The 54,104-nt window shown below is 57.5% G+C and carries 63 protein-coding genes, 1 tRNA gene and 2 pseudogenes (2 of these 66 running past the window's edge); 29 read left to right on the top strand and 37 right to left on the bottom strand.

From position 1 onward, the window contains the following. The 4 genes from PSH69_RS09105 to PSH69_RS09090 form a co-directional block, all read left to right on the top strand. Positions 1-1,290, top strand: partial view of an RHS repeat-associated core domain-containing protein gene (locus tag PSH69_RS09105; protein ID WP_305411715.1) — the 3' end only. Its footprint begins 3,585 nt before the window's first position; the window shows 1,290 of its 4,875 coding nt (coding positions 3,586-4,875); the start codon falls outside the window, past its left edge; the stop codon is at positions 1,288-1,290. After that, positions 1,287-1,697 (top strand): hypothetical protein, encoded by a 411-nt coding sequence (locus PSH69_RS09100; RefSeq protein WP_105339635.1) that lies wholly within the window; start codon positions 1,287-1,289, stop codon positions 1,695-1,697. Before PSH69_RS09105 ends, PSH69_RS09100 begins: the two co-directional genes overlap by 4 nt. Before the next feature lie 49 nt (positions 1,698-1,746). Further along, positions 1,747-2,166 (top strand): hypothetical protein, encoded by a 420-nt coding sequence (locus tag PSH69_RS09095; RefSeq protein ID WP_305411714.1) that lies wholly within the window; start codon positions 1,747-1,749, stop codon positions 2,164-2,166. 165 nt (positions 2,167-2,331) lie between these two features. After that, positions 2,332-2,730: a hypothetical protein gene (locus PSH69_RS09090; protein ID WP_305411713.1), complete on the top strand. Its 399-nt coding sequence runs from the start codon at positions 2,332-2,334 to the stop codon at positions 2,728-2,730. Positions 2,731-2,809: 79 nt separating this feature from the next. Here the strand turns inward: PSH69_RS09090 and PSH69_RS09085 are convergent, their stop codons facing one another. The 8 genes from PSH69_RS09085 to PSH69_RS09050 form a co-directional block, all read right to left on the bottom strand. Beyond that, the gene (locus tag PSH69_RS09085; RefSeq protein ID WP_305411712.1) at positions 2,810-3,160 is read right to left on the bottom strand and encodes a hypothetical protein; all 351 of its coding nucleotides are present in this window, start codon (positions 3,158-3,160) and stop codon (positions 2,810-2,812) included. 101 nt (positions 3,161-3,261) lie between these two features. Next, positions 3,262-3,477, bottom strand: a complete 216-nt coding sequence (locus PSH69_RS09080; protein WP_105339639.1) for a hypothetical protein — start codon at positions 3,475-3,477, stop codon at positions 3,262-3,264. 108 nt (positions 3,478-3,585) lie between these two features. After that, complete coding sequence (locus tag PSH69_RS09075; RefSeq protein ID WP_007940775.1) at positions 3,586-3,756, bottom strand: hypothetical protein; 171 nt, start codon at positions 3,754-3,756, stop codon at positions 3,586-3,588. Between the two features lie 128 nt (positions 3,757-3,884). After that, positions 3,885-4,310: a glycine zipper domain-containing protein gene (locus tag PSH69_RS09070; RefSeq protein ID WP_305411711.1), complete on the bottom strand. Its 426-nt coding sequence runs from the start codon at positions 4,308-4,310 to the stop codon at positions 3,885-3,887. Between the two features lie 186 nt (positions 4,311-4,496). Then, the gene (locus tag PSH69_RS09065) at positions 4,497-4,862 is read right to left on the bottom strand and encodes a glycine zipper domain-containing protein (RefSeq protein ID WP_019648242.1); all 366 of its coding nucleotides are present in this window, start codon (positions 4,860-4,862) and stop codon (positions 4,497-4,499) included. Between the two features lie 347 nt (positions 4,863-5,209). Further along, complete coding sequence (locus tag PSH69_RS09060) at positions 5,210-5,404, bottom strand: hypothetical protein (RefSeq protein ID WP_007940781.1); 195 nt, start codon at positions 5,402-5,404, stop codon at positions 5,210-5,212. Positions 5,405-5,552: 148 nt separating this feature from the next. Then, complete coding sequence (locus PSH69_RS09055; RefSeq protein WP_105339643.1) at positions 5,553-5,873, bottom strand: YbjQ family protein; 321 nt, start codon at positions 5,871-5,873, stop codon at positions 5,553-5,555. 71 nt (positions 5,874-5,944) lie between these two features. After that, positions 5,945-6,403, bottom strand: a complete 459-nt coding sequence (locus tag PSH69_RS09050) for a DUF2442 domain-containing protein (protein ID WP_305411710.1) — start codon at positions 6,401-6,403, stop codon at positions 5,945-5,947. Positions 6,404-6,726: 323 nt separating this feature from the next. On the opposite strand from PSH69_RS09050, the pseudogene PSH69_RS09045 reads away from it, so the two are divergent. Beyond that, a pseudogene (locus PSH69_RS09045) lies at positions 6,727-6,870 on the top strand (site-specific integrase); the annotation flags it as partial. Between the two features lie 100 nt (positions 6,871-6,970). On the opposite strand, the gene PSH69_RS09040 reads toward PSH69_RS09045, so the two are convergent. The 3 genes from PSH69_RS09040 to PSH69_RS09030 all read right to left on the bottom strand — a co-directional run bounded on the left by PSH69_RS09040 (position 6,971) and on the right by PSH69_RS09030 (position 7,843). Next, entirely contained in the window at positions 6,971-7,183 is a 213-nt protein-coding gene (locus tag PSH69_RS09040) for a hypothetical protein (protein WP_305411709.1), read from the bottom strand. A 144-nt stretch (positions 7,184-7,327) separates the two neighbouring features. Continuing rightward, the gene (locus tag PSH69_RS09035) at positions 7,328-7,528 is read right to left on the bottom strand and encodes a hypothetical protein (RefSeq protein ID WP_305411708.1); all 201 of its coding nucleotides are present in this window, start codon (positions 7,526-7,528) and stop codon (positions 7,328-7,330) included. Positions 7,529-7,753: 225 nt separating this feature from the next. After that, positions 7,754-7,843 (bottom strand) — tRNA-Ser (locus PSH69_RS09030). Between the two features lie 559 nt (positions 7,844-8,402). On the opposite strand from PSH69_RS09030, the gene PSH69_RS09025 reads away from it, so the two are divergent. Further along, positions 8,403-9,761 carry a helix-turn-helix domain-containing protein gene (locus tag PSH69_RS09025; protein ID WP_305411707.1) on the top strand — a complete coding sequence of 453 codons (1,359 nt, stop codon included), beginning with the start codon at positions 8,403-8,405 and terminating at the stop codon, positions 9,759-9,761. Positions 9,762-10,434: 673 nt separating this feature from the next. On the opposite strand, the gene PSH69_RS09020 is transcribed toward PSH69_RS09025, so the two are convergent. The 3 genes from PSH69_RS09020 to PSH69_RS09010 are packed head-to-tail and all read right to left on the bottom strand — an operon-like array spanning position 10,435 to position 12,158. Further along, positions 10,435-11,028, bottom strand: coding sequence for a DUF4326 domain-containing protein (locus PSH69_RS09020; RefSeq protein ID WP_305411706.1), 594 nt, complete (start codon positions 11,026-11,028; stop codon positions 10,435-10,437). A gap of 2 nt (positions 11,029-11,030) precedes the next feature. Continuing rightward, positions 11,031-11,474: a DUF488 family protein gene (locus PSH69_RS09015; RefSeq protein ID WP_305411705.1), complete on the bottom strand. Its 444-nt coding sequence runs from the start codon at positions 11,472-11,474 to the stop codon at positions 11,031-11,033. A gap of 9 nt (positions 11,475-11,483) precedes the next feature. Next, a complete protein-coding gene (locus PSH69_RS09010) occupies positions 11,484-12,158 on the bottom strand; it encodes a hypothetical protein (RefSeq protein WP_305411704.1) in 675 nt (224 codons plus the stop codon). A gap of 174 nt (positions 12,159-12,332) precedes the next feature. Between PSH69_RS09010 and PSH69_RS09005 the strand changes: the two genes are divergently transcribed. Further along, the gene (locus tag PSH69_RS09005) at positions 12,333-12,587 is read left to right on the top strand and encodes a hypothetical protein (protein WP_305411703.1); all 255 of its coding nucleotides are present in this window, start codon (positions 12,333-12,335) and stop codon (positions 12,585-12,587) included. Between the two features lie 9 nt (positions 12,588-12,596). After that, on the top strand, positions 12,597-12,893 hold the full coding sequence (locus PSH69_RS09000; protein WP_305411702.1) for a hypothetical protein: 297 nt from the start codon (positions 12,597-12,599) through the stop codon (positions 12,891-12,893). A 748-nt stretch (positions 12,894-13,641) separates the two neighbouring features. On the opposite strand, the gene PSH69_RS08995 is transcribed toward PSH69_RS09000, so the two are convergent. After that, on the bottom strand, positions 13,642-14,631 hold the full coding sequence (locus tag PSH69_RS08995) for a hypothetical protein (RefSeq protein ID WP_305411701.1): 990 nt from the start codon (positions 14,629-14,631) through the stop codon (positions 13,642-13,644). Next, positions 14,604-14,789 (bottom strand): annotated as a pseudogene (locus tag PSH69_RS08990) (hypothetical protein); the annotation flags it as partial. The gene PSH69_RS08995 and the pseudogene PSH69_RS08990, both read right to left, overlap by 28 nt. A gap of 186 nt (positions 14,790-14,975) precedes the next feature. Here PSH69_RS08990 and PSH69_RS08985 point away from each other — a divergent pair. The 3 genes from PSH69_RS08985 (at position 14,976) to PSH69_RS08975 (ending at position 17,721) form a co-directional block, all read left to right on the top strand. Further along, positions 14,976-15,665: a crotonase/enoyl-CoA hydratase family protein gene (locus PSH69_RS08985; protein ID WP_305411700.1), complete on the top strand. Its 690-nt coding sequence runs from the start codon at positions 14,976-14,978 to the stop codon at positions 15,663-15,665. Positions 15,666-15,878: 213 nt separating this feature from the next. Next, on the top strand, positions 15,879-16,601 hold the full coding sequence (locus PSH69_RS08980; protein ID WP_018925219.1) for a 1-acylglycerol-3-phosphate O-acyltransferase: 723 nt from the start codon (positions 15,879-15,881) through the stop codon (positions 16,599-16,601). 148 nt (positions 16,602-16,749) lie between these two features. Next, positions 16,750-17,721, top strand: coding sequence for a magnesium and cobalt transport protein CorA (locus PSH69_RS08975; RefSeq protein ID WP_019579723.1), 972 nt, complete (start codon positions 16,750-16,752; stop codon positions 17,719-17,721). Positions 17,722-17,802: 81 nt separating this feature from the next. On the opposite strand, the gene PSH69_RS08970 is transcribed toward PSH69_RS08975, so the two are convergent. From PSH69_RS08970 to PSH69_RS08960, 3 genes are all read right to left on the bottom strand, one after another. Further along, complete coding sequence (locus PSH69_RS08970; RefSeq protein ID WP_305411699.1) at positions 17,803-18,537, bottom strand: amidotransferase; 735 nt, start codon at positions 18,535-18,537, stop codon at positions 17,803-17,805. Positions 18,538-18,645: 108 nt separating this feature from the next. After that, a complete protein-coding gene (locus PSH69_RS08965; protein WP_305411698.1) occupies positions 18,646-20,790 on the bottom strand; it encodes a 3-hydroxyacyl-CoA dehydrogenase NAD-binding domain-containing protein in 2,145 nt (714 codons plus the stop codon). 17 nt (positions 20,791-20,807) lie between these two features. Continuing rightward, complete coding sequence (locus tag PSH69_RS08960; protein ID WP_305411697.1) at positions 20,808-22,013, bottom strand: acetyl-CoA C-acetyltransferase; 1,206 nt, start codon at positions 22,011-22,013, stop codon at positions 20,808-20,810. Positions 22,014-22,593: 580 nt separating this feature from the next. Here PSH69_RS08960 and PSH69_RS08955 point away from each other — a divergent pair. Then, positions 22,594-23,415, top strand: a complete 822-nt coding sequence (locus PSH69_RS08955) for a cytochrome c (protein WP_305412804.1) — start codon at positions 22,594-22,596, stop codon at positions 23,413-23,415. 127 nt (positions 23,416-23,542) lie between these two features. On the opposite strand, the gene PSH69_RS08950 is transcribed toward PSH69_RS08955, so the two are convergent. From PSH69_RS08950 to PSH69_RS08905, 10 genes are all read right to left on the bottom strand, one after another. Further along, positions 23,543-24,352, bottom strand: coding sequence for a transglutaminase family protein (locus PSH69_RS08950; RefSeq protein WP_305411696.1), 810 nt, complete (start codon positions 24,350-24,352; stop codon positions 23,543-23,545). Next, entirely contained in the window at positions 24,349-25,299 is a 951-nt protein-coding gene (locus PSH69_RS08945) for an alpha-E domain-containing protein (RefSeq protein ID WP_305411695.1), read from the bottom strand. Before PSH69_RS08945 ends, PSH69_RS08950 begins: the two co-directional genes overlap by 4 nt. A 12-nt stretch (positions 25,300-25,311) precedes the next feature. Next, positions 25,312-26,721 carry a circularly permuted type 2 ATP-grasp protein gene (locus tag PSH69_RS08940; RefSeq protein WP_007902187.1) on the bottom strand — a complete coding sequence of 470 codons (1,410 nt, stop codon included), beginning with the start codon at positions 26,719-26,721 and terminating at the stop codon, positions 25,312-25,314. A gap of 379 nt (positions 26,722-27,100) precedes the next feature. Next, complete coding sequence (locus tag PSH69_RS08935) at positions 27,101-27,442, bottom strand: ribonuclease E inhibitor RraB (RefSeq protein ID WP_018925210.1); 342 nt, start codon at positions 27,440-27,442, stop codon at positions 27,101-27,103. Positions 27,443-27,657: 215 nt separating this feature from the next. Beyond that, positions 27,658-27,891 (bottom strand): hypothetical protein, encoded by a 234-nt coding sequence (locus PSH69_RS08930; protein ID WP_305411694.1) that lies wholly within the window; start codon positions 27,889-27,891, stop codon positions 27,658-27,660. Between the two features lie 154 nt (positions 27,892-28,045). Next, positions 28,046-28,921 carry a polyamine aminopropyltransferase gene (gene speE / locus PSH69_RS08925; protein WP_018925208.1) on the bottom strand — a complete coding sequence of 292 codons (876 nt, stop codon included), beginning with the start codon at positions 28,919-28,921 and terminating at the stop codon, positions 28,046-28,048. Between the two features lie 261 nt (positions 28,922-29,182). Further along, positions 29,183-29,374 (bottom strand): PLDc N-terminal domain-containing protein, encoded by a 192-nt coding sequence (locus PSH69_RS08920; RefSeq protein WP_007940802.1) that lies wholly within the window; start codon positions 29,372-29,374, stop codon positions 29,183-29,185. An 83-nt stretch (positions 29,375-29,457) separates the two neighbouring features. Further along, the gene (locus tag PSH69_RS08915; protein WP_007940803.1) at positions 29,458-29,988 is read right to left on the bottom strand and encodes a hypothetical protein; all 531 of its coding nucleotides are present in this window, start codon (positions 29,986-29,988) and stop codon (positions 29,458-29,460) included. Positions 29,989-30,103: 115 nt separating this feature from the next. Beyond that, on the bottom strand, positions 30,104-30,622 hold the full coding sequence (locus PSH69_RS08910; RefSeq protein WP_305411693.1) for an ankyrin repeat domain-containing protein: 519 nt from the start codon (positions 30,620-30,622) through the stop codon (positions 30,104-30,106). 112 nt (positions 30,623-30,734) lie between these two features. Then, entirely contained in the window at positions 30,735-32,573 is a 1,839-nt protein-coding gene (locus PSH69_RS08905) for a long-chain-acyl-CoA synthetase (protein ID WP_305411692.1), read from the bottom strand. Between the two features lie 344 nt (positions 32,574-32,917). Between PSH69_RS08905 and PSH69_RS08900 the strand changes: the two genes are divergently transcribed. Further along, positions 32,918-33,196 carry a DUF3509 domain-containing protein gene (locus tag PSH69_RS08900; protein ID WP_105339697.1) on the top strand — a complete coding sequence of 93 codons (279 nt, stop codon included), beginning with the start codon at positions 32,918-32,920 and terminating at the stop codon, positions 33,194-33,196. A gap of 88 nt (positions 33,197-33,284) precedes the next feature. Here the strand turns inward: PSH69_RS08900 and mtnC are convergent, their stop codons facing one another. From mtnC to aroC, 5 genes are read right to left on the bottom strand one after another with little or no spacing between them, the layout of a single operon-like run. Next, entirely contained in the window at positions 33,285-33,968 is a 684-nt protein-coding gene (gene mtnC, locus PSH69_RS08895) for an acireductone synthase (protein ID WP_305411691.1), read from the bottom strand. 4 nt (positions 33,969-33,972) lie between these two features. Continuing rightward, positions 33,973-34,518, bottom strand: coding sequence for an acireductone dioxygenase (locus PSH69_RS08890; protein WP_018925203.1), 546 nt, complete (start codon positions 34,516-34,518; stop codon positions 33,973-33,975). A gap of 20 nt (positions 34,519-34,538) precedes the next feature. Continuing rightward, positions 34,539-35,165, bottom strand: coding sequence for a methylthioribulose 1-phosphate dehydratase (locus tag PSH69_RS08885; protein WP_305411690.1), 627 nt, complete (start codon positions 35,163-35,165; stop codon positions 34,539-34,541). Then, positions 35,162-36,313 (bottom strand): MFS transporter, encoded by a 1,152-nt coding sequence (locus PSH69_RS08880; RefSeq protein ID WP_305411689.1) that lies wholly within the window; start codon positions 36,311-36,313, stop codon positions 35,162-35,164. Before PSH69_RS08880 ends, PSH69_RS08885 begins: the two co-directional genes overlap by 4 nt. 28 nt (positions 36,314-36,341) lie before the next feature. Beyond that, positions 36,342-37,433, bottom strand: a complete 1,092-nt coding sequence (gene aroC, locus PSH69_RS08875) for a chorismate synthase (protein WP_007940813.1) — start codon at positions 37,431-37,433, stop codon at positions 36,342-36,344. An 85-nt stretch (positions 37,434-37,518) separates the two neighbouring features. On the opposite strand from aroC, the gene PSH69_RS08870 reads away from it, so the two are divergent. Continuing rightward, positions 37,519-38,517 (top strand): alpha/beta hydrolase, encoded by a 999-nt coding sequence (locus tag PSH69_RS08870; RefSeq protein WP_105339702.1) that lies wholly within the window; start codon positions 37,519-37,521, stop codon positions 38,515-38,517. An 87-nt stretch (positions 38,518-38,604) separates the two neighbouring features. Beyond that, positions 38,605-39,396, top strand: coding sequence for a hypothetical protein (locus PSH69_RS08865; protein ID WP_019648220.1), 792 nt, complete (start codon positions 38,605-38,607; stop codon positions 39,394-39,396). Positions 39,397-39,453: 57 nt separating this feature from the next. On the opposite strand, the gene prmB is transcribed toward PSH69_RS08865, so the two are convergent. Continuing rightward, positions 39,454-40,362 (bottom strand): 50S ribosomal protein L3 N(5)-glutamine methyltransferase, encoded by a 909-nt coding sequence (gene prmB, locus PSH69_RS08860; protein ID WP_018925197.1) that lies wholly within the window; start codon positions 40,360-40,362, stop codon positions 39,454-39,456. Between the two features lie 238 nt (positions 40,363-40,600). Here prmB and PSH69_RS08855 point away from each other — a divergent pair, with 238 nt between their 5' ends. From PSH69_RS08855 to PSH69_RS08835, 5 genes are all read left to right on the top strand, one after another. Then, entirely contained in the window at positions 40,601-41,191 is a 591-nt protein-coding gene (locus PSH69_RS08855) for a cysteine hydrolase family protein (protein WP_007940817.1), read from the top strand. A 131-nt stretch (positions 41,192-41,322) separates the two neighbouring features. After that, complete coding sequence (locus PSH69_RS08850; protein WP_019579704.1) at positions 41,323-41,643, top strand: hypothetical protein; 321 nt, start codon at positions 41,323-41,325, stop codon at positions 41,641-41,643. Between the two features lie 87 nt (positions 41,644-41,730). Next, positions 41,731-42,288 (top strand): Smr/MutS family protein, encoded by a 558-nt coding sequence (locus PSH69_RS08845; protein WP_183683957.1) that lies wholly within the window; start codon positions 41,731-41,733, stop codon positions 42,286-42,288. 77 nt (positions 42,289-42,365) lie between these two features. After that, positions 42,366-42,911: a GTP cyclohydrolase I FolE gene (gene folE / locus PSH69_RS08840; RefSeq protein ID WP_007940820.1), complete on the top strand. Its 546-nt coding sequence runs from the start codon at positions 42,366-42,368 to the stop codon at positions 42,909-42,911. A 100-nt stretch (positions 42,912-43,011) separates the two neighbouring features. Then, the gene (locus PSH69_RS08835; protein ID WP_018925194.1) at positions 43,012-43,383 is read left to right on the top strand and encodes a glutathione S-transferase N-terminal domain-containing protein; all 372 of its coding nucleotides are present in this window, start codon (positions 43,012-43,014) and stop codon (positions 43,381-43,383) included. 102 nt (positions 43,384-43,485) lie between these two features. On the opposite strand, the gene PSH69_RS08830 is transcribed toward PSH69_RS08835, so the two are convergent. Then, a complete protein-coding gene (locus tag PSH69_RS08830; protein WP_305411688.1) occupies positions 43,486-44,652 on the bottom strand; it encodes a PLP-dependent aminotransferase family protein in 1,167 nt (388 codons plus the stop codon). An 82-nt stretch (positions 44,653-44,734) separates the two neighbouring features. Between PSH69_RS08830 and PSH69_RS08825 the strand changes: the two genes are divergently transcribed. The 3 genes from PSH69_RS08825 (at position 44,735) to PSH69_RS08815 (ending at position 47,566) form a co-directional block, all read left to right on the top strand. Further along, a complete protein-coding gene (locus PSH69_RS08825; RefSeq protein WP_305411687.1) occupies positions 44,735-45,181 on the top strand; it encodes a MarR family winged helix-turn-helix transcriptional regulator in 447 nt (148 codons plus the stop codon). A gap of 336 nt (positions 45,182-45,517) precedes the next feature. Continuing rightward, positions 45,518-46,867 (top strand): NCS2 family permease, encoded by a 1,350-nt coding sequence (locus tag PSH69_RS08820; RefSeq protein ID WP_204125032.1) that lies wholly within the window; start codon positions 45,518-45,520, stop codon positions 46,865-46,867. 72 nt (positions 46,868-46,939) lie between these two features. After that, positions 46,940-47,566, top strand: coding sequence for a LysE family translocator (locus PSH69_RS08815; protein ID WP_019579700.1), 627 nt, complete (start codon positions 46,940-46,942; stop codon positions 47,564-47,566). A gap of 190 nt (positions 47,567-47,756) precedes the next feature. Here PSH69_RS08815 and uraH read toward each other — a convergent pair whose 3' ends face one another. Further along, positions 47,757-48,110 (bottom strand): hydroxyisourate hydrolase, encoded by a 354-nt coding sequence (uraH, locus tag PSH69_RS08810; RefSeq protein WP_007940831.1) that lies wholly within the window; start codon positions 48,108-48,110, stop codon positions 47,757-47,759. Positions 48,111-48,545: 435 nt separating this feature from the next. Between uraH and puuE the strand changes: the two genes are divergently transcribed. The 6 genes from puuE to PSH69_RS08780 form a co-directional block, all read left to right on the top strand. Continuing rightward, positions 48,546-49,472 (top strand): allantoinase PuuE, encoded by a 927-nt coding sequence (gene puuE / locus PSH69_RS08805; RefSeq protein ID WP_007940832.1) that lies wholly within the window; start codon positions 48,546-48,548, stop codon positions 49,470-49,472. Then, positions 49,469-49,984: a 2-oxo-4-hydroxy-4-carboxy-5-ureidoimidazoline decarboxylase gene (gene uraD, locus PSH69_RS08800; RefSeq protein WP_305411686.1), complete on the top strand. Its 516-nt coding sequence runs from the start codon at positions 49,469-49,471 to the stop codon at positions 49,982-49,984. The genes puuE and uraD overlap by 4 nt, the downstream gene beginning before the upstream one ends. Positions 49,985-50,073: 89 nt before the next feature. After that, the gene (gene alc, locus PSH69_RS08795; protein WP_305411685.1) at positions 50,074-51,069 is read left to right on the top strand and encodes an allantoicase; all 996 of its coding nucleotides are present in this window, start codon (positions 50,074-50,076) and stop codon (positions 51,067-51,069) included. Between the two features lie 138 nt (positions 51,070-51,207). Beyond that, entirely contained in the window at positions 51,208-51,711 is a 504-nt protein-coding gene (locus PSH69_RS08790; protein ID WP_018925187.1) for an ureidoglycolate lyase, read from the top strand. Positions 51,712-51,762: 51 nt separating this feature from the next. Further along, positions 51,763-53,064 (top strand): urate hydroxylase PuuD, encoded by a 1,302-nt coding sequence (locus tag PSH69_RS08785; protein ID WP_111454644.1) that lies wholly within the window; start codon positions 51,763-51,765, stop codon positions 53,062-53,064. Positions 53,065-53,292: 228 nt separating this feature from the next. Further along, positions 53,293-54,104 carry the 5' portion of a nucleobase:cation symporter-2 family protein gene (locus PSH69_RS08780; protein WP_305411684.1) on the top strand. The gene runs 547 nt beyond the window's last position, so 812 of the gene's 1,359 nt are visible here — the first part of the coding sequence; the start codon lies at positions 53,293-53,295; the stop codon falls past the right edge of the window.

The following is a 54,104-nucleotide window of genomic DNA, read 5'->3' as shown; positions in this document are numbered from 1 at the left end:
AATCGGCTGATCCGCGTGCGCCACTCTCGCGACCAGCCACCGGAAAGCTTCGCCCACGACCCGGCCGGCAACCTGCTGATGCAGGACCGCCCGGGCCCGGCCACCGTCAAAGGCAACCGCCTGTTGATGCATGGCGACTGCCACTTCGACTACGACGCCTTCGGCAACCTGATCCGCGAACGCCGTGGCACCGCGCAGAAACTGGTCACCGAGTACCGTTATGACTGCCAGCACCGGTTGGTCGGCGTCACCACCCCGGACGGTCGTTGCTCAACTTATCGCTATGACGCTTTCGGCCGTCGCATCGCCAAAACCGTCGACGGTAAAACCACCGAATTTTTCTGGCAGGGCGACAACCTTGTCGCTGAAAGCAGCCGCGAGCATTACCGCAGTTACGTCTACGAGCCGGGCAGCTTCCGCCCGCTGGCCATGCTCGACGGCAAAGGCCCACGCAGGGCCTGCCCGTTCTACTACCAACTCGACCACCTCGGCACCCCGCAAGAACTCACCGACTACAGCGGCGACATCATCTGGGCCGCCCGATACACCGCCTATGGCCGCCTCACCCGCCTCAACCGCGACACCCACCAGGTCCTCGATCAACCGCTGCGCTTTCAAGGGCAGTATTACGACGCGGAAACCGGCCTGCATTACAACCGGCATCGCTACTACAATCCGGATATCGGGCGGTACCTGACGCCGGACCCGAGCAAGTTGGCGGGCGGGTTAAACGGGTATCAGTACACGCGCAATCCGGCGGGTTGGGTTGATCCGTTGGGGTTGAGTGAGTGCCCTGGGGGGGATGGGTGTAAGAAGCCGTCGTTTGGGGATGAGGATCCGACGGGGAAGGTGGGGGTTGATGAGGGGGAGCCCGGAACCCCAAATCCAAAACAGGAGAACTATTATTTGTACCGTGGTGACGACCGAGAACCATGGGAAATTTTTGAGGCAGGATTTGAACCCTTGGGAGACAGTACAGATCTGTACATGCATGCATTGGATAACAGAAGCCCTCCTAGCTACTTTGTCAGCACTTCGACAAGCGAAAATGAGGCAAAAAAGTTTGCCACAGGCTACTGGTTTTCCGACGGTTATGTATATGTACTGAAAAACATTAGAGGAATCGATGTAAACAAAGAACTTGGCATGATGTCACCACATCGGCGCGAGGTTGAGATAGCGTTCCCGGGAGGAATAAAAAATCACGACATCGTCGGTGCCACCCCCGTCTATGAGGATGGTAGCTACAAGGGCTACTCAATACCCAACCCTTACAGGAAGCAACCATGAAACCTATAGAAATATTAATAAATAATCATGGGGTCGTAGAAACGGCCACAATCGAATGCGACAGAAAGAAACCGACACTCAGATTCACGATGCGAAGTGGTTTGACAAAAGTTTATACAGCCTATGACCTTTACGTATGCTTTGGCATGTTAAGAGCCGACTACCCGGAAATAAAATTTCTGTGCAAAGGTGCCAAATTAAATGTTCACCCCTCACGAATGTCCTCCCAAATGTCCAGCGGGCTAGTCGCATACGAACTTAAACTTGGAAAACCCAGTGAAGACGAGGACTTAGTACGAATTTTCGACTACGAAGACGAAAATATCACTAGCAACATTGAAGAACAAAACACCTTTTATCAAAACTGGATCGAATCACTGACAATTATAACGCCGAACAAAACCTAAAGACAGTTGCAGTTGATCATACCTAATCAATCTGACACGCGGAGCACATATGATGAAACACCACATAAAACTACAGCTCGAGAACACCATTGAAATCGGAACTATTGAAGAGCGTTTTAGCTCACTGACGTTCACAATGAAAAATGGATTCAGAAAAACTTACACCGACCATGATCTGTATTTATGCCTGGCACAAATCCGACGAGACTTCCCTGAAATAAAATTTCTTTGCAAAGGATCAAAGCTCAATGTATTCCCTTCACGCATGTGCTCTCAGATGGGCAATGGAGCTATTGCTTATGAAATGATACTGGGAAAAGCAGCAACACGTGATCATATTGTTCACATTTTTGACTTTGAAGACCAGAACATCGTCAATGACATTTCCGAACAAATTGAATTCTACCATCAATGGATAAGTTACTTTTGGCCAAAACAAACCAACTCAGAAAACCCAGATCCAGCTTAAACAAGAAAAACTTATTTGGCCCGGAAAAAATCCTGACAGAGAGCCAAATAAGTAATCCAAGGCAAAATCAATATGGCAGATACTCTCGGCATCACGCCCATCTTCGCTAAAGCTAATGTTCGCCCCCAGGTAACACTACCTTTAAATCCGAACGAGACATGAATCGTGAATAGCGTAGAGATTGTGATAATCAAAAATAGCGAGCTTCAATCCGCCGAGCTTCTCTGTGATTCAAAAAACCTGACCATTACTTTCATCATGAAAAATGGATATCGAAAATTATACGTAGGTGATAATTTCTACATTTGCTTTGGGCATATTAGGCAAGATCATAGTGATGTGATCTTCCTGTGCAAAGGAGCAAAAATAAACGTACACCCTTCCAGCATGTCCTCACAGATGTCGCTCGGAGTAAAAGCATATGAACTCACACTAGGTAAGTATGCAACAAGGAATGATCTGGTAAATATTTTTGACTATGAAGAAAACAATCTTACGAACGATCCAGAAGTTCAGAGAGACTTCTTTATGCGCTGGTTTGAATCAGAGATTGAAGAGGATTAACGAGTCAAAAAAAGAGATCAGTGCTAAACACCGAAGCCCAGCTCGACGCTGGGCTCAGTTGAACAGTAAAGAGTCTGACTTAGCCGCCCGAACTACCGGTTTTACCCGCACCGCCTCCACTCCCCCCAGAACCACCTGATTCTCCAGACCCATTTCCAGAACCACTCCCCATCGAACCTCCCCCACTCACCGACCCGCTTCCCTCCCCCGGGTTGATGCTACTCCCATTCGCACCACCGCCATTTCCACTACCAATGCTGTCCGCTGGCAGCACCTTTCCATCCGAGGTACCCGCATTCATTTCCGAATAAGGCGGCATCCCGCCCTTGTCGACCGGCGCATCGCGACCGGTAGATTCAGCAAACGCCGTCATTGAACTGATCGACAATAAGCCGACCATCGTCAGCACCTTCCATTTTGACCTGATCATGGTGCGTCTCCTTTAAAGAGTGCGTTACCTGATCTCTGGCAGTGATCGCTTTTAAAAGGTGTCGCTCAATCGACAATCTGCGATGCACCACCACACAGGTTTCAGCTCGGTTCGCCCGAGGCGTCATCACCGGCAATGTCCGGGTCGTCCGGATCGGCCTCCACATCACCGCGTTTTACATCATCGTCCGGCACTTGCTCCACAGCGGTGTCGTCATCGTCGGGTGGGCGCTGATCGCGACTCAGGGGGTTGGTGGGCGAAGGCAGCGGGTATTCGGGGGTATCGTCGATATCGGAGTCTTTCGGATCAGCTTTCATAACGCACCTCTCAATGGACCTGAAAAGCAGATCCTGATATTTCGAGGACAACTCAATAGACGCGGTTCGATCAGAAGGACGATTGGTCGTCCCGCCCCCGAAGCCCGATCACTCGTCGTCTTCCTCGTCATACTCATCATTCTCCAGGTTGCCCACATCGCCCGCGTCATCGGCATCGTTGAGCGGCACCGTGGCGTCGTCCATCAGAGACCCCGGATCTTCGTTGCCGGGATCGTTGATCGGGCCTTCTTCTTCCTTGTCTTCGGTTTCCGGAGTCATTGCATGCCTCACAACGTTCAGGATGTCTATAAAGTTCGAAAGGTCCTACGGCCAATCGTTCCAGCGTCCTATCGACAGAAACGAAAAACCCGGCACTCGGCCGGGTTTTACTTTAACTCGATATCGAGTTAGCGATGCTTGTACTTATTTTTATGCTTGTGTTTGTAGTAGCCGCCACCGGAATGCGAACTGCCGCGGTCATCACCCATGCTGCTGCCCACCGCGCCACCGGCTGCGCCGCCCACGCCTGCGCCAATAGCCGAACCAGTGGAGCCGCCCAGGCTGTTGCCGATCACCGAACCGCCCGCCGCGCCGAGACCACCGCCGACGGCCGCTTCTGTGCGACTGCCCTTACGCGCGCCGACTGCACTGCCTGCCGCACCGCCGACGCCTGCGCCCACCGCAGCCCCGGTGCTGCCGCCCAGTTGCCCGCCAACCACGTTACCCAACACACCGCCAAGACCACCACCGACTGCAGCGTCGCCGTTGCCGGCGGCCATTGCGCCTTGAGCGATTAAAAGTCCTAAAACCACCGTGGACAAAGTCATACGCATGATATGAACCTCTAATTTCCGCATTGGGGGAAGAACATGCCGCGGATAGGCATCAGCCTGCATCTGAGTCTGTTGTACAGCAAACCAATACCGACTGTATGAGATTTGAGCCACGGGTCGCAGAAATGTTCCCAAACGAAAAAGCCCGGCATGTTAAGCCGGGCTTTTTCAGCGGATCATTCAGGATCAGTGACGCTTTTTGGACAGGTTGCTGCCTACGCCGCCGCCCAATGCGCCACCCAAGCCGGCGCCGATGGTAGAGCCGTTCTTGCCGCCCAGACTGTTACCGATTATCGAACCGCCCGCCGCGCCAACACCGCCGCCAATGGCCGCTTTGGTGCGGCTGCCTTTACGTGCGGCAACAGCGCTGCCGGCTGCACCCGCTACGCCAGCACCAATCGCTGCGCCGGTGCTGCCACCCATTTTCTGGCCAACCACATTACCCAACGCACCACCCAGACCACCACCGAGCGCGGCCGTGCCGTCGCCGGCAGCCATCGCACCTTGAGCAACCAAAAGGCCCAGAACCAGAGCAGGCAGTGTCAAACGCATAACAAGAACCTCAAAAAAGTGGGAACCGAAAGGCCGGAGATTGAATGCTTTAGCGAAGGGAAAGTCCAGACACAAAACCAGAACAACCTCGCCATTGGCGACGGTTGGACAGCGTTTATGCGAAAGGTTTTATGACAGGCAAAAAAAAGCCCGCTGGGGAGACGGGCCAGGGTACTGCTTTCTAACGGATGAGTTGAGCCTACGTAGGCCGGTGTGAAAAGTTTGTGAAAAAAATACCAGCGCTCGCAAAGTTGTAGGACATTTCTCGGCATTGCCACCGAGCCACCTTTCCTGCCCATCAGAAATAAGAAACCCCGCTCAATGGCGGGGTTCGTGCTGTGATCGGTTTACTTCCTGGAGGGCGCCCCCAGCTTGGGCATAAATTTCGATTTCGGCCCCCGGGTCCTAGGCACTGCAGATTTGATTTTATTGATTTTGATACGGTCTTCGCCGAAGCTCGGCACATAGTCCGTCTGACCACACTGCACGCAATCATTGATTGGAAACTCTGCACCGTCGTCTTCGATATACGGCTCAGCCATATCTTCGCTCCTCTCAAAACGGGTCGATACCGGCAAGCCCTTTTTGCCTGAAAAATATCGACCACCCTGGTTTTTGAGACTAGCCGGTCATTCCCAGACTTGTGGTTCAGATCGTTACATGCCCGACGAATGGCCAGTACCGCGCAGCCTACCTCAGCTTGACCGCCGTCCCGGTCACAAACACCACCACCATCCCACCCTTGCCGGCCGGCATGCTGATCTCATAATCGAGCCCCACCACCGCATCCGCCTGCAGCGCCCGTGCCCGCTCCTTGATCTCGTCGGTCGCCTGAATCCGCGCATCCTTCAACGCCCGCTCCAACGTCTGAGAGCGCCCACCAAAAAAATCCCGCATCCCGGCGAACATGTCACGAATCACGTTAACGCCCTGCACCGACTCGGCGCTGACGATGTCCAGGTACGCGGTGATTTGACGACCTTCGATGGTGTGGGTAGTGGTGGTGATCATGAGATGTCCTTGTTCATAGAAGCGCGCATTATTCCTCGGTAGCCAGATGATGAAAACATCACTACCAAAATCTAAATGCAGCTCTCGCGGCGTCCTTTATGCTCATACTCCCATCCCTTGCACGCCAACCCCACATGCTTGGGTATCAACGCCTTCCCACTGCTGTAGGCGGTAATGGTTCGTCGAGTAAACCCCAATTCAACAGCTGCCGCCGACAACGAAAGATTGTTGCTCGACATCCAGCGTTTGAAATCGCTGGTTGGCATGACCTCTCCGGATTGCTCCAAAGCCAGCCGATGCAACGTCGTAGCGGCGAGTTCGAGATCATCCCCCCATGTCACATCGAATCCCCACTCGCCTACCGCGACTTGGCTGAACAGCGCAAAATCCTGTAGTGGCTTGAGCGCAGGAAAGGTTTTGATGTGTTCGGTGACATCAACAGTATGGCGCTTACCGTTGCTCCACTCGATGTTAAGGGCATGTTTGCCGGCAACTGGTTGCACAGCAGAAATGCGAAGCTTGCTGGTCATGAGTCAGTCCCTCCGGTTTTGCTCGTTCCATACACGCCAAAGATCAGCTGTATGTGTTCTTGCCCAAAGCAGGGCTGCTTTCAAGGCTTTGGTTTCGGCGCCTTTGCCTAAGACAATGAGCCCTTCTATCTGAACCAACGACTCCCCCATCTGGCGTCTGCACATGAAAATGCGGCGGCGCATGGTCGTCGGGGTAGATTTTTACCTTCCAGTTTCGTTCGCTATGAAGGGTAGCCATAGAGCGATGCTAGAGAAATTTTTTCCCTAGCACAACCTATGATTTTTTGGGACGCAGAAACCACAAAACTCCTGACTTCTCTACAGGAGAAGGCCACTGCCGACATATCTATGCCAGCCAGTTGCTGACCACGGGAGTAGGGAACATGATCCGTCAGCGCTATGGGACGTGGATCAACGAGGATGAACCGGATGACATCGGAATGGTGCAATTAGCACTGAAACGGTAGAGGTTCAGCTACCGCTTTCTGATTGGTGCAATAAGGCCCCCAAACCTGGCTTTAGTGTGGTTTTTTTTGAACATAACCGGCGTTACTCGTAACGCGCGGGTCACCCTTTCATGGGCGCTCCGCTCACCAACGAGCCCATAGGCGCCGGGGTCACCTGTTTCTTGCCCAGGACGTAATGCACATACAGATTTCTGTTGTCGTCATTTCCCGTGGCGGTGGTTACCGCCAGCAGTTTCCAGCCTGCGGCTAATAATTCGTTCGCCTTGGCCTGGCCTAATACTTCGATTATTTCAGCCGCTTCATGGATCTGCATGCGTCCTTTCCTCTGCGAATGCCCACGCGGGGCGACCGCTTCAGCTTAGTCCACCCGTCAGCGGGCGGGGGGTTCCTTTCAGGTGGAAAAGTTATTTCAGCTAGGTGCAAAGTTTTCCGGTACCGGCGTTGGCCGCCCCAGCGTTTAGGCTTGGCGGGCTCGATCCCGTTTGGCGCGCTCGCGATAAATGCCGGCTATGCACCACATCACCAGTAGCCAGATGCCGACCAGCATCCAACGCAGGCCGGCGGGCCAATGGCTGACGTCAAAATCCATCCGCATCCCTGTGAACAGGTACAGCACCAAGGCGTACAAGAGCCCATCACGGCACAGTTTCAGCAGCATGGCGGAGTTTCCTTTCAGTGAGACGGTGACAGTCGTCGGTTCCGTGCGTTGAGTGTAGTAAGCGCTGATTTTAGGCAAAGCGATCAACGAGATGAGTCTCGCATCTTTAAGCCAGAAAATGACGCTCCAGTCCCATATCAGTCCCATATGGGCATTTTTCAGACGCCAAAAACCACAAACCCCCGACTTTCTCTAGGAAAATCAGGGGTTTGTGTTTACATAATGTGGCGGTGAAGGAGAGATTCGAACTCTCGATACAGTTTCCTGTATACACACTTTCCAGGCGTGCTCCTTAAGCCACTCGGACACTTCACCGTATCTCGCCAAACTTATTCAGTCTGTCGAGGCGCGCTAATGTAGTCGAAAGCTTTTCTGATGGCAAACATTTTTTTCAGAATTTTCATGCGGTTAACGCGATTGGCGCTTTGTGGGTGCTCAAGGGCATGGCAAACCTGCCAATCTCCGGCTTCGCCTCCCCTTCTATATAGAGGCCAATGCACGATGGGCGGGGCGGACAATGCCTGGAGGGCTGGAAAAGGGTGACTGGCGGGTCAGTCACGGCGCTTTACCTGGCCTACAGCGGTGGGTAACGTCTGCCCTACTTTATTAGAAGGATTGGCGTCATGAGTGAGTTGATTTCCTATCAACTTCTCTTTCCAACACCCATCGCCGCAAGGCAAATTGATTAGGGATTTTCGGGACATTTTCGATCATTTTCCGAATACATCCCCCGACACCGTGGACACTATGTGGACACTTTACTCCCTAATGGCCCCCTCTCTGCGCCGTTCCAGCGCTTACGTCCAGTCAAATGCAGACGCCTCCGGCTCTATAGCGTCTAACATTTCTAAACCCTCCATTAGGATGTTTCCATATGACCGTCTCCCGCGAACGTCTAGCCGACCTGTTGATTGATACTCGAGAAACCCTCGAATGTGAGGTCAAAAACTGGCTTGATTTGCAAGGATCTAACGAGGACAAAGCCACCTTCGCAAAAGCAGTTCTCGCCCTTGCTAACCATGGAGGTGGCTTTATCATTCTTGGGCTTGTTGAAACTGATATCGGCATATTGGAGGCGGGGGAACGGCCAGCCACCCTCGATAGCTATAACCAGGATCTGGTCAACGGTATCGTGCGAAATTATTGCGATCCACCGTTCCACTGTGCGGTGCACATCGTTGCAAACCCTCTTGGCGCCCTATTTCCTGTAGTGCAAGTTCCGGGCGGACATCGTGTTCCTGTAAGAGCACGCCGAGCGGGGCCAAATGGAAACACCGTCCTCCTCAACGCAATCTATGTTCGCAAGCCAGGACCGCGAAGCGAGACGCCTCAAAGCGCTCAGGACTGGGAAGACCTTCTAGCTAGGTGCCTTCGTAATCGACGCGATGAAATGTTCGATCAGATCAGAGATTTGATCTCTGGTGCCGTTCCGCAGGTAGAACGACCACCAGAGCCAGCTCGGCTCGACGAATGGATAAGATCAAACCGTGAACGCTGGAGGCTCCTCACTGAAGCACTTCCTCAAGGCGATGGGCCTCGTATGTCCCATGGACGCTTTTTTATCGCTTACGAAGTAATCGGCGAACGTAGGCAAATTACCCCTGCACGATTCCCCGACATACTTAGAGCGAGCGTTGTTCGACATACAGGCTGGCCACCGTTCTGGTATCCGACACGGCCCGGAATCGCACCTTATCCAATAGATGGCGCTGTCGAGTGCTGGTTTGGAAATGATCGCGAAGCTGGTTATCGAGATCCTTCGCACTCTGATTTCTGGCGCATCCACCCTGATGGCTTAGCTTTTCTCCTTCGAGGCTATCAGGAAGATGATGCGAACGCGCAACGGCTGGGACACACTCCAGTTCCACCCGCAACAATTTTCGACATCACCCTGCCAGTCTGGAGGATTGGCGAAGCGCTGCTCCAAGCCCGGTGTCTCGCAGCTAATCTCTTTGAGGGGCCAACAACGATCAAGTTCGTTGCCACCTATGAAGGGCTGGCCGGTCGATCATTGGTAAGCATGGATGGCCGTCGCCACATGTGGGATGGCCGTGTCTCGCGTCAGGATACGATCACATTGAGTACGCATATTGATGCCCAGACGATAGATGCAAATTTACCGGAGATCGTTCACCCTCTTTTATCACCGCTGTACGCACTATTCGATTTCTTTGAGTTACCAATGCAATTAGTAGTAGATGAACTTGCCCGCATGCGGGACGGAAATTTCTGATCGCCCCTCACGTGCCATTCAAATGCTCCCCTAGGTCGAATGTAGTCATTCGACCTGGCATCCAATTACCCCTCCCCTCGCCCCTATCTCAGCACCGTCTATGAGGGCCATTGATAGCGCTCTCCATTGTCACGAATTGAAATGGAGTAATACGCGGAAAAGCCCAAGGCATCAGCTATTGCGCCTCATGGGACATCATCACAGAGACATCCTCACGTAGGCTGATGTGAGCCGATCAGAACTCGAAAAATCCCAAAATAGCCCGTTTCATAAGCTAAAGCCCTTTTAAACCGGGCATTCGCGATCTGCAACCTGAACCCGCGCGCCCATAAAGCAGGGGAAGAAATTCTTCATTTCTTTGCAAAACCTCACACTCAGTGAAATAGCCAACCATCTTGCTAAGCCCCACAGCGTGCCTGGGCTACAGGTTCGTTTGCACTACATCTTAATTTGCATAAAAAATGGACGCAAAGCCCGTCGGCGGGAGGGGGATAAGTGCTTTTTCAGGATGTTTTTTTGTAGTGTCGGATTTTTCCACAGATACAAGCTGACATATGCGTTGAAAGCCTTCTACGACGATCAAACGCAGCTGGCGCAGGGGAAGTGTGTGGCGTTAAAGCGGATATAGGGAGGGATTACGAGAAGTCGACGATGGTTGGGAATTTTGCGCCTACTACTCACCATCATCTTGAGAGTTAAGATAATTCGCGATTATGTCTCCGTGACAGGGAGCCGGCTTACAGTGACAGCCCAACGTTTTACCTCTAAGTTTTTCAATGTTCTCATCGAATTTTTCGGGCAGTTTTAAGAACCTCCTTTCGAAGTCATAGGCAAATTTAGCAATAACTTCATCGCGAGCACCTTCTTTTCCCATTTGATATGGGTTACCCCAAAGCGTCCCCCGCCCTATATATATATCATAACTATCCCCCAAATCTTTATTAGAAACTTTTGTGATTTTCAAGTTTACTTTCCGGATAGGAACCTTCCTATCCAGCAACTCATTAAATAACTCAAAAAAGCAATTCCTTTCTTCGTCCTGAAAAAGAACTGCATGTGTTGCATTTTGGAGTAGCTCGGATTTTACAGCGTAGTTTGTAATCAATAGATTATTTGCTTGTGCAAATTTTTCTATAAACCCATTTTCATCGGACATGCAAATCAGCTCTACTTTCTCAAGAGAGCTGATAAGTTTAGCGACTTTCCTTTCAAATTTTTGGTAAGAAAGGAAGTCGCCAGGGTATGCAATTAAAATCTTTGCATTCATGCTTATATCAAATCTTTAACAATGGCATCAGGTTCACTCCACGCTGCTTTCAGATAGTTCGCCACCAGTCGTCTATGGCATTGATGCGGAAGGTGTTCACTGCAAAGCAAGCAACCATCATCAATGATTTCTCGCTTGATGTGCTTTTCTACATTTCTCTTCGCCATCAAGTTAAGAAACTTATCCTCATATTCCTGCCAAGAAATTTCCTTTTTTTGATAAGGCGACAAAATTTCTTTTGTAGGTGCCAAATCAGGCAGGTGAACATAGTCGACATCACACAGTTCTTTAAGAAAGTACTTCAAGTCATCTTTTTTTGCGAAACCAGAGAGCTGAGAGACATTATTCAAACGAACGTCAACAATTCTCTTTGTTCCGGATATCTTTACTAGCGAGAAAAATCTTTCAGCTTTTTTCTCAGTGAATCCTATTGTAAATATTTTCATACTTTGCACCTAAAATACTGCTGCAATCAACTTGTAAGCATATCCGTCCCATGTTTCCCCTAGGCTCACGGTAAAATAGCTTATGTTGTCGGGGTTATACACTCCGTTGCCAAGCCCTTTATAGTGTTGCTCGATTGCGGGATCTGTGACTTTAAGTGAATAGCTTTGGCGATTATAGGTAAACGTAGCTCTAACACTACGTTTGGCGTCTCCAAATGCAGCTCCCTCCGCAGAAACCTTAATACTCACGTTACTGGGTTCAATCAAAAAAAGCGTTTGGCGTGGGGCAGCCAAAAGATTTTCGGGTACGCGGTCATTTGATCCAGAGTAGCTGCTGTGACCATTTTCCCAAAGACTGGCTGGTGTATCGATGAGCACAGCGAGGTCAGCTATGGTTACCGCTCCCTTTTTCTCCCAATAAATATTGTCGTCAATGATGTGATTCTCTCTTTGAAACGACGGGGGTTGTGGTGCAGTGAACGTTATATCGATGAGATCCAGGTGCTGAGCGGAGGTTCCGTCGTCGTAACCACGATCACGCTCAGTTATTTCCCTGCTCGCACTGGTTCCGACCGGGCGAACCCACATTCCTTGGTTTTCACCAGTGGTGATTTTTCCTGCGATGCAGCGGCCGCTGTGTTTGCGGGAGTTTGCCAAGCAGACAATTTCGAAATCGTAAGACATCGTGTAATCCTCTTCCATGATGGCGATATGCCTTTTGCATCGTCCACTTTGGTTTATCCGAAAACAAGCACTTTCCCTTAGGAAGAGGCTACCAGCAGTCGGCTCGGCCCTGCAGATCGGATCGTATACCGATATACTGGTTATGTATACAGTATTGGGGTGCAGGGGTGTCGTATGAACAAAAACTCCGTGGAGTTTGTTGCTAACGCAAAATCCTCAGCTTTAGCGCATTGGCAGTCGATGCTGCGTGACGATGCTACTTTGCTAGCTAGGCCGGGAGCGCATCATAAGGCTTTGCTCAGAAACGCCCACGAGCTACACATCAATCAGATGATCAATGCGGACGATCTTGGTGAATTGTTGGAATTGGCGGACGCGGCGTTAGCCTTTGCGGTCGAATCGCTACTCGATATTGATGCTAGCGAGTAGGCGGCTTCCATGCATTTACTGGTCACACCAATGCGAGTTCGCGGTGTAGCGCTGGATGCCAAGGAGCGGCGCCGGTACCCGGCGATCCGAGGCAATGTCATGGTGAACTCAGCAGTCAGTGCTGACCTTGGACGCAGTACCAATATCGCCCGCGTTGAAGTGGGTTTGCCTCTCGATCCCGACCCGTTGCCACAGCTGTTGGACGCAACGCTGGCAGGGATGGCGGTGACAGGCTTTGTCCTGAGCGGCATCGAGTACATCGACGGTTGCGCGTATGCACAATCCTGGTGGTGCCGTATGGAATAGATGAGTATCTGTTGCCGGAGACGAGAGCAGGGGCCGAAGGCCCCTGCTGCTGCGATTACACCTGCTGAATAAACCTGATCAAGCGGATGGCCCAATAGGCGGCCTGAAATGCTCGAATCATTTCTTCAGGGATGTATTTGCGGATGAAAGTTTTCATCTGCGAATGCTCCGAAGGTTAGCGGGATCTGCTACGCCAGAAGCAACGTCGCAGACATTTCCCACTCAACGAAGTGATTAAGCTCATCAACAACACCTAACTAACGGTCTAACTTTGCGCTGTAATTAACGCGCTAATTAGCGAATTCGCTAATAGCGCACTGTTGACGGCTTCGTCACTTAGCCATACCCTTTGAAATGCGAGTAACAAAGAAGCATGGCTGTAAGTGGTTGAAGCGAGATTACCACAGGACTTCCCTCGGGAATCAACCTGAAAATATCTGCCCCGAAGCCCGCCATTAGGCGGGCTTCGTCGTATTTATGACCAAGCGCAAGCAGGTGAAATGACACATGTCTCGACAAATGGCGGGGTTGGGTCAATTTGTTAACCGATATCGGTGAATACTTGTAAACACATAGTTGACAGGTATTACTTGCAAAAATCCGACGAACGGCTCTACCACAGGGTAGCGTTTCTACCCCGGCGTGCAAAATTCAATAAGCGCGAATGTAAGGATTCTACAGTTAAGTGTAGAAAGCCAACTTTCACCATGGTTTCGCTATTGTGACGATGTTGTTAGCTCACCTTCTTTCAGTCGTTTGTTAGAGCGTAAATAGGCTTTAGCTTGGTCGCTAGGGCCAAAGCCTGTGCAGCCTTCGCGGTGAAATTGGACGCATCGCTCGGATTCGGAGTTGATCCTGGTACATGCGTATGCGTGGCCAGTTGTGTGTTCATCTGCTGCAGCAAATCAAGCGTGTCGCAAACCACCTTGAATAAATTCACACCCTCGGAGCCAATCCAGCTTTTTGGCGCCTGCATCTGCTGGCTCACACCTGCCACGCTGTTGCGCAAGCCTTGTATCCTCTCCTGCATATTGCCACCCACCGTGGCGTTGTGCTTCTGTCCTACCACCAGGTTTAAGTCCCGGCCGGTGGCCTGTTGCAAATCATCCACCGCCGCCAGGCTCGCGGATCCACCCGACAGCAGCTTGAGCGCGCCCAGGGCTTCGATCTTCTTCACCCCTCCCACCGTCTCGGTCGAATGGTCATCGATCGTCTGTGTGTGGCTCTGGAACTGCTCGCGGTTGTCCAGAGCCTCCACCTCGCGCTCGATCGCCTTGTCCTGGATCCTGCCGTCGGTCTGGCGCAACCAGTTGCCGTCGGCGTCGACGCGCTGCTGTGCGGCCTCGCTGTGCTGCCACACCTGATCGCCTTTCGGCACCTTGGGCATGCTGAGGCCATGGGGCAGGATCGTCTGTATGTAGGGTTTGTTCGGCAGGCCGTAGGCGAAGCACACCACCACTTGGGTGCCCTCTTCCGGAAAAGCATAAATGCCCATTTCCTCGCCACCAGTGGGAAGCGGCAACGGCACGCCGGCGAGCTGCGGCAGTTGCGGATCGGGCTCGCCGTCCGGGCCGAGGACTTCGATGTCCACGGCGTAACGCGGCCGGAAATCGTCGCAGATGCCGGCGCCGGCTGGGGCATCGGCCACGGCAACAACCCGGGCAAAGCGCGGCAGGTGGTAACCACCGGTGAGTTCGGGGAATTGCCGCTCTACGCTGCGGCGGATAGCGTCTTCCATCGGATGGCCATCTGGTTATCGGCAAGGGCCACACTGGTGATGCGCTCGCCGTGGTTGATCGTTGCACCTAGTCGCAACCCGAGAAGGGCCGCGACCATCGCGCTTTGGTTGCCCTGATAGCCGTCGAACAGCTCCACGGAGAACTGAAGCTCTGCACGGGTTACATGGCAAACCTGCCAATCTCCGGCTTCGCCTCCCCTTCTATATAGAGGCCAATGCACGATGGGCGGGGCGGACAATGCCTGGAGAGCCGGAAAAGGGTGACTGGCGGGTCAGTCACGGCGCTTTACCTGGCCTACAGCGGTGGGTAACGTCTGCCTTACTTTATTAGAAGGATTGGCGTCATGAGTGAGTTGATTTCCTACCATCTCGAAGACGGTATCGCGACCCTGACCTTGAGCAATGGCAAGGTCAATGCCATCTCTCCGGACGTGATTGTGGCGTTTAACGCTGCGCTGGATCGGGCGGTAGCGGATCGGGCGGTGGTGATCATTACCGGTCAGCCGGGAATTTTGTCGGGTGGTTATGACTTGAAGGTGATGACCGCCGGCCCTAACGAGGCCATGGCGTTGGTGGCTGCCGGTTCGACCCTGGCTCGTCGCCTGCTGTCGCATCCGTTCCCGGTGGTCGTGGCGTGTCCTGGGCATGCGGTGGCCAAGGGTGCGTTTCTTCTGTTGTCGGCTGACTACCGCATCGGTGTCGATGGCCCGTTCAGCATTGGCCTGAACGAAGTGCAGATCGGCATGACCATGCACCACGCCGGTATCGAACTGGCCCGCGATCGTCTGCGCAAGTCGGCGTTTCATCGCGCGGTGATCAACGCCGAGATGTTCAACCCACAGACTGCCGTGGATGCCGGTTTCCTCGACATGGTGGTGTCGGCCGAAGAGCTGCAAGGCGCGGCGCTGGCGGCGGCTCGTCAGTTGAAGAAGCTCAACATGATCGCCCACAAGAACACCAAGTTGAAAACACGCAAGGCGCTGCTGGAGACGCTGGACAACGCGATCATCCTGGATCAGGAGCACATGGGCTAAGCCCGAACGCGTTGCACCGAAAAGCCCGACCGTCGTGTCGGGCTTTTTCTTGGGTGTCTGGTTTAAAACCTTACAACCGCTCTAGGCCGCATCTGACCCACAAGTCGGAAACATGCGCTCAAAAATCGGCTATCTCCCACTTCTATAGCGGCAATTGCCGAAAACAGTGCACATCCGTACACTGCGCCACCTTTTGTCCCGGTGAGCCTTTAAATGCTGTTTGTGTTTCGTATGTTATTGATGGGCCTGCACTTTATTCTGGCCGGTGTGCTCGGAGTGATTCTCGGGCTGTGCCGTCCGTTCAATCCGGACAACAGCCGTTTGTGCGCCCGTCTATATGCGTGGCCGGCAATGTGTATTTTGCGCTTGCGGGTTAAGGCCGATGTCGGGCCGTTGATGGATAAACCCGACAGCTGCGTGATCATCGCCAACCACCAGTCCAACTACGATCTGTTTGTGTTCGGCAACGTGGTGCCCCGCCGTACCGTGTGCATTGGCAAGAAGAGCCTGAAGTGGGTGCCGCTGTTCGGGCAGTTGTTCTGGCTGGCGGGCAACGTGTTGATCGATCGCGGTAATGCGCACAAGGCACGCCAGTCGATGCTGACCACCACTCACACTTTGCAAAATGAAGACACTTCGATCTGGGTCTTCCCCGAAGGCACCCGCAACTTGGGTGAAGAGCTGCTGCCGTTCAAGAAAGGCGCATTCCAGATGGCGATTGCCGCCGGTGTGCCAATCGTGCCGGTGTGTGTCAGCAGTTACGTCAAACACATGCGATTGAACCGCTGGCGCAGTGGGAAGATTCTGATCCGTTCATTGCCGGCAATTCCTACGGCTGGATTGAGTCTGGATGACATGCCAATGTTGATCGCCCAGTGCCGCGAACAGATGCGTGAGTGCATCGACTCGATGGATCGGCAACTGCAAGCCGCCTGAATGAAACCCGCCCTGTGCGGGTTTTCTTTTGCCTGCGAACTCTACCGATTTTGCTGACTCTCAAGCAGTAGACAAGGTTAAGCTGAAACCTGCCTGGCACCGCCAGTCTTTACCAATAGAAAGCGACCGATAAGAAGTGTGAATCATCATGGGTAGAGTCGTTGCTGCTGCGGTTTACAGCGCTGGTAAGAAAGTCACCAATATCACGCTTGACGAAGGTGCGGCCTGGGCTGCCAAGCCTGGCCACTTTGTGTGGATCGGCCTCGAAGAGCCCAATGCGCAGGAGCTGTTCAACCTGCAACGCCAGTTCAACCTGCACGAATTGGCCATCGAAGACGCCCTGGAAAAACACAGTCGACCGAAGCTGGAAACGTTCGGCGATGCGCTGTTCATCGTCACGTATTCACCGATCCGCCATGAAGGCAAATTGCAGTTCATCGAGACGCATATCTTCGCCGGCAAGGGTTACATCATTACCGCGCGCAATGGTCACTCGGCGTCCTACGCCCATGTCCGACAACGCTGTGAGGCACGTCCGCTGTTGCTGGAGCATGGGGAAGATTTCGTACTCTATGCCATCCTCGATTTCGTGATCGAAAACTACCAGCCGATGGGCGAAGCGATTCATGCCGAGATCGATGAGCTGGAAAGCAATGTCCTCTGCGGTTCGCTGAACGAGCGCGATATCCAGAAACTCCACGGCCTGCGTCGCGATGTATTGCGCTTGCGCCGGTTTGCGGCGCCGATGGTGGAGATCGGTGAGGAACTGCAAAAGCTGAGTTTTCCATTTATCGACAAAAACATGCGCCCGTATTTCCGCGATGTGCAGATTCATGTCACGCGGCAGATGGAAGACCTGACGACCCTGGCGGACATTGCCAGCCAGACCATCGAGGTCGGGGTGTTGCTGGAGGCGTCGCGCCAGAGCGTGGTGCAGCGCAAATTTGCGGCGTGGGCGGCGATTCTGGCGTTTCCGACGGCGATAGCGGGGATTTACGGGATGAACTTCCAGGACATGCCAGAGTTGACTTGGCATTACGGATATTTCGCGGTGCTGGGGTTTATCACCGTTGGATGCGTCGGTTTGTGGGCGAGCTTCAAAAAGTCTGGGTGGTTGTAGTCGGAACCGAGGCGTCTGCAAAATTCGCGGGCAGCCTCGCTCCTACAGGGTTATCCGGAGCGAGGCTTGCCCACGAAGCTTTTAAGGCTTAACCGAGTCAGTCTCAGGCTTGTGCGCCACAAACCGCATCATCCACTCTGCAACGGTAGTGCCGTGATGCTCGTGTTCAAGACTCGCCATACCTTGCGAATAAATCTGCTCGCCCAGCGCCTCCTGGCGGATATCCAGCAGCGCCCGCGAGTAATCGTGAATGAACTCCGGATGCCCCTGGAAGCACAGCACCTGATCGTTGATGTGGTACGCGGCGAACGGGCAGAAATCGCTAGAAGCAATCACTGTAGCGTTTTCCGGCAACGCGGTGACCTGATCCTGGTGGCTGATCAGCAACGTCAGTTCTTCCCTCACCGGGCTCATCCACGGCGCCTTGGCCGCGAGTTTGTATTTGTGGGTGCCGACGCCCCAGCCCTGGGTCGCCCGCTCGCTCTTGCCGCCCAACAGCAGCGCCAACAGTTGATGACCGAAGCACACGCCCAACAGTTTGTCGCCACGTTCGTAGCGCTTGAGCAGATACGTCTTGAGGGTTTGAATCCACGGGTCGGTGCCGAAGGAGTCGGCCTTGCTGCCGGTGACCAGATACGCATCGAAGGTCAGGTCATCGCTGGGATATTCGCCCTGCATCACGTTGTATACGGTGAATTCGGCCGCGATGGGTTGCTGCGAAAACAGACGCTGGAACATCTGCCCGTAACCCTGATATTGATCGACCAGTTCCGGACGCAGGATGTCGGTTTCCAGAATGCAGATGCGTAACGACATAAAAAATACCTGACACATGGTGGGAATAATGCACACCCCAGAGCCTGCCTTGAAACACGGTGGCAAGGCAAGCCCCGGAAGGCGTCATCGGTCCCTTAGAACGCCTCCTTAGAACAGCGCGTCCTTGGCGGCTTTCTCCAGCAACAGCGCAGGCGGCGTGAAGCGTTCGCCATATTGCTCGGCCAGGTACTGGGCACGGGCGACGAAGTCTTTCACGCCGTACTGGTTGATGAATTGCAGCGCACCGCCGGTCCAGGCCGCGAAGCCGATGCCGAAGATCGAGCCAACGTTGGCATCCGCCGTCGAGGTCAGCACGCCCTCCTCTATACAACGCACGGTTTCAATGGCCTGGATGAACAGCAAGCGATCGCGCACGTCTTTCGGCGAAATCTGCCCGTCGGCTTTCTCGAAGCGGGTTTTCAGCTCCGGCCACAAATGTTTCTGCCCGGCGGCCGGGTAATCGTAGAAACCACCTCCAGCGGCCTTGCCCGGACGTTTGAATTCCTTGAGCAACAAGTCAATCACGGCGAACGCCGGGTGCTCAATCAGCGGTTTCCCTTCCGCTTGCAGGTCTTTGGCGGTTTGCTGACGGATATGGCTCATGAGGCTGAGGGAAACTTCGTCGGAAATCGCCAGCGGCCCGACGGGCATGCCGGCCTTGCGCGCTTCGGTTTCGATCATCGGCGCACTCACCCCTTCGCCGAGCATGGCGATGCCTTCGTTGGTGAAAGTGCCGAACACCCGCGACGTGAAGAAGCCGCGACTGTCGTTGACCACAATCGGCGTTTTCTTGATTTGCAGGACGAAATCGAAGCCGCGAGCCAGGGTTTCGTCGCTGGTGAGGGTGCCTTTGATGATTTCCACCAGCGGCATTTTCTCCACGGGACTGAAGAAATGCAGGCCGATGAATTTCGTCTGGTCCGGCACGGCGGTGGCCAGGCCACTGATTGGCAAGGTCGAGGTGTTGGAGGCTATCACCGCATCCGGGCCGACGACGGTTTGCGCTGCCGATGAGACCTTGGCTTTAAGCTCGCGATCTTCAAACACCGCTTCAATGATCAAATCGCAACCGGCCAGATCCGCATCGTTTTCGGTGGTATGGATCCGCGCCAGAATCGCCTCACGCTGCTCCCGGCTCATCTGACTACGGGCGACCTTCTTGTCCAACAACGCTGCCGAGTGGGCCTTGCCCTTCTCTGCCGCGGCGAGGTTGATGTCTTTGAGCACCACGTCGATACCGGCCGAGGCGCTGACAAACGCGATGCCCGCGCCCATCATCCCGGCGCCGAGCACGCCGACTTTCTTCGTCACGTAAGGCGCTATGCCCTGAGGTCGCGAACCGCCGGCATTGATCTCATTGAGCTGGAACCAAAAGGTGCCGATGAGGTTTTTCGACACCTGGCCCGTAGTCAGTTCGGTGAAGTAGCGGGTTTCGATCAGGTGTGCGGTGTCGAAATCCACCTGAGCGCCCTCCACCACAGCGCAGAGGATTTTCTCCGGCGCGGGCAGGCAGCCCTGGGTTTTACTACGCAGGATCGACGGTGTGATGGTCAGCATCTGCATGACTTTCGGATCCGACGGCGTACCGCCAGGGATCTGATAACCCTTCACATCCCAGCGCTGCACAGCAACCGGATGAGCAGCAATCCACGCCCGCGCCTTGGCCATCAGCTCATCGTGATCGACAGCCAACTCATCGATCAACCGCGCTTGCAGCGCCTGTTGTGGGCGGATTTTCTTGCCTTCCAGCAGATACGGCAGAGCTTTTTCGATGCCCAGCATGCGCACCATGCGCACCACCCCGCCACCGCCCGGCAACAGGCCGAGGGTGACTTCCGGCAGGCCAAGCAGCACCGACGGGTTGTCGAGCGCTACACGGTGATGGCACGCCAGGCAGATTTCCCAGCCGCCGCCGAGCGCCGCACCGTTAATGGCGGCAACCACCGGCTTACCGAGGGTTTCCAGGGTGCGCAACTGGCCCTTGAGGGTCAGCACCATGTCGTAAAAGGCTTTGGCTTCGGGTTTGCCGACCTTGATCAGTTCATTGAGGTCGCCGCCGGCGAAGAAGGTTTTCTTGGCTGAGGTGATGATCACGCCGGCGATGGCGTCCTTGTCGGCGACCAGGCGCTCGACACAGATGGCCATGGCCTCGCGGTAAACCGCGTTCATGGTGTTGGCGCTCTGGCCCGGCATGTCGATGGTCAAGACGACGATCCGATCCTGGCCCTTTTCATAACGAATGGCTTGGGTCATGGCAATGTTCCTAGGGCTCAGAGGCGTTCGATGATGGTGGCAATGCCCATGCCGCCGCCGACACACAATGTCGCCAGGCCATAGCGCAGGCGCCGGGTTTCCAGTTCATCGAGCAGCGTGCCGAGAATTGCGCAACCGGTGGCGCCGAGCGGGTGGCCCATGGCGATGGAGCCGCCGTTGACGTTGACCTTGTCCGGGTCGATGGCCATGTCCTTGATGAACTTGAGCACCACCGAGGCGAACGCTTCATTGACTTCGAACAGGTCGATGTCTTCGACCCGCAGCCCGGCCTTGGCCAGTGCCTTGCGGGTGGCCGGCGCCGGGCCGGTGAGCATGATGGTCGGGTCGGTACTGGTGACCGCCGTGGCGACGACCCGCGCCCGTGGCTGCAAGCCCAGCGCCCGGCCCTTCGCTTCGGAGCCGATCAGCATCAATGCCGCGCCATCAACGATCCCTGAACTGTTGCCCGGTGTGTGAACGTGGTTGATCCGCTCGACCTGGCTGTACACCCGCAATGCCGTGGCGTCGAAGCCCATTTGCCCGATCATTTCGAAACTCGGCTTGAGCTTGCCCAGGCCTTCCATGGTCGAATCGGCGCGAATGAACTCATCGTGATCGAGCAGGATGATGCCGTTCTGGTCCTGCACCGGCACCAACGACTTGTTGAAGGAACCATTCGCCCGCGCCCGCGCCGCCTTCTGCTGGGAGTGCAACGCGAAGGCATCGACGTCCTGACGACTGAAACCTTCGATTGTCGCGATCAGGTCAGCACCCACGCCCTGGGGTGTGAAATGGCTGTGCAAGTTGGTTTCCGGGTCCAGCGCCCAGGCCCCGCCGTCGCTGCCCATGGCCACGCGGGACATCGACTCGACGCCACCGACCACCACCAGATCTTCGAAGCCGGAACGCACTTTCATCGCGCCCAGGTTCACTGCTTCCAGCCCCGACGCGCAGAAGCGATTGAGCTGCATGCCGGCCACGCTGACGTCCCAATCGGCCACCTGTGTGGCGGTCTTGGCAATGTCGGCGCCCTGATCACCAATGGGCGTCACGCAGCCAAGCACCACGTCATCGACCTGACTGGTGTCCAGGGAGGTGCGCTGCTGCAACGCCCTCAGCAGCCCGGCCACCAGGTTCACTGGCTTGACGCTGTGCAAGGCGCCATTGGCCTTGCCTTTGCCACGGGGCGTGCGTAACGCGTCGAATATCAAAGCTTGGGTCATGGCGTTCTCGAACCTGAGGGTGATCTTTATACCCTCACCTTATGCCGAGCAGCCGTGGATTCAATGACCACAGCGCTCATTGACGTTGACGGTCACGCTCAGACGAACGGTAGTCAGCTATCGGATTAATCGATTCGTGTCACCAAGCTGTCTAGCCAACGGGCGCCCAAGAAGCTGGCCATAGGCCTCATGTCTTTTTGGCAGCGATCGGCGCTAAGTCCATACGAAATGGATCTAAGCCAAGCGTGACGCGGGCCCTAATGTAAACCTGTACGAAGTTGTCGTCGGGTTTTGCCGAGGCTCTCGTCCTACAGGAAGTGCAGCGCTCTGCCGTCATGGAGATATGCAGGCAGGCAACCAGGAAATAACAAAAAAGGCGGTCAAGCCATGTTCAAACATTCGAAAGTACGTCAAGCCGGGCTCATTCTATTTGCTACTACGCTGTTGTTGATTTTGCCGAACCTGACCAAGGTGCTTGGCTGATCGAGCAGCTGGGGTTTTCATTTCGCCTGATAAAAATGTGACTGGCTCGCTATCCGGGCCGGCGTGGCTGTGCCAACCTTTGCGGCACTTCCACGACATGGACGACGATCACTTGAAAGCGCTCATTCTGTTTGGGGCCTTGCTGCTCAGCACGCCTCTGTCTGCCGCGCAGCTGAATCTTGAGCTGGGCGCGAGCCCTCGCACCTGGCAGACCGAGGAATTGCTCAAGCATCCTCAGGCTCAGACCATCACGATCACTAACGACGTTTCCTACAAACGGGACATGAGCTATCGCGCCGTGCCGTTGGCAGCGTTGTTGACGGGCATCAAGCCTGACGACCACTTGCAAGCCGTGGCCCTGGACGGTTTTGCCGCCGAACTGGCCGCTGCGCCGTTGCTCAATACCCGAGGCGCGCGGGCCTGGCTGGCGATTGAAGACCCGGCCAAGCCATGGCCGCCGCTGTCCGAGGGCAAGCCCAGTGCCGGGCCGTTCTATCTGGTCTGGACCGATCCACAGGCGGGCAATATCAGCCCCGAGCAATGGCCGTTCGAAGTGGCGAGCATCAAGCGCATGGCCCCGGTGGCTGAGCGCTTCCCTGCCCTGTTACCCGATCCTGCATTGAAGGCGGACCATCCGGTGAACAAGGGCTTTGCGCTGTTTCAGAAGAACTGCCTGGCCTGTCATCGACTCAATGGCGCGGGGGACGCGCAGTTCGGGCCGGACCTGAATATTCCGTTCAACCCGACCGAGTATTTCGGCGCGGACTTCCTCAAGCGTTACATCCGTGACCCGCAGAGCTTGCGCCAGTGGCCGCAGGCGAAGATGCCCGGGTTCTCGCCGACGGTATTGCCGGAGAGGGATCTGGAGTTGTTGGTGGGGTATTTGAAACACATGGCCGGGCGCAAGGTGAAGCCCTAGGCAATGATCGTTCCCACGCTCTGCGTGGGAATGCCTCCACGGACGCTCCGCGTTCGGCTTTGGATGTGACGCAGAGCGTCACGGGCTGCATTCCCACGCGGAGCGTGGGAATGATCAGGTGAGGGGATTACTGCTGTTGGACGGAGATCACCGGCGCAGGCGTCGGCGCGACCAACACCTTGGCATGCATCTGCTCATACCCGCCGCCACGGCGCATGCCGCGCACCGGGCAGGCGTCGAGGTAGTCCAGGCCCACGGCCAGTTTCAAGTGACGTTCAGGCCGGGCCAGTTCGTTGGTTACATCGAAGCTATACCAGGCGTCATCCAGCCAGGCTTCCGCCCAGGCGTGACTGGCCAAGTGCTCGCTGTTCTCGCTGTACAAATACCCCGACACATAACGCGAGGGAATGCCCAGGCTGCGGGCGCAGGCGAGAAACGCATGGGTATGGTCCTGGCAGACCCCGGAACGCCCGGCGAAAGCTTGCGCGGCGCTGGTCTCCACTTCAGTGGAACCCGGCGTGTAGGTCATGTGCTGGTTCAGGCCATGCATCAAATCGATCAGCGTCGTGCGATCCCGCCGTTGCTTGCACGCCTTCTCGGCAAACGCGCGCAGGGCTTCGTCGGCTTCGGTCAGCCGGGTGAAACGCAGGAACGGCAGCGCCGACTGACTCTCGTGCTCGGCTTCGCGCAGCTCGTCGATATCGACCTGGCCACGGGCGCCGATGATGATCGCCTCATGCGGCTCGTCCAGGGTCAACACATGCAGGATGTTGCCGAACGGATCAAGTTGCGCGCGCACCGGGCGCGGCAGGTCAAGTTGCCAGCTCAGCACGTGCTGGCGCTCGCTGTCGTGGGGTGTCAGTCGCAGGTACTGGATGCTCGCCCGCACCTGATCTTCGTAGTGATAGGCGGTCTCGTGGCTAATGGAAAGTCTCATGCAGCCTCCAGATAGGAACTGTGTATGGCATTGCCCAACTGGCGCACCAGCGGGATGAACTCGGTCAGCCAGGTGTGCAGGCCTTCGTCGAGGATTTCGTTGATACCGGTGTAGCGCAGGCGCGCGTCCATTTCCGCCGCCAGACGTTGTGCGGGACGGCCGTTGGCCCCCGGTAGTTGAGCGAGAATCTGATCGACCTCTTCGGTGCAGGCTCGCAGGGATCGCGGCACATCGGCGCGCAGCAACAACAGCTCGGCCACATGCCGGGCGCCGGGGGCGTCGCGGTAGATTTCGGTGTAGGCCTCGAACGATGACAAGGCCCGCAACAAGGCGCTCCATTGGTAATAGGCGTGGGCCGTGCCGTCGCTGATCGCTTCGGCCTGATCGCCAGCCATTTCGTAACGGGCGTCAAGCAGGCGCAAGGTGTTGTCGGCCCTTTCGATAAAGGTGCCCAGACGAATGAAGCGGAACGCGTCGTTACGCATGATCGTGCCATAGCAAGCGCCGCGGAACAGGTGGGAACGTTCCTTGATCCACTCACAGAAACGGCTCATGCCGTAGCGACTCAAGCCCTGCTCGGCGATCCCGCGAATTTCCAGCCAGGTGGCATTGATGTTTTCCCACATGTCGGCGGTGATTCGCCCACGCACCGCATGGGCGCTGGCTCGCGCGGCACCGAGGCAGCTGTAGATGCTCGCCGGGTTGGCCGCGTCCAGGGCGAAAAAATGCAGCAACCGTTCGGCATGCAGATCGCCGTGGCGCGCGAGGTAATCGTCCAGGGTGCCGGTGATCAGCAACGGCATGGCCAGTTCGTGTAAGCCGTCGCCACGACCGTCCTGGGGCATCAGCGACAGCGAATAACTGATGTCGAGCATCCGTGCGAGGTTTTCCGCCCGCTCCAGGTAACGCGACATCCAATACAGATCCGAGGCAGTTCTACTTAACATGGCAAGCTTCCTTCAATCCTCGACCACCCAGGTGTCCTTGGTTCCGCCGCCCTGGGACGAGTTCACCACCAGGGAACCTTCACGCAAGGCGACACGGGTCAAACCGCCGGGCACAACCCGGGTTTCGCGGCCAGACAATACAAACGGACGCAGGTCGATGTGGCGCGGTGCGATGCCGTTTTCGACAAAGGTCGGACAGGTCGACAACGACAACGTCGGTTGCGCGATGTACGCGTGGGGCTTGGCTTTGATCCGCTCGCGGAAAGACTCGATCTCCGCCGCCGTCGCCGCCGGCCCCACCAGCATTCCGTAACCGCCGGAGCCTTGGGTTTCCTTGACCACCAACTCCGGAAGGTTGGCCAGCACGTGGGACAGTTCAGAAGGATTACGACACTGCCACGTCGGCACGTTCTTCAGGATCGGCTCTTCATCGAGGTAGAAACGAATCATGTCCGTGACGAAGGGATACACCGACTTATCGTCCGCGACCCCGGTGCCGATGGCATTCGCCAGTACCACATTGCCGGAGCGGTAGGACGACAGCAGCCCTGGAACGCCTAGCATCGAATCGGGGTTGAACGCCAGCGGATCGAGGAAAGCATCGTCGAGGCGACGGTAGATCACGTCGACCGCTTTCGGCCCGTCCGTGGTGCGCATGAACACCTTGTCGTCGCGCACGAACAGGTCGGCGCCTTCCACCAGCTCAACGCCCATTTCCCGAGCGAGGAACGCATGCTCGAAAAACGCACTGTTGAAACGCCCCGGCGTCAGCACCACCACGCTCGGGTTGTCGATCGGGCTGGAGCTTTTCAGGGTGTCGAGCAACAGGTTCGGGTAGTGGTCGATCGGCGCGATGCGCTGGGCCGCGAACAACTCGGGGAACAGGCGCATCATCATCTTGCGGTCTTCGAGCATGTAGCTCACGCCGCTGGGGGTACGCAGGTTGTCTTCGAGCACGTAGTAGGTGCCGTCGCCATCGCGCACCAGGTCGACGCCGGAAATGTGCGAATAGATATCGCGGTGCAGATCCAGCCCTTGCATCGCCAACTGGTATTGCTCGTTGGCCAGCACTTGTTCGGCCGGGATGATGCCGGCCTTGATGATGCGCTGCTCGTGATAGAGGTCGGCAAGGAACATGTTCAATGCCTTGACCCGCTGAATGCAGCCGCGTTCGACGACCCGCCATTCACTGGCGGGGATGCTGCGGGGAATGGTGTCGAAGGGAATCAGGCGCTCTGTCCCCTGCTCATCACCATAGAGCGTGAAGGTAATCCCGGCACGATGAAATAACAGATCGGCCTCGCGTCGCCGTTGTGCCAAAAGCTCGTCAGGCGTTTCGGCCAGCCAACGGGCAAACTCCCGATAATGCGGACGGACCTGGCCGCCGGCATCGTACATCTCATCAAAATAGGTGCGGATCATGCCGTACTCCTTGTCACACGGACATCCAGGCCTTCGCAAGGCCCGTGCCATAGGCAGAAACGCTTTGATATCAATCAGTTGGATAATGTCGCTGCGCGCCCCGCACCAATCCTGTGCGGTAATTGCCCCACCCTGATCGCCCCCGCTTCATGGCGAAGCAATGCTGTCGCCTATCAGCAGCATAGTCAGAGTTGATTTCACTGCTCGGGAGGGAGATGCGGATAATCCGTGCATTCGCTGGAAAACTGATCGCTCTTCCCTTTAGCCGCCTGTTCAGGTGGCTTTTTTTTGTCCGTTTGAAATGTGGCGAAATAAAAAGATTGAAACAAAAACGGCCAACCCAAAGGTCAGCCGTTACTAAGTGTCACGGTTCATAAGCTTATGCGAGTAGCCCTCGTATCTCCTGTTTGACGCCCCATCCCTCGATGATGCCACCCAGAGGTTCGACCACCGCCTCGAAGTCCTGCTCGAAGTCGCCGATCCCGTCGTAGGTGGCGTACATCACTTTGCTCAGTTCCAGCGACCACGCGCCGTCGTCACGCGCGCTGATCTGGGCATTCAAGGATTCACCACAAAAATGACCTGCCGCCCTGCGTGCCCGCTCCTCGTCCGGGAAAATGGCGTAGAACTCGATGGGATGGAATCGTGAAAAATCGAAACCGCCTTCTTTCATGCGGCGCAGCACGCTGCTGCTGATGTCTTCTTGATAGGCTGTGCTCATGAAACGTCCCCCTCAGACTGATGGATAGACTTTCCGTATTCCCTGCACTTTCAACCGATTGGTGAGAGCGATACGGCAACAGAGGTTGCCGCCGGGAAACAAGCATGTAGCTGACAAGACCAGACCTTAGCGAGTCATTCGCTGATCTCGCTTGCAGAGTAGCCGCAAGACAGAGCCGCTGCCAAGGTCTGTTGGTGAATGTGACAAGAGGTGTATCAGATCGGAGTAATACTGAGGATTTCAATGCTGTACTGGGATTTCAGGCTTTTGACGATCGGATCATCGGTGCGACCCTCCAGATCATTGAGATCAAGTTCAGCAGCGACCGGCAGGCGCCGGTCGAGAATGAGTTGGGCGGCTTGCTCGCTGTTCGGGCATTCCTCGCACTCGAAGAGTTCGTCGACTGTTTCACCGTGATCGTCCACGAAAGTGATTTTCCACTTTTGCATCGGTGCCTCCTCGATAAAACCCATCGATGGGCTTACATCTATCTCGACTCGTGCATTGGCCGATCGTTCCAAGGGATCCTAAAAGCGAGACATGAAAAAGGCCGTCACCCGCGTGCTTCACACACCGGCGACGGCCTTTCTTATCGACGATGCATCAGTCGTTGCTGGGTTTGTTCACCGCTTGCAGCACGTACTGCGGCAACGCGAAGGCACCAATGTGGATTTCCGGGTTGTAGTAGCGGGTGATGATGCCGCTGCCGGCGAAGCGCTGTTGCAGGGTTTCGCGGGACAATTTGCGATAAGCGGTATCGGTCGCGCCCCAGGCGAAGGTCATTGCGCCGCCGATGTAGGTCGGCACGGCCGCCTGATAGAAGTGCCAGTCCGGGAACAGGCTGCGCAGGCGGCCGGCGGTGGTTTTGACTTCTTCGATTTGCATGAACGGGGTGCCGTTCTGGGTCACCAGAATGCCGCCCTCGTTCAGGCAGCGGTGGCAAGCCTGGTAGAAGTTTTCGGAGAACAGTACTTCCCCCGGACCGATCGGGTCGGTGGAGTCGGAAATGATCACGTCGAACTTTTCGGTGGTGGTGGCGACGAAACGCATGCCGTCGTCGATCACCAGGTTCAGGCGTGGATCATCGAACGCACCCTTGGAGTGGTTCGGCAGGAATTCCTTGCACATGTCGACCACGGTGCCGTCGATTTCGACCATGGTGATGTGCTCGACGCTGCGGTGCTTGGCCACTTCACGCAGCATGCCGCCGTCGCCGCCGCCGATGATCAGCACGCGCTTGGCGGTGCCATGGGCGAGGATCGGCACGTGAGTGAGCATTTCGTGGTAGATGAATTCGTCGGCTTCGGTGGTCTGGATTACGCCATCCAGCGCCATCACCCGGCCCATGCGCGGGTTTTCGAAGATCACCAGGTGCTGGTGTTCGGTGCGCACTTCGTGCAGCAGTTTTTCCATGCGAAAACGCTGGCCATAGCCTTCGTAGAGGGTTTCCAGGTACTCGCTGGTTGGGGTATTGCTCATGGGAAGTGCTCCGATGAATGCGGGTGGCAACGGACGGTTACCCGCCCATGATGGCCAATCGATCGCCTCGATTGACCGGGAAAGGCGCGCATTCTACGTCGCGGAACATGACAGGTCGAACCTCACGTGATGAGTCGACCCAATCCCTGTGAGAGCAGGCTGCCCGCGACAGGATCACCGCGGTGTAGCTGACAGACCTTAGCGCCTGTGTCGCGGGCAAGCCACGCTCCCACAAGTCCGGTGTTGCTTGTGCAAAACCGGTCAGATCCGCACATCGCCTCTTGGCCCGGCGATGGCCCAGATGATCAGGCCCAGCACCGGCAGCAGCAGGATCAACAGCACCCAAAGGACTTTCATCCCGGTTTCAGCGCCACTTTTAAGCACGTTGATGATGGCCCAGATATCCAGGGCAAAAATAATCAGGCCGATCAGGGTGTTGAACGTGGAACCCATGGTGTCGCTCCAAAAAAATGGTAGGCACTCTTAGGATAGTCGGGCCTGGCGAGGGTTCCGTTTTATTACCGTTGTAGACGGCTTCAGACGTGGATGGCCACTTTCAGGGCTTCCAGGGAGGGCGCGGCGGCGATGCCGACTTCGGCGCACAACTCCAGCACCCGTGGCACGTCGTTGCCATAGACCAGCACCACTTGCAGTTCGTCGTCGAGCAACTGGCTGAAATTCATCAAGGTGTAGCCACCGTTTTCCTTGTTCAGGCTGCTCATCTGCACCTGAATGCGATTGAGTGCCGTCAGGGCTTCGGTTTTGGCCAGTTGCTTGGGCTTGATGTTGAACTCAACGCCGGGGCCGAACGAGGCGACGATCTGCGCGAACAGGTCCATGTAGGTGTCGGCCTGGAACAGCACGGTTTCCGGCAGACTGCCGACAACGACCCACTCACCCAACGGGATCGGAAAGGTGTCGTCGTAGTTGATATCTGGATTGGCCGCCAGAAAAGCCTCGGGATCGGCGTAGGCCTGAGCCGCTTCGTCAGCGATTTTCAGGATTTCGTCCTCGCCCATGCACCCGGAGCTGATTTTGCTGATGAGTTCGACGAGTGCGGCTTTCATGAGGTGGATCCTGTAGCGAGGGAATTTTGAGGGCGCGAAGGATAACGCATTCGCAAACGGATTGCGGGACCTGGCACAAACCTGGCCCAAAAGCCCCGCGACACTATAGAGGAGGTCAGGCCAGGAGTTTTTGCAGCTGAGCCGTGGTATCCGCCGCGCCCATGGTCTTTGCCGCGTCCAGCGCAGACACGCCATTGGCGTCCTTGGCTTTCGGATCGGCGCCTTTGCTGATCAGGTAGTCGATGATTTCGACGCGGTTGAACATCGCCGCCATCATCAGCGCAGTGCGACCGTCGAAGGACGAACCTTCCACTTCAGCGCCCCCCTCAACCAACGCCTTGACCACCGCCAGGTTGCCCTTGAATGCGGCGCCGGCAATCGGACTCTGACCGTTGCCGTTGCGCAACTCGGGATCGGCCTTGTGCTTGAGCAGCACCTGCACCGCCTCTACATGCCCGTAGTAACTGGCGAGCATCAGCAAGGTATCGCCCTTGCTGTTACGCAGGTTCACTGGCAGTCCGGCGCTGATCAACCGGTCCAGCATCACCGCATCACCATCGCGCGCTTTGTTGAACACCTGTTCGGCAAATTCAGCAGCCTCTTCGGGGGTCATCTGGCGGCTTTTGTCTGACATTGGGGACTCCACATTCGGTCAATCGGAAAAGCCGATAGTTTCCCGAGCAGCCCGGAACCTGTCACTTGTTTTTTCTCATGGACGGTCATAGCCAGATTCAATAGCGGCCCTTTCAATAGCGATACCTGCCACCACGAATATCTGCCAGCACCTGCTCGGTGACCTGCACGTAAGTCTCGGTACCCGGCAGCCAGGCGTAGATCGGATCACCGCCGGTTTTGCTCGGATCGAAGGCTTCATCCTTGAGCCGGGTCTTCTGGTACTTGAAGGTCCCGGTGGTTTCCATTTTCACTTTCACCCGCAGGAACAGTGGCACCGCATAGGCCGGCATTTGTTGCCTGGCGAACGCCAGCAACTCACTGAAATCCAGGGTCGCCAGGGATTCGGCCGGTGTAATGGCCGCCATCCCCGCCCGCCCGTTGGTGTTGTGGATTTCCACGCCATAGGCCACGGCTTCGGCGATGTGCGGGTGTTGCAACAGGATGTTCTCGACCTCGGTGGTAGAGACGTTTTCGCCCTTCCAGCGGTAGGTGTCCCCCAGGCGATCGACAAACTGCGCGTGACCGAAACCGATGTTGCGCAGCAGATCACCGGTATTGAAGTAACGGTCGCCCTTCACGAACACGTTATGGAGCACCACTTTTGCGGTCTTCTGCGGATCGGTGTAGCCGTCCAGAGGCGCCTTGTCGTCGATCCTCGCCAACAACAGCCCCTGCTCGCCCTTGGCCACTTTGCGCATGAAGCCGTTGGCATCCCGCGTGGGGGCACCGCTGTCTTGGTCGTACGCCACCAGCTCCCAGGCCATCAGGGAAAAGCCAATGGTGTTGTCGAAGTTGAGGATGTTGGTGAAACCAATATTGCCGTCACTGGCGGCGTACAGCTCGCAGATATGGTCGACGGCAAACCGCGTCTTGAACTCGCTCCACGCGCCAGGGCGCAGACCATTGCCGATCATCTTCGTCACGCTGTGCCGACTGTCGTCGACGCTGGGCGGTTGATCCACCAGGTAGCGACACAGCTCGCCGACGTACCCGAGGGTGGTCGCCCGGTATTTGCGCACATCGCTCCAGAACTGGCTGGCGCTGAACTTGCGGCGGATGGCAAACCCCGACGCCCCGCTGATCGCCGAGCCCCAGCACACGCAGAGCCCGGTGGCGTGGTACAGCGGCAAGGTGCAATAAACGACGTCCTGCGGCTGCATGTCCAGGGCGATCAGCCCGAAGCTGGCGCAGCTGCGCATCCAGCGGCCATGCTTGAATACCCCGGCCTTGGGCAACCCGGTGGTGCCCGAGGTGTAGATATAGAAGCAAGGGTCGTCGAAAAAAACCCGTCGGCTGCTGGCGGGATTGTCGCTGGACGCGTCGCAGCTGGCCGTCATCAGATTGGTGAAGCCATCGGGCGAATTGCCCGGATCGCTGAAGGTGTCTTGATCGGCGATAAACCAGGTACGCGCCACATCGATGGCCACCCGCTCGCGGACCGCATTGAAGGCCGGAACCAGCTCTTCTCCGACCACAATCCCTACGGGCGCCACCAGGTTCAGGCTATGAGCCAGGGTATCGCGGGTCTGGGAGGTATTCAGCAAGGCGCTGATCGCACCGACCTTGGCCACCGCCAATATCGTCACCAGCAGTTCCACACGGTTCTCGATAAACACCGCGACCACATCGCCCTTGCCGATGCCTTGGGCAATCAGGTGATGGGCGATGCGATTGGCCCACTGATTGGCCTGTGCATAAGTAAGTATCACGTCGCCCTGCAGCAATGCCGGGCCATCGGGGTTGCGCAACGTCGCCTGCTCGAAGCTCCAGCCGAGACCAGACGGTTGGGTCGGATCCTTGACGTTGGCGACTTTCATGCCCTTCACCACGCGGGGGATGGCTTTGGCAATGGAAGGCAGCTTGCGGAGCATCATGCCCCAGGTAATCGTGTCGTGCAGCGCGCGGCTCATGGTTGCTCCCGTTCGATCTTTTTATTGTCGGGTGGCGTTGATTGAGGCCGAAAATACGTCAGGGCTTCTTGAGCTGTACACGCGGTTTTTGCAATGTTTTGTATCCACGGCCGCCGCATTCGAAAAGCGCAACCCCGGCGATTGCGATTGGTTCCATCCAATTGTCGCCAACCTCGCAAAATGCAGGATGCACGATGGCCATTCATGCAAATTGCACGACCCCCTGAAAATCATGAATATATAACTTGTTGATTTGTATTGAATTTTAAAAATATCGACACTGGCACAATCACTGCAACTACCTCTCCATGTTGCCCTTCAAGCACAAAATGGAGCTGATAGACATGAGCCTGATCCAGGAAAAATTTTCGTCGCTGTTCTCCAACTTCGAAGTCATCACCCAGCCACGGCCTGACGGCGGCATTCTGCTGACCCTGCGCAGTCAGGAAGGTAAAGTCTTCAAACGTTCGATTTCCTACCAGCAATTGCACGCCGGCGATCAACTGTCATGGGTGATCAGCGCGATTCGCCGTGACATCGCCGAACAGGCCAGCGAACTGCCACAGATCTCCATGCTGCAAAGCCAGCAACGGTTCGCCCTGCCGACTTATCACTCGGTTTAAACCTGCGGTTGTATAAATAAACGCGCTACAAACAAACAGGCCGTGAGAGCTTTCGCTTCACGGCCTGAGTTGTTTCTACGGCTGATGTTTAAAAGGTAGAAGGAGTGATCCCGGCAAAACTGTCCACCGTCGCATGCCCCGCCAACTCCCCGCCTTCACGTGCCAGGCCACAGGTGGCCATGCCGGCCGTGCGCGCCGCGTCCAATTCCTGAACGATGTCGGACAGAAACAGAATCTGCGAAGCCTCGATACCAATCGCCTGGGCGATGCACTCATAGGACTGTGCTTCGCGCTTGGGCCCTGAAGTGGTGTCGAAATAGCCGCTGAACAGTGGCGACAAATCCCCCGCCTCCGAACAACCGAAAATCAGTTTTTGCGCCTGAATCGAACCCGAGGAATAAACAAACAGTTGATAGCCTTCCTGATGCCAGCGCTTCAGCGCTTCAACGGCGTCCGGGTAAACATGGCCCTTCAACTGCCCGGCCTGATACCCCTGCTCCCAGACCATGCCTTGCAACGCCTTGAGCGGCGTGGCCTTGCGGTCTTCGGCGATCCAGCCCAGAAGGATGTCGATAACCCGCTCGACGTCGGCTTGCGGTTCGCCGCTGTCACGCCGAACGGCGGCAAGCTGTTCGGCGACGTCAGCGCGTTCGGCATTTTCGCGAACAAAGCCCGGCAGGTGTTTGGCCGCGTACGGAAACAATACGTCGAACACAAAACTCACCGCGCTGGTGGTGCCTTCGATGTCGGTGAGAATCGCTTTGATCGGCATCGGCTCAGTCCTCAAGACACGGGAAGTGGCTGGCGATGTCATCGCCGGTGAAGTTGGCCACCCAGCCTTCGGGGTTGTTGAACAGGCGGATTGCGACGAAATGCGGGTTTTCACCCATGTCGAACCAGTGCTTTGTGCCCGCTGGCACCGAGATCAGGTCGTTCTTCTCGCAGAGCACGGCGTACACGTAATCGTCGATGTGCAGGGTGAACAAGCCACGGCCGGCGACGAAAAATCGCACTTCGTCTTCGCCATGACGGTGTTCATCGAGGAACTTGGCACGCAACTCGGCTTTTTGCGGGTGATCGCTGTTCAGGCTGACCACGTCGACGGTGATGTAACCGCGCTCGGTCATCAGCTTGTCGATTTGCTCCTGGTACGCGGCGATCACTTCTTCCTGGCTGGCGCCGGGCTGGATTTTCGCTGCGGCTTGCCAACGATCGAAACGCACGCCCTGCTCGGCCAGGGTCGAGGCGATGTCTTCAAAGTGGGTCAGCACCTTGTTCGGAATGTCAGGGCTTGAGACGTGGTAAACGGACAGGCTGCTCATCAGGGCAACTCCTTAACAGTTCATGCATTACGGTTAAAGAGCGAGCGCGTCTTCAACTCGCACTCGAACAAAAATTCAAAAGCCTCGATCTGCCGCAGTGCGTCGCTCATGCGCGCGCCCCACGTGTAGAGGCCATGGCCGCGAATCAGGTAGCCGACGCAATCAGGGTGGGCGTCGAGCCAAGGCTGCACCTTGGCGGCCAGCCGCGCAATGTCCTGGTCGTTGTCGAAAATCGGCACGCGCACCCGGGACTCGTGGGTCGACACGCCGCTGAAGGCCTTTTGCAGTTCGTAGTCTTCGAACTCGATGAAATCTTCCGGCGTCAGGCGCGACAGCACCGTGGCGTTCACCGAATGGGTGTGCAGCACCGCGCCGATCTCCGGACGCCAGCTATAGAGCTGGGTGTGCAACAGGGTTTCGGCGGACGGTTTCTTGCCAGGCTCCAGGCTGTTGCCCGACAGGTCGGTGGCCAACACATCATCAAGCCCCAGCTGACCTTTGTGCTTGCCGGACACCGTCAGCAAGGCTTCGGTCGGCGACAGGCGGGTCGAGTAATTGCTGCTGGTGGCCGGCGACCAGCCGCGGCCATACAGAAAGCGCCCGGCGTCGATGATTTCCTGGGCGAGGTGTTCACGGGTAAGGCTCATGGCCTGTCCTCTTGCATACGTGTGGCAATGATAACGGCAGCGGCGAAGGCTGCGAGACTGGCGATACTAAAGGTCAATGTGGCGCCGAGGGCATTCCAGCTGTAGCCGGAATACAACGCGCCCAGCGCACCGCCGGTGCCGGCCAGCGCGGCATACAACGCCTGACCCTGGCCTTGCTGCCGCGCGCCGAAGCTACGTTGCACGAACTGGATGGCAGCGGCGTGAAAGCTGCCGAAGGTGGCGGCGTGCAGCACCTGGGCGAACAGCAACACCCAAAGGAACTCGGCAAACGAACCGAGCAATAACCAACGCAAAGCCGCCAGCAGGAAACTCGCCAGCAGCACCCGGCGTACCGAGAAGCGCGCGAGAATCTTGCTCATGAACAGAAACATCAAGACTTCGGCGACCACGCCGACCGCCCAGAGCATGCCGATCAGCCCGCGACTGTAGCCAAGTCGCTCAAGGTGCAGGGTCAGAAAGGTGTAATACGGCCCGTGACTCATCTGCATCAGCGCCACGCACGCGTAAAACGCCAATACTCCGGGGTTGCGCAATTGCTGGAGGAATCCCTCCCCCGCCAACCGTTCACTCTGAACCGGTTGCGCGTTGGGCACCCAGAGACTGCTGACGACGATCCCGGCCATGATCAGCACCAGTGCCACCGGGTAAATGTCGAGGCTGAGCCATTCGAACAATCGGCCCAGCGCCACGACAGTGATGATGAAACCGATGGAGCCCCACAGGCGAATCTGACTGTAACGCGAGGTCTGTCCCCGCAAATGAGCCAGGGTGATGACCTCGAACTGCGGCAACACCGCATGCCAGAAAAACGCGTGCAAGGCCATGACCATCGCCAGCCAGGCGTAGCTTTTGCTGACGAAAATCAGCGAGAAGGTCAGCAAGGTGCAGGCGGCGCCGAAACGCACGATCGCCAGGCGGCGTCCGGTGTAGTCACCGAGCCAGCCCCAGATATTCGGCGCCACGCAGCGCATCAGCATCGGGATCGCCACCAGTTCGCCAATGCGCGCGGCGCTGAAACCCAGATGATCGAAGTACAGCGCCAGAAACGGCGCTGTCGAACCGAGCAAGGCGAAATAGAACAGGTAGAAGCTGGAAAGCCGCCAGTACGGGAGCGCCGCCACCGTCATCAGACTGCAGCGGCCTTCAGATCAGCCATTAAAGCTGCCCCAACACCGGAGTGCTCACGCGCACATCGGCGTTCTGCCCGCGGTGACGCAGCAAGTGGTCCATCAGCACGATGGCCATCATCGCTTCGGCAATCGGCGTGGCGCGGATGCCGACGCACGGGTCGTGACGGCCCTTGGTGACGACCTCCACCGGGTTGCCATGGATGTCGATGGAACGGCCCGGCGTGGTGATGCTCGATGTAGGCTTGAGCGCCAGGTGCGCAACGATCGGCTGACCCGACGAAATGCCACCGAGAATGCCGCCGGCGTTGTTGCTGAGGAAACCTTCCGGGGTCATTTCATCGCGGTGTTCGGTACCACGCTGGGCGATGCTGGCAAAACCGGCGCCGATTTCCACGCCCTTGACCGCGTTGATGCTCATCAGCGCATGGGCCAGTTCGGCGTCGAGGCGGTCAAAAATCGGCTCGCCTAGGCCCGGCATCACGCCTTCAGCGACCACGGTGATCTTCGCGCCGACCGAATCCTGGTCGCGACGCAACTGGTCCATATAGGCTTCCAGCTCCGGCACTTTGTCCGGGTCGGGGCTGAAGAAGGCGTTCTCTTCCACCGAATCCCAGGTCTTGAACGGGATTTCGATCGGGCCGAGCTGGCTCATGTAGCCACGAATGACGATACCCTGGGTGGCCAGGTATTTCTTGGCAATCGCGCCGGCGGCTACGCGCATGGCGGTTTCACGGGCCGAACTGCGACCGCCGCCGCGGTAATCGCGCTCACCGTATTTGTGATGGTAGGTGTAGTCGGCGTGGGCCGGACGGAACAGATCCTTGATCGCCGAGTAGTCCTTGGACTTCTGGTCGGTGTTGCGGATCAACAGGCCGATGGCGCAACCGGTGGTGCGGCCTTCGAACACGCCGGAAAGGATTTCGACTTCGTCGGCTTCCTGGCGCTGGGTGGTGTGTCGGCTGGTGCCGGGCTTGCGGCGGTCCAGGTCGCGCTGCAGGTCCTCAAGGGAGATCTCCAGGCCCGGCGGGCAGCCATCGACAATGGCGACCAACGCCGGACCATGGCTTTCGCCCGCGGTGGTGACAGTGAACAGCTTGCCGTAGGTATTGCCGGACATGCAGGACGCTCCGTGAAATCGAACCTAAAATACGTAATGCGCGCCAGTATACGCAGGCTACCCAAGTAGTTCATCCTCGAACCTTATGGGTGCCTGCGAGTCCAACCGGCACCTTGTTGATGATGGCGTGATGATGCTGCGAGTTCTAGCCTTGAGCCTTACCCTGTTTACCGGTTTTGTACAGGCCTCAGTCCTGCAACGCCCGATCACCCTGGACACCGGCAGTGGCGAGCTTTTCGGCTCGCTGTTGCTGCCCAAGTCCGACACGCCGGTACCGGTTGTCCTGATCATTTCCGGCTCCGGTCCTACGGATCGTGACGGAAACAACCCCGACGGCGGGCGCAACGACAGCCTCAAACGGCTGGCCTGGGTACTGGCCAAACACAACATCGCCAGTGTGCGTTATGACAAGCGCGGCGTGGCGGCGAGCCTTGCGGCCACGCCGGATGAACGCAATCTGTCGGTGGAAGCCTATGTAGCCGATGCCGTGGCCTGGGGACAGAAGCTCAAGGCCGATCCGCGTCTGGGCAAACTGATTTTGCTGGGCCACAGCGAAGGTGCTTTGATTGCCAGCCTCGCGGCGCCAAGCGTCGATGCCGCAGCGGTAATTTCCCTATCCGGCAGCGCCCGGCCGATCGATCAAGTGCTGCGCCAGCAATTAAGCAATCGCCTGCCGCCGCCGTTGATGCTGCGCAGCAATGAGCTGCTCGACAGCCTCAAGGCCGGCCACACTGACGACAACGTGCCGCCACAGTTGCAGGTGATTTTCCGCCCCAGCGTGCAGCCGTACCTGATTTCGCTGTTCCGCCAGGACCCGGCGGCAGCCTTTGCCAAACTGAAGATGCCGGCACTGATCATTCAGGGCAGCAACGACATCCAGGTCGGCGTGGGTGACGCCAGGGCGCTCAAAGCCGCCAAACCGGACGCCGAACTGGCACTGATCGAAGGCATGAACCACGTCATGCGCATCGTGCCCAACGACGTGAAGCGGCAATTGGCCTCCTATAAAGATCCGCAATTGCCCCTGGCGGCGGAACTCGGCGCACGAATCCTCGGATTTATTGACGGACTTCGCCCCAGTTAAGCTCCAGTCCTGAAAAAAACGGCCGATAAGCCTTTGTCGCCAGCGCTATGACTGGCGGCAACAGAGCTTGGACAGGATCTCGCCGTTATGACTGATACCCAGACTTCACCCGACTCCACCGCTGAAAAAGACACACCGCCAGCGGTCGAGCTGCCGTGGGCGGACGTCCACGTCGAGCACCACAAAATGCTCCGCCTGGCGCCGTTGCAAACCGACCGTAACACCGGCGGCCGACCGCTGCGCTTTGTCGAATTCGGTTACGCCGAGCGCAACAGCAAGGAGCACAGCCTGCTGCGCATGGCCATCAAGCTGCCAGGCCAACGGGTACGCAAAGAACAGAATCATCTGGATGTGTGGGTCGATCACGCCGCCAAACGCGTGCATTTCGCTCCGGATAGCGGCTTGCAGATAGAGCCGATGAACCGTGGCATCGGGCGCTATATGGCGGCTCAAGGCATCACTTGGGCGAAGAAACGATGGCCCGCCTACACCGTCGACGGCACCGACCTGAACAACAAGGACGCGTTGAACGAAGACACGCGCCTGCGCCGCGACCACTTTCTGCGGGTGCACGGTTTTGACGTGGCCTACGCCGATGCCCAGCATTTGAAGGGCAGCGTCAAAGAGGTGCAGATCGGTGATTTGCTGGGCGACTGGAACAGCGAAAAGCTGCAACAGGTGGAAATCCTCGAAGCCGCGCAGATGCTCCAGCAAGCCGAGCAGAACCTGGCGGAACAGGAAGTCAAACTGAAGAAACACGAAGAAAAGGTCAGCAAGTACAAGCGTGAAGACGCTGGACTGCGTTTTACCATTACCTGTCTGGTGGCGTTTGCGGTGTTTCAGGCGGGGTTGTTGATCTGGATTGCCACGCATCGGTAATCAACATCAAACCCAATTGTGGCGAGGGAGCTTGCTCCCTCACCACAAGATTCGGGGTCAGATGCGAGAAGCGAACAGCGCCTGATGATCGCGGCACTGCTCGGCGGTCAGCATGAACACCCCATGCCCACCGCGCTCGAACTCCAGCCAGGCGAAATCGACTTCCGGGTACAACGCCTCGACGTGAACCTGGCTGTTACCCACCTCGACGATCAACAACCCCTTCTCGGTCAGATGATCCGCCGCTTCGGCAAGCATGCGGCGCACCAGGTTCAAACCATCGTCGCCACAGGCCAGGCCCAGCTCCGGTTCATGCTGGTATTCGTCCGGCATGTCGGCGAAATCTTCCGCATCGACGTAAGGCGGGTTCGATACGATCAGGTCGAAACGTTGCCCCGGCAAGCCATCGAAACCATCGCCCTGAACGGTAAATACGCGCTCGTCGACCCCGTGACGCTCGATGTTCTGGTTAGCCACTTCCAGGGCTTCGAATGACAGGTCGGCCAGCACCACTTCGGCGTTCTGGAACTCATAGGCACAGGCGATACCGATGCAACCGGAACCGGTGCACAAGTCGAGAATGCGCGCAGGTTCGGCACCCAGCCACGGCTCGAAACGTTTTTCAATCAGCTCGCCAATCGGCGAACGCGGGATCAGCACGCGTTCGTCGACAATGAACGACAAGCCGCAGAACCAGGCTTCGCCCAGCAGGTAAGCGGTCGGAATGCGTTCTTCGATGCGGCGCTTGAGCAAGCGTTGCAGATTGACCAGCTCATCGTCCTCCAGACGGCAGTCCAGATAGCTGTCGGCGATTTCCCACGGCAAGTGCAGCGCACCCAATACCAGTTGACGGGCTTCGTCCCAGGCGTTGTCGGTCCCATGGCCGAAAAACAGATCCTCCCCATGGAAGCGGCTGACGGCCCAACGGATATGGTCACGCAGGGTACGAAGTCGGGAAGTGATCACGGGGTAAACTCCAGAAAAAACGACTGACGATTCTAACAGCCAAAAGGCGCCGCGACGACGCAGGAAAAACACCGGATCAGATGTAGGACCCTTCTATTTTTCCAGCCAGCTATTGAACAGAACGAGTATCTTGACAAGGCTGCGAGCCAGCAACGGCGGTGCCTGCGATGGAAGCGATTCACAGAAGCGCTCAGCCAGAGGACAATGCCGCAAAAGCCCCACCCGAAGGAGCCCCAGAATGTCCGTTCCAAAAACGATGTTTCAACTCAGCGGCCGTGGTTACGCAGCGGCCAATCTGGGTCATGCGACCCTAGTCATCATCGATGCCCAGAAAGAATACCTCAGTGGTCCGCTGGCCCTGAGCGGCATGGATGCTGCCGTCGCGAACATCAAACACCTGCTGGCCGCTGCCCGTGCAGCCGGTCGGCCAATCGTGCATGTGCGTCACCTCGGCACTGTCGGTGGGCTGTTCGATCCCCAGGGCGAACGCGGTGAGTTCATCCCGGGCCTGGAGCCACAGGGCGACGAAACCGTCATCGGCAAATTGCTGCCAAGCGCGTTTCACGGCACCGAACTGTACGATCGCCTGCAACAACTGGGCTCGCTCGACCTGATCGTTTGCGGTTTCATGAGTCACTCCAGCGTCAGCACCACCGTGCGTGCGGCGAAGAACCTGGGCTTTCGCTGCACCCTGGTGGAAGACGCCTGCGCGACGCGGGATTTGCCTTGCAAGGGCGGGATCCTCAGCGCCGAACACGTTCAGCAGACCGAAATGGCGATCATGGCGGACAACTTCGCCACCCTCGCCCTGACCCGCGATCTGATCTGATCGACCGTCGATGAGCGGCCTATACCGCCGCTCATCCGCAAAAGCCTCTCATTTGCCGTAATTGCCCTAGCCTCAGGAACATCCCGGTCAACTCCCGGTCGAAGGGCCGATACCCATTGAGGAAGGTCGGAATGAAGTTATCCGATGGTTTTGATGCACGCCGCTTGCGGCCCAAGGGCCAACGCAATTGGCGATTTCGCTTCGGCGCAGCGTTCGCTGCCCTGCTGGCGATGTGCGGTGTATTGCTGGCGATGGCCGGCGCGGCCAGCCTGCTGGGGCGGCCACCGGCGTTGGGCGAGTTGAATGCCAGCCCGCTGGGCTCGTCGATCATTTTGGCGGTGGGCGTGTTCGTGCTGTACCTCGGCGTGTTGCTATGGCGCCGCTGCCGTCGCCGTTCGCGCCAGTCGCGAGAGCTGAACATCGCCCCGCACCTGATGAAAAAACACGACTGAATCAAAGGCCCGGCGTTTTGACGGGCCTCAATTGTTATGGATAGCGCTCCGACTTGGGTAAACTGCCCCCCCTTCGCGGAGGCTGACATGCAAGACGACGATTTTTCCCTGTTCAAAAGCGCGATCCAAGGCGTCAAGCCGATCAAGCACGATCGCGCCGAAACCGGCAAACCCAAGGCCGACCGCGCGCAAATCGCCAAGCTGCGCCAGGCCGCCACCGTGCGCACCGATGCGACCACCGTTGACGGGCTGTCCGATCAGTTTGTGATTGATGTCGGCCCGGAAGACGAGCTGATGTGGGCGCGTGACGGTGTTCAGGAAAGCCAGATGCGCAAGCTCAAGATCGGACAGATTCCGTTCGAAGGCAGCCTCGACTTGCATGGCATGAACGTGGAAAAGGCCCGTGAAACCCTCTGGGCGTTTCTGGCCGAAGCAACCAGATTCGAAATCCGCTGCGTACGCGTCACCCACGGCAAAGCCGTGCGTCTGGACGGCAAGCGGCCGATGATCAAGAGTCACGTCAACACCTGGCTACGTCAGCATCCACAGGTGCTCGGCTTCACCTCGTGCCAGCCGAAACACGGCGGCGCTGGAGCGGTTTACGTGATGCTTAAACGAACCATGATGGAAGGTCGCGACGAGTAAAGCTGTCGCTTCACGCTTGCAGCGCCGTGTTTGCCACCGTACCCTTGCCCTTTGCGTTAAATCCCACAGGTAGTTTCATGTCCCTGGAACAGAATTACACCGAGATTCTCGGCCAATTGGGCGAGGATGCCTCCCGCGAGGGCCTGCTCGACACGCCAAAACGTGCCGCCAAAGCCATGCAGTACCTCTGCCGCGGTTATGAACAGACGCTGGAAGAGGTCACCAACGGTGCCTTGTTCAGCTCCGACAACAGCGAGATGGTGCTGGTCAAGGACATCGAGCTCTACTCGTTGTGCGAGCATCACCTGCTGCCGTTCATCGGCAAGGCGCACGTTGCCTATATTCCGAGCGGCAAGGTACTGGGACTGTCGAAAGTCGCGCGGATCGTCGATATGTACGCCCGCCGCCTGCAGATCCAGGAAAACCTCAGCCGCCAGATCGCCGATGCGGTCCAGCAAGTCACCGGCGCCCTGGGCGTGGCGGTGGTGATCGAGGCCAAGCACATGTGCATGATGATGCGCGGTGTGGAGAAACAGAATTCGACGATGATCACCTCGGTGATGCTCGGTGAGTTCCGCGAAAACGCCGCCACCCGCAGCGAGTTTCTCAGCCTGATCAAGTAATTCGCAGCACGAAGAAAACCGGCACTGATCGCCGGTTTTTTTTGCCTGCGAAAAATCAGGTAAGCTGCGCGCCTTCTGTTTGCCCTGAGAGACTTATACCGTGTTCGTCAAAGCGCTTCGTGTCGGCCTCGGCCAACTGATCATCTTCATCGATTTCATCACCCGTCCAGGTAAGAAGCAGCGCCCCGCCGCCGCTCAGGCCCAAGTCGAAGCGGCCGCCAAGGACCTGACGCTGTATCAGTTCCACGCCTGCCCGTTCTGCGTGAAAACCCGTCGTACCCTGCGTCGCCTGAACGTTCCGGTGGCCTTGCGCGATGCCAAGAACAACGAACAGGATCGCCAGGCCCTGCTGGAGCAAGGCGGCAAAATCAAGGTGCCGTGCCTGCGCATCGAAGAGAATGGCCAGACCACCTGGATGTATGAGTCCAAGGTGATCATTGATTATCTGGATAAGCGGTTTGCTGCGGTCTGACGCTTCTGTGGTGCCGGTATAAACACCGCAAAACCCGAACAAAAATAAACCGGCCGATTGGCCGGTTTATTCGTTTCTACCCCCCCTCTCCCACCAACAGCCTCAGGCTGCTTGCGCCGCCTGGGCCTGACGCACCACCGCTGCCAATCGCTTGAGCCCTTCGTCCAGCCGTGCCGGGTCAATGTGGCTGAAATTCAGCCGCAGATGGCCGGGGTTGTTATCCGGCTCAGGGAAAAACGGTTCGCCCGGCATGAACGCCACATCTGCTGCCAGCGCCGCTTTGAGCAGCGTGCGGGTATCCAGCGGCTGCTTGAGCGTCAGCCAGAAAAACAGCCCACCCTGCGGCACGTTCCAATCCGCCAGATCGGAAAAATGCCTTTCCAGTGCCAACTGGAACGCATCCCGACGAACCCGGTAGAAGTCCCGCAACTCACTTAGATGCTGCTGGTATTTTTCAGTACCGATCCATTGCAGCGCTTGCCACTGCCCGATGCGGTTGGTGTGCAGATCGGCCGATTGCTTGAGCCGCAGCAAATGCGGGAACAGGTCCGGACTGGCAATCAAATAACCAACCCGCAGGCCCGGCAGCAGGGTTTTCGACACGGTGCCGGTGTAGATCCAACTGGCCTTGGTCAAGCGGCTGACGATCGGTGTGGCGCTGCCGCCATCGAAGGTCAGTTCGCGATAGGGTTCGTCTTCGATCAGGGTCACGCCGAATTCGTCGAGCAACGCTGCCACCGCATCGCGCTTGGCTTCGCTGTAGCGCACCGCCGACGGATTCTGAAACGTCGGGATCAAGTAGATGAACGCTGGCTTGTGATGTTCCAGACGGCTGCGCAGTTGCGCCAGGTTCGGGCCATCTGCTTCCAGTGGGACAGTGATGCAATCGGCGCCAAACAGCTGAAAAATCTGCAACGCCGCCAGGTAGGTCGGCGCTTCAAGCAGGATTTCGGTGCCTTTGTCGATGTGAAGCTTGGCCGCCAGATCGAGGGTTTGTTGCGAACCGCTGACCACCAATACCTGACTCGCCTCACACGGCACGCCCAACGCCCGGGCTTCGGCCGCCAACGCTTCACGCAGTGCCGGCTCGCCTTCGCTCATCCCGTATTGGCCCATGGACAGCGGCATCTGCGCCCACTCGACTTTCGGCAGCATGGCTTCGGCCGGCAAACCGCCGGCGAACGACATCACTTCCGGGCGCTGGGCGGCGGCAAGGATTTCACGGATCAAGGAACTTTTAAGGCGCGAGACACGTTCGGAAAAAGCCATGGGGGTCACCGGTAGCGAGGCCTGAGGAAAATGAGTCAAACTGATTGACCGAAATTACGACAGACCGAGCGGATACGTCAACATGCTTGACCTTAAAAACCCCACCACCCAGCAACAAGCCATGGAAGCGTTTTTCTTCGGCTATCAGGCCTTCACCGCCAAGGCTGATGAAATGCTCGAGCGGCGCGGCTTGAGCCGGGTGCATCAGCGCATTGTGTTTTTCATCGCGCGTTATCCGAACCTGAGTGTCAAGGAGTTGCTGGCGTTGCTCGGCGTGACCAAGCAGGCGCTGAACATTCCGCTGCGGCAGTTGGTGGAAATGCATTTGGTGAACAGCGTCGCGTCCCAGACCGACAAGCGTAAGCGGCTGCTGGAACTGACCGTGGAAGGCGCGCGGTTCGAGCAGTCGTTGCGGCGCGAGCAGGTGAAATTGCTCGAGCGGGTGTTTACCGAGGCTGGGGAGACGGCGGTGAATGGGTGGTTGGCGGTGAATCTAGCGTTGGGGAAAACCCAAGCGCTCGCAGACTGAGCCTTAACCGATCGTTCCCGCGCTCTGCGTGGGAATGCCGCCAGGGACGCTCCGCGTTCCGCTCCGGATGTGACGCAGAGCGTCACGGGATGCATTCCCACGCAAAGCGTGGGAACGATCATCTACCACACCTCCTGGCGATATATCCCTATTGCCAAACTTTTCGTCTACAAAATCAAAAACATTATTTGCTTTATTTGTATACAAAAGCATAATTCGCTTCGTGCGAGTTCCTGACCATCAGGTCAACAAATTCGCAAGCACCTCAAAGGGTCGCTGCCACCCTCATGGGTCCGGCCCTGGAAATAACAATAAAACTCTTGAGGAGTACTCGCTGTGGAAAGCCGCAAATCCGAAGCCTCGACGCTGGAACTCTCGCCGCCGTTACGCAATGGCTGGCTGGAGCGCATCTTCAAACTCAGCTTGCACGGCACCACGGTGAAGACCGAGCTGATCGCCGGTCTGACAACCTTCATCACCATGGCCTACATCATCTTCGTCAACCCCAACATCATGGCCGACGCCGGGATCGATCACGGTGCCGCGTTCGTGGCCACCTGCATCGCCGCCGCGCTGGGTTGCCTGTTGATGGGCCTGTACGCCAACTGGCCGGTGGGCCTGGCGCCGGGCATGGGGCTGAACGCGTTCTTCACCTACACCGTGGTCGGCACTATGGGCTACAACTGGGAAACCGCTCTCGGCGCGGTGTTCGTGTCCGGTGTGTTGTTCATGTTCCTGACCTTTTCCCGGATTCGTGAATGGCTGCTCAATAGCATTCCGGTGAGCCTGCGCTTTGCCATGGGCGCGGGTGTGGGCCTGTTTCTGGGGCTGATCGGCCTGAAAACCTCGGGCATCGTCGTCGATAGCCCGGCCACTCTGATCAAGCTCGGCTCCCTGCGCGAGCCCGGCCCGCTGCTGGCTGCCATCTGCTTCCTGATGATCGCCGTACTCAGCTACCACAAAGTGTTCGGCGCGATCCTCATCAGCATCATCACCGTGACCCTGGCCGGCTGGGGCCTGGGCCTGGTGCACTACGAGGGCATCATGTCGGCCCCGCCGAGCCTGGCACCGACCTGGATGGCCATGAACATCGCCGGCGTGTTCAACGTCAGCATGATCAGTGTGGTGCTGGCCTTCCTCTTCGTGCACATGTTCGACACCGCCGGCACCTTGATGGGCGTCGCCCAGCGCGCCAACCTGGTGAACGCTGACGGTCGGATCGAAAACCTGTCCCGTGCCATGAAAGCCGACAGCGCCTCCAGCGTTTTCGGGGCGGTAGTGGGTGTTCCGCCGGTCACCAGTTATGTGGAAAGTGCCGCTGGCGTAGCGGCGGGTGGTCGGACTGGTCTTACCGCCGTGACCGTAGGTGTGCTATTTATTGCCGCAATGTTTTTCGCACCGCTGGCTGGCATGATCCCCGCTTATGCAACCGCTGGTGCGCTGATTTATGTAGCGATGCTGATGATGGGCGGCATGGCGCACATCGAATGGGACGAAGCGACCGACAGCATTCCGGCGATCGTCACCGCGATCATGATGCCCCTGACCTTCTCGGTCGCCGACGGCATCGCGCTGGGCTTTATCACTTACGTGGCGCTGAAGGCCGGCACCGGTAAGTACAAGGAAATTTCGGTGAGCCTGTGGGTGCTCTGCGCGATCTTCATCGCCAAGTTCATCTTCTTGTAAGCGTCACGCGGTACGCGTTTCAAACCAGCCTCACCCCGTCGGGTGGGGCTTTTGTACATAGGGAGGAAAGTGATGAGTCTGGAAACCTGGCTGCTGTTCAGCGGCGCTGCGCTGGTGGTGATCCTGATACCGGGGCCACTGTCTTTGCTGATGATCAGCAACAGTCTGAATTACGGTTTGCGCCGCTCTTACCCGGCGTTTCTCGGAGGCGTGTTTGCCTCGATCTGCCTGCTCAGCGCTTCGGCGCTCGGCTTGGGCGCATTGCTGCTGGCGTCGGAACAGCTGTTCAGCGCCCTGAAAATCGTCGGCGCGCTGTACCTGTTCTACCTCGCTTGGCAGAGCTGGCAGCAATCACGCCAACCCTCTCAGGGCGCCGAAGTGCCCCAGGCTGCGCCGGTGCCACGCTTTCGTGCACTGTTCGGGCGCGCGTTCATGCTCGGCGCCAGCAACCCGAAAGACATTTTGTTCTTTGCCGCGTTCCTGCCGCAGTTTTTGAGTGCCGAACAACCGTTCCTGCCGCAGTTGCTGGTGATGATTGCCACCTGGACCGTGCTGGATCTGCTGTGCAAGCTGGCTTATGGGCTGGGGGCTCATGGCGCGGCGCGGTATCTGCGCAGTGGCAAGGGGCAGAGCTGGTTTAACCGGGTCAGTGCCGGGTTGTTCAGCGGGGCTGGTGCGGCGTCATTGTTGAGCCGTTAAGGGCAAAAGATCGCAGCCTCGTTGCACTCGACAGCTCCTACAGGGGGAATGCGTTTCCATGTAGGAGCTGCCGAAGGCTGCGATCTTTTGACTTTCCACCAGGCGAAAAAAAGCCCGCAGTGTGAGCGGGCGAAAGACCAAAGAAGCTATATGCGCAGTCGCTTCCAGGTTGAGGCAGCTGCTTGGGGGATCAGCTGCCGCGATACGTGGAATAGCTATATGGCGAAATCAGCAAAGGCACATGGTAGTGATCCTGTTCGGCAGAGATGCCGAACCGCAGCACCACCACGTCGAGGAACGCAGGTTCAGGCAACTGAACGCCACGGGCGCGGTAGTAATCGCCCGCATGAAATTGCAGCTGATAGACCCCGGTACGGTAGTCATCGCCTTGCAGCAACGGCGCATCGACCCGGCCGTCGCTGTTGGTGAGCGCCGTGGCGACCAGCTCCAGCTGCGAGCCTTCGACGCGGTACAGCTCGACCTTGATCGAACTGCCCGGGCAACCGTGTGCAGCGTCCAAAACGTGTGTAGTCAAACGTCCCATTGATTCTGCGCGCCTGCCTGCGTGGAGCAGTCAGACCTCGCGCCTCCCGAAGTCAGGTGAAAAGGAGACCGCACCGTTCCGGAGCACGAAAAGTTGCGGCGAGCGACTGATTAAGACATTTTTCAAAAAAATTGTACACAATAAAAACGACATTTTTACTGCCACCAACGGCATTCATGGTTTGCAGGCGAATCTTGCGCCAAACCATAAAATCAATGGACCTTCCATCCATTAGCTGACCAGTCAGGCAGGTTTCTTGCAGTACCCTCCAATGAGAGCAGTCAGTGAAAAATGCAAAAAATCAGGCTTACAAAGTGAATATAAAGTTGTATACAATCACTCCATCGCTGTGACGCCAGCCTGCCCTCTCATCGCCAGGCCGCCACACACACCCTGACTTTGAACAAGTCGACACGAACAAGAAGGAAGACTGCAGTGAGCGCTGACTACCCACGCGACCTGATCGGTTACGGCAGTAACCCTCCTCACCCACACTGGCCGGGCAATGCCCGCATCGCCCTGTCCTTCGTGCTCAACTACGAGGAAGGTGGCGAGCGCAATATCCTTCACGGCGATAAAGAGTCCGAAGCCTTCCTCTCGGAAATGGTCTCGGCGCAGCCGCTGCAAGGCGAGCGCAACATGAGCATGGAATCCCTTTACGAGTATGGCAGCCGTGCCGGCGTCTGGCGGATTCTGAAACTGTTCAAGGAATTCGACATCCCGCTGACCATCTTCGCCGTGGCCATGGCCGCCCAGCGTCACCCGGACGTGATCCGCGCGATGGTCGAGGCCGGCCACGAGATCTGCAGCCACGGCTATCGCTGGATCGACTACCAGTACATGGACGAAGCGCAGGAACGCGAGCACATGCTCGAAGCGATCCGCATCCTCACCGAAATCACCGGCGAGCGCCCGCTGGGCTGGTACACCGGCCGCACCGGCCCGAACACCCGCCGGCTGGTGATGGAAGAAGGCGGTTTCCTCTACGACTGCGACACCTACGATGACGACCTGCCCTACTGGGAACCGAACAACCCGACCGGCAAGCCGCACCTGGTGATCCCGTACACCCTGGACACCAACGACATGCGTTTCACCCAGGTCCAGGGCTTCAACAAGGGCGACGACTTTTTCGAATACCTGAAGGACGCCTTCGACGTGCTGTATGCCGAAGGCGCCGAGGCACCGAAGATGTTGTCGATCGGCCTGCACTGCCGGCTGATCGGCCGCCCGGCGCGCCTGGCCTCGCTCAAGCGCTTTATCGAATACGCTAAAAGTCATGAACAGGTGTGGTTCAGCCGCCGCGTAGACATCGCTCGCCACTGGCAGCAAACCCATCCGTACCAAGGGGCTGCCAAATGAGCCACTTCCAGACACTGAAGCCCTCGAGCCTGAGCCGCGACGCGTTTGTCGCCGCCTTCGCCGACATCTACGAACACTCGCCATGGGTGGCCGAGAAGGCCTTCGACCTGGGCCAGGACGCTTCGATCGACCAGATCGAAACCCTGCACCAGCGCATGAGCGACATCCTGTTAAGCGCCGATCACGCCAGCCAACTGGCCCTGATCAACGCGCACCCGGACCTGGCCGGCAAAGCTGCCGTCCAGGGCCAACTGACCGAAGCCAGCACCAATGAACAGGCTGGCGCCGGTATTCACCAATGCACGGCCGAAGAGTTTGAGCGCTTCACCGAGCTGAACGACGCCTACAAGGCCAAGTTCAAGTTTCCCTTCATCATGGCGGTAAAAGGCAGCGACCGGCATCAGATCCTCGCGGCGTTCGAAACGCGCATTCACAATTCGGTCGACACCGAATTCAAATGCGCGCTGGCGCAGATCAACAAGATCGCGTTGTTCCGATTACTGACCCTATAGCGAGCTTTGCCCGAGTGTTTTCAAACGCAAACAGCACCCAGGGCACTGCAAGCATCCCAAGCCAACTTATTTAAAGGCAGACAAGAAGAATGAAAGCTTACGCCGTACCTTTCGAGAAGTTCGTCAACCTGGCCGACGCCCGTCTGGGCACCAAAATCATCTCGGTCACCGATGACTGGTTCGCAGACGCCAACCGTCTGTTCCAGCCGACCCCGGCCGTGTGGAAGGAGGGCGTGTTCGATGACAACGGCAAGTGGATGGACGGCTGGGAGTCGCGCCGCAAGCGCTTCGAAGGCTACGACAGCGCGGTGATCCGCCTGGGCGTACCGGGTTCGATCAAAGGCGTGGACATCGACACTTCATTCTTCACCGGCAACTACCCGCCATCGGCCTCCCTGGAAGCCTGCTTCCTGGCCTCGGGCGAGCCGGACGAAAACACCCGGTGGACTGAAGTGCTGTCGGCCGTCGAGCTGCAGGGCAACAGCCACCACTACCACGAAATCAATAACGACCAGGCGTTCAGCCACCTGCGCTTCAACATCTATCCGGATGGTGGCGTGGCCCGTCTGCGCGTGTATGGCATTCCGTTCCGCGACTGGTCGGCCGTTGGCGACAACGAACAAGTCGACCTGGCTGCTGCCCTGAACGGCGGTCGCGCCCTCGCCTGCTCCGACGAACACTTCGGCCGCATGAGCAATATCCTCAACCCGGGCCGTGGCATCAACATGGGCGATGGCTGGGAAACCGCACGTCGTCGTACCCCGGGCAATGACTGGGTGATCGTCGCGCTGGGCCATGCGGGTGAAGTCGAGAAAGTCATCGTCGACACCCTGCACTTCAAGGGCAACTACCCGGACAGCTGCTCGATCCAGGGCGCATTCGTGAAGGGCGGCACCGACAGCCAGATCGAAACCCAATCGCTGTTCTGGCGCGAACTGCTGCCAAGCCAGAAGCTGGAAATGCACGCCGAACACACCTTCGCCGAGCAGATCAAGGCGCTGGGCCCGATCACCCACATCCGCCTGAACGTATTCCCGGATGGTGGTGTGAGCCGCCTGCGCGTACTGGGCAAGGTCGCTAAATGACACCCGATCGTTCCCACGCTCTGCGTGGGAATGCATACCGTGACGCTCCGCGTCACAGTGGACGCGGAGCGTCCATGGCGGCGTTCCCACGCAGAGCGTGGGAACGATCAACACAGAATTTTGGATAAGAAGACCAGCATGCGCACATTGACGATTGAACCGCTGACCAAAGAAGCCTTCGCCCCTTTCGGTGACGTGATCGAAACCGACGGCAGCGATCACTTCATGATCAACAACGGTTCGACCATGCGCTTCCACAAACTGGCGACGGTGGAAACCGCCACGCCAGAGGACAAGGCGATCATCAGCATCTTCCGCGCCGACGCGCAGGACATGCCGCTGACCGTGCGCATGCTGGAGCGCCATCCGCTGGGCAGTCAGGCGTTCATTCCGCTGCTCGGCAACCCCTTTCTGATCGTGGTCGCGCCACTTGGCGATGCACCTGTATCAGGCTTGGTCCGCGCCTTCGTCACCAACGGCAGGCAGGGCATTAATTACCATCGCGGCGTCTGGCACCACCCGGTGCTGACGATCGAAAAGCGGGATGACTTCCTGGTGGTTGATCGCAGTGGCACAGGCAATAACTGCGATGAGCATTTTTTCCAAGAGGATGAGTGTTTGATCCTCGCCCCCCACCAATAAGAGAAGGTCTGATCACTCGACAACAAGGGTGACAGGCGAGAGGTAAAGACTGTGGAAGCACATCTGTTGGAATGGCTGAACCTGAGCGTGCGCTGGGTTCACATGATCACTGGCGTGGCCTGGATCGGCGCGTCGTTCTATTTCGTCTGGCTGGAAAACAACCTCAATCGGGTCAACCCGAAAAACGGGCTGGCGGGCGATTTGTGGGCGATCCATGGCGGCGGTATCTACCACCTGGAAAAATACAAACTGGCTCCACCGACCATGCCGGACAACCTGCACTGGTTCAAATGGGAAGCCTATTTCACCTGGCTGTCGGGAATCGCGCTGCTGTGCGTGGTGTTCTACTCCAACCCGACGTTGTACCTGCTGGCACCGGGCAGCACCCTGAGCGGCCCTGAAGGCGTGGCCATCGGCCTCGGCTCGTTGTTCATCGGCTGGTTCATCTACTCCTTCCTCTGCGACTCGGCCCTGGGAAAACGCCCTGCCCTGCTCGGCTTTATTCTGTTCGTGCTGATCATCGGCGCCGCCTACGGCTTCAGCAAAGTGTTCAGCGGTCGTGGTGCGTACCTGCACGTCGGCGCGATCATCGGCACTATCATGGTCGGCAACGTGTTCCGCATCATCATGCCGGCCCAGCGCGCCCTGGTGGCGGCGATCGCCGAAAACCGCACGCCCGATCCGGCGCTGCCGGCCAAAGGTTTGCTGCGTTCGCGGCACAACAACTACTTCACCTTGCCGGTGCTGTTCATCATGATCAGCAACCACTTCCCGAGCACGTACGGCAGCCAGTACAACTGGCTGATCCTGGCCGGGATCGCGGTGCTGGCGGTGTTGGTGCGTCACTACTTCAACACCCGTCACGACAGCCACAAATTCGCCTGGACCCTGCCCGTTGCGGCGGTCGGCATGATTTGCCTGGCCTACGTGACCGGCCCGGCACCGATGTCCAGCGCGCCTGAAGTGGCCAAGGCTCCTGGGACCATCGAGTACCAGCCGCTGCCGGAAACCGCCCTGGGCGGTGGTGCCAAACCTGAAGCGGCGAAACCTGATGCGCCTGCCGCTGCACCGGCCCAAGCCTCGAATCAGGGCCCGACGTTCGACAAGGTTCACAGCGTGATTCAGGAACGTTGCGCGGTCTGTCACTCGGCCAAGCCCACCAGCCCGCTGTTCAGTGCCGCACCGGCCGGCGTGATGTTCGACACGCCAGAACAGATCCGCCAAAACGCCGCTCGCATCCAGGCTCAAGCGGTCACCAGCCAGATCATGCCACTGGGCAACATCACCCAGATGACCCAGCAGGAACGTGACCTGATCGGCGCGTGGATTGTTCAGGGAGCGCCGACCAAGTAAGTAAAAACTTGATGGAGACAGGGCTTGTGTGGCGAGGGGGCTTGCCCCCGTTCGACCGCGAAGCGGTCGTAAAACCGGCGGATGCGGTCCTCTAGATAGAACGCGATTGCTGGGATTGGGGCTGCTTTGCAGCCCAACGGGGGCAAGCCCCCTCGCCACAGCAAGCTCCCTCGCCACAGGTCCCCCTGATACAAAAATCACAAGAATAAAAAAGATCCGAGGTGTTGCATGTCCGAGCTATCCGAAGCGCGCATCCCCGACGCACCCGCCATTGCCCGTTTACCCCTTGTGCAACTGATTCTGGTCGGTCTGCAACACGTTCTGCTGATGTACGGCGGCGCCATTGCAGTGCCGCTGATCATCGGGCAGGCCGCCGGCCTGAACCGTGAAGAAATCGCCTTCCTGATCAACGCCGACCTGCTGGTGGCCGGCATCGCCACCATCGTCCAGTCGCTGGGCATCGGCCCGATGGGCATTCGCATGCCGGTGATGATGGGCGCCAGTTTCGCCGCGGTCGGCAGCATGGTGGCCATGGCCGGGATGCCCGGCATCGGCCTGCAAGGGATCTTCGGCGCGACCATTGCCGCCGGTTTCTTCGGCATGCTCATCGCACCGTTCATGTCCAAGGTCGTGCGCTTCTTCCCGCCGCTGGTGACCGGCACTGTCATCACCTCGATCGGTTTATCGCTGTTCCCTGTAGCCGTGAACTGGGCCGGTGGCGGCGCTGGCGCGGCTCAATTCGGTTCACCTGTCTACCTGGCCATTGCTGCACTGGTGTTGGCCACCATTCTACTGGTCCACCGCTTCATGCGCGGATTCTGGGTCAACATCTCGGTGCTGATCGGCATGTGCCTGGGTTACGCGATTTGCGGCGTGATCGGCATGGTCGACCTCAGCGGCATGGACCAGGCGCCGTGGCTGCAAATCGTCACCCCGCTGCATTTCGGCATGCCGAAATTCGAGCTCGCACCGATTCTGTCGATGTGCCTGGTGGTGGTGATCATCTTCGTCGAGTCCACCGGGATGTTCCTCGCGCTGGG

Origin of the sequence: Pseudomonas sp. FP1740 (genome assembly GCF_030687165.1) — a bacterium.
Classification (GTDB): domain Bacteria; phylum Pseudomonadota; class Gammaproteobacteria; order Pseudomonadales; family Pseudomonadaceae; genus Aquipseudomonas.
This window is presented reverse-complemented; position numbering and strand designations above follow the sequence as displayed.

Excerpts from the sequence above, each read along its gene's own strand:
- PSH69_RS08825 (WP_305411687.1), top strand. The coding sequence starts at position 44,735 with ATGCTTGACCTTAAAAACCCCACCACCCAGCAACAAGCCATGGAAGCG.
- PSH69_RS08830 (WP_305411688.1), bottom strand. The coding sequence starts at position 44,652 with ATGGCTTTTTCCGAACGTGTCTCGCGCCTTAAAAGTTCCTTGATCCGT.
- PSH69_RS08945 (WP_305411695.1), bottom strand. The coding sequence starts at position 25,299 with ATGTTAAGTAGAACTGCCTCGGATCTGTATTGGATGTCGCGTTACCTG.
- PSH69_RS08915 (WP_007940803.1), bottom strand. The coding sequence starts at position 29,988 with ATGAAAGCCGCACTCGTCGAACTCATCAGCAAAATCAGCTCCGGGTGC.
- PSH69_RS09040 (WP_305411709.1), bottom strand. The coding sequence starts at position 7,183 with ATGCAGATCCATGAAGCGGCTGAAATAATCGAAGTATTAGGCCAGGCC.
- PSH69_RS09010 (WP_305411704.1), bottom strand. The coding sequence starts at position 12,158 with ATGTCTTACGATTTCGAAATTGTCTGCTTGGCAAACTCCCGCAAACAC.
- PSH69_RS09070 (WP_305411711.1), bottom strand. The coding sequence starts at position 4,310 with ATGCGTATGACTTTGTCCACGGTGGTTTTAGGACTTTTAATCGCTCAA.
- PSH69_RS09000 (WP_305411702.1), top strand. The coding sequence starts at position 12,597 with ATGCATTTACTGGTCACACCAATGCGAGTTCGCGGTGTAGCGCTGGAT.
- PSH69_RS09065 (WP_019648242.1), bottom strand. The coding sequence starts at position 4,862 with ATGCGTTTGACACTGCCTGCTCTGGTTCTGGGCCTTTTGGTTGCTCAA.
- PSH69_RS08980 (WP_018925219.1), top strand. The coding sequence starts at position 15,879 with ATGCTGTTTGTGTTTCGTATGTTATTGATGGGCCTGCACTTTATTCTG.
- PSH69_RS08935 (WP_018925210.1), bottom strand. The coding sequence starts at position 27,442 with ATGAGCACAGCCTATCAAGAAGACATCAGCAGCAGCGTGCTGCGCCGC.
- PSH69_RS09080 (WP_105339639.1), bottom strand. The coding sequence starts at position 3,477 with ATGAAAGCTGATCCGAAAGACTCCGATATCGACGATACCCCCGAATAC.
- PSH69_RS08910 (WP_305411693.1), bottom strand. The coding sequence starts at position 30,622 with ATGTCAGACAAAAGCCGCCAGATGACCCCCGAAGAGGCTGCTGAATTT.
- PSH69_RS09085 (WP_305411712.1), bottom strand. The coding sequence starts at position 3,160 with ATGATCAGGTCAAAATGGAAGGTGCTGACGATGGTCGGCTTATTGTCG.
- alc (WP_305411685.1), top strand. The coding sequence starts at position 50,074 with ATGAAAGCTTACGCCGTACCTTTCGAGAAGTTCGTCAACCTGGCCGAC.
- PSH69_RS09055 (WP_105339643.1), bottom strand. The coding sequence starts at position 5,873 with ATGATCACCACCACTACCCACACCATCGAAGGTCGTCAAATCACCGCG.
- PSH69_RS08900 (WP_105339697.1), top strand. The coding sequence starts at position 32,918 with ATGAGCCTGATCCAGGAAAAATTTTCGTCGCTGTTCTCCAACTTCGAA.
- PSH69_RS09075 (WP_007940775.1), bottom strand. The coding sequence starts at position 3,756 with ATGACTCCGGAAACCGAAGACAAGGAAGAAGAAGGCCCGATCAACGAT.
- PSH69_RS08930 (WP_305411694.1), bottom strand. The coding sequence starts at position 27,891 with ATGCAAAAGTGGAAAATCACTTTCGTGGACGATCACGGTGAAACAGTC.
- PSH69_RS08955 (WP_305412804.1), top strand. The coding sequence starts at position 22,594 with ATGGACGACGATCACTTGAAAGCGCTCATTCTGTTTGGGGCCTTGCTG.
- PSH69_RS09095 (WP_305411714.1), top strand. The coding sequence starts at position 1,747 with ATGATGAAACACCACATAAAACTACAGCTCGAGAACACCATTGAAATC.
- PSH69_RS08960 (WP_305411697.1), bottom strand. The coding sequence starts at position 22,013 with ATGACCCAAGCTTTGATATTCGACGCGTTACGCACGCCCCGTGGCAAA.
- speE (WP_018925208.1), bottom strand. The coding sequence starts at position 28,921 with ATGAGCAATACCCCAACCAGCGAGTACCTGGAAACCCTCTACGAAGGC.
- PSH69_RS09015 (WP_305411705.1), bottom strand. The coding sequence starts at position 11,474 with ATGAAAATATTTACAATAGGATTCACTGAGAAAAAAGCTGAAAGATTT.
- uraD (WP_305411686.1), top strand. The coding sequence starts at position 49,469 with ATGAGCCACTTCCAGACACTGAAGCCCTCGAGCCTGAGCCGCGACGCG.
- PSH69_RS08855 (WP_007940817.1), top strand. The coding sequence starts at position 40,601 with ATGTCCGTTCCAAAAACGATGTTTCAACTCAGCGGCCGTGGTTACGCA.
- PSH69_RS09035 (WP_305411708.1), bottom strand. The coding sequence starts at position 7,528 with ATGCTGCTGAAACTGTGCCGTGATGGGCTCTTGTACGCCTTGGTGCTG.
- PSH69_RS08865 (WP_019648220.1), top strand. The coding sequence starts at position 38,605 with ATGACTGATACCCAGACTTCACCCGACTCCACCGCTGAAAAAGACACA.
- PSH69_RS09025 (WP_305411707.1), top strand. The coding sequence starts at position 8,403 with ATGACCGTCTCCCGCGAACGTCTAGCCGACCTGTTGATTGATACTCGA.
- PSH69_RS08985 (WP_305411700.1), top strand. The coding sequence starts at position 14,976 with ATGAGTGAGTTGATTTCCTACCATCTCGAAGACGGTATCGCGACCCTG.
- uraH (WP_007940831.1), bottom strand. The coding sequence starts at position 48,110 with ATGGGACGTTTGACTACACACGTTTTGGACGCTGCACACGGTTGCCCG.
- PSH69_RS09100 (WP_105339635.1), top strand. The coding sequence starts at position 1,287 with ATGAAACCTATAGAAATATTAATAAATAATCATGGGGTCGTAGAAACG.
- PSH69_RS08870 (WP_105339702.1), top strand. The coding sequence starts at position 37,519 with ATGGGTGCCTGCGAGTCCAACCGGCACCTTGTTGATGATGGCGTGATG.
- PSH69_RS09005 (WP_305411703.1), top strand. The coding sequence starts at position 12,333 with ATGAACAAAAACTCCGTGGAGTTTGTTGCTAACGCAAAATCCTCAGCT.
- PSH69_RS08850 (WP_019579704.1), top strand. The coding sequence starts at position 41,323 with ATGAAGTTATCCGATGGTTTTGATGCACGCCGCTTGCGGCCCAAGGGC.
- PSH69_RS08940 (WP_007902187.1), bottom strand. The coding sequence starts at position 26,721 with ATGATCCGCACCTATTTTGATGAGATGTACGATGCCGGCGGCCAGGTC.
- PSH69_RS08845 (WP_183683957.1), top strand. The coding sequence starts at position 41,731 with ATGCAAGACGACGATTTTTCCCTGTTCAAAAGCGCGATCCAAGGCGTC.
- PSH69_RS09020 (WP_305411706.1), bottom strand. The coding sequence starts at position 11,028 with ATGAATGCAAAGATTTTAATTGCATACCCTGGCGACTTCCTTTCTTAC.
- PSH69_RS08995 (WP_305411701.1), bottom strand. The coding sequence starts at position 14,631 with ATGGAAGACGCTATCCGCCGCAGCGTAGAGCGGCAATTCCCCGAACTC.
- PSH69_RS08970 (WP_305411699.1), bottom strand. The coding sequence starts at position 18,537 with ATGTCGTTACGCATCTGCATTCTGGAAACCGACATCCTGCGTCCGGAA.
- PSH69_RS08880 (WP_305411689.1), bottom strand. The coding sequence starts at position 36,313 with ATGACGGTGGCGGCGCTCCCGTACTGGCGGCTTTCCAGCTTCTACCTG.
- mtnC (WP_305411691.1), bottom strand. The coding sequence starts at position 33,968 with ATGCCGATCAAAGCGATTCTCACCGACATCGAAGGCACCACCAGCGCG.
- PSH69_RS08965 (WP_305411698.1), bottom strand. The coding sequence starts at position 20,790 with ATGACCCAAGCCATTCGTTATGAAAAGGGCCAGGATCGGATCGTCGTC.
- PSH69_RS08790 (WP_018925187.1), top strand. The coding sequence starts at position 51,208 with ATGCGCACATTGACGATTGAACCGCTGACCAAAGAAGCCTTCGCCCCT.
- PSH69_RS08950 (WP_305411696.1), bottom strand. The coding sequence starts at position 24,352 with ATGAGACTTTCCATTAGCCACGAGACCGCCTATCACTACGAAGATCAG.
- aroC (WP_007940813.1), bottom strand. The coding sequence starts at position 37,433 with ATGTCCGGCAATACCTACGGCAAGCTGTTCACTGTCACCACCGCGGGC.
- folE (WP_007940820.1), top strand. The coding sequence starts at position 42,366 with ATGTCCCTGGAACAGAATTACACCGAGATTCTCGGCCAATTGGGCGAG.
- PSH69_RS08815 (WP_019579700.1), top strand. The coding sequence starts at position 46,940 with ATGAGTCTGGAAACCTGGCTGCTGTTCAGCGGCGCTGCGCTGGTGGTG.
- PSH69_RS09050 (WP_305411710.1), bottom strand. The coding sequence starts at position 6,403 with ATGACCAGCAAGCTTCGCATTTCTGCTGTGCAACCAGTTGCCGGCAAA.
- PSH69_RS08920 (WP_007940802.1), bottom strand. The coding sequence starts at position 29,374 with ATGGGTTCCACGTTCAACACCCTGATCGGCCTGATTATTTTTGCCCTG.
- PSH69_RS08905 (WP_305411692.1), bottom strand. The coding sequence starts at position 32,573 with ATGAGCCGCGCGCTGCACGACACGATTACCTGGGGCATGATGCTCCGC.
- PSH69_RS08885 (WP_305411690.1), bottom strand. The coding sequence starts at position 35,165 with ATGAGCCTTACCCGTGAACACCTCGCCCAGGAAATCATCGACGCCGGG.
- PSH69_RS08890 (WP_018925203.1), bottom strand. The coding sequence starts at position 34,518 with ATGAGCAGCCTGTCCGTTTACCACGTCTCAAGCCCTGACATTCCGAAC.
- PSH69_RS09060 (WP_007940781.1), bottom strand. The coding sequence starts at position 5,404 with ATGGCTGAGCCGTATATCGAAGACGACGGTGCAGAGTTTCCAATCAAT.
- PSH69_RS08975 (WP_019579723.1), top strand. The coding sequence starts at position 16,750 with ATGGGTAGAGTCGTTGCTGCTGCGGTTTACAGCGCTGGTAAGAAAGTC.